Source organism: Streptomyces sp. MMS24-W38 (genome assembly GCF_059889265.1).
In genome coordinates this window covers 1-57671 of record NZ_JCBCPP010000001.1, presented here as the reverse complement: position 1 = coordinate 57671, position 57671 = coordinate 1, and the positions used below count along the sequence as shown (strand labels likewise).

Sequence of the window (57671 nt, the reverse complement as noted above, 5' to 3'; positions counted from 1 at the left end):
ACCTCCAGGATCGACTGAAGGGAAACACCTGGTCCGCATTGTGATCAAGTGGACAACGCCTGCATGTCGGCCGAGGGCAAAGCCTCGAGGTGGTAGCCCCGATTCTCATATGAACCGTCCCGACCTCGCCCGCAGTCTCCCTTCGAATTGAAGGGAGACTGCGGGTTTGAGCTTTGTCACCGAAAACGGTGTGTCACTTTTCTGTGAAGTTCAGAAGTTTTGCATTGGTTTGGACGTGCGGGCTCGACACCATTTCGGAGTGACGGCCCGAGCCCCTCACCACGTGGACTGCACCTGTGGTGAGGGTCCGCCACCGGTCCTCCTCGCGCGGTCCGAGCTCCGTGGGGTCGGCCGTGACCAGGACAAGATCCGCGCCGACCGTCCCCGTGTGGACCAAGGCGTCCCAGTACTGCGTGTAGCGCACCCGCCGGGCTGCGGCCATCTCTTGGATCTCCGGGGCTGAGAGCGCCTCGGCGAGCAGTGGGTCCAACTGGCGCAGCCCTTCCTGCATGTGCCTGCGGATGCGGTCGGACAGCGGCTCCCCGGCCTCCTCCATCCCGTCGTCGTCGGCGTCCCCGCCGGGCTCTCTCGTCAGCGGTGCGCTGTCGAAGAGGACGATCCGCTCGACCTCGCGGCCCCGGCGTTCCAGTTCGCGGGCCGCCTCGAAGGCGAGGTTGCCGCCTGCCGAGTAGCCGCCGAGCCGCAGCGGCCCGGCCGGGGCCTCGCGCTCGATCAGGTCCGCGTAGAGGCCGATGCGGTGCTCCTCCTCGACGAAGTCGAAGGCGTACACCGACTGCCCGGGCAGCAGCTCGGCGAGCGGCAGGTAGACCAGGCCCCAGCCTGCGATCGGCGGGAAGAGGAACAGCTTCTCCTGGTGCTCGGACCGGCCGAGGCGGGCCATCACGTGCCGCCCCGGCGTCGTACCGCCCGCGTCGCCCGCCCGGTCCACCAGGGCGGCGATCTCGCGCACGGTCGGCCCTTGGAAGACGCCCGCCAGCGGCAGCCGCACCCCGGTGCGCTGCTGGAGCAGGGCGAGGAGGGTGACGACCTTCAGGGAATGGCCGCCCAGGGCGAAGAAGTCGGCCGCGGCGTCCACCGGACCTGCTCCCAGGACCTCCGCGAACAGCTCCGCCACCAGCTCCTCGGTGGCGCCGGAAAGCGGGAGCTCGGCGGCCCGCACGTCGGCGGAGACCGGAGCGGGGAGCGCCTTGCGGTCGATCTTGCCGTTCGGGGTGACCGGCAGCCGGTCCAGCGGAACGACCACCGCAGGCGTCATGTACACGGGGAGTCGGCCGGCCAGCCGGTCGCGGACGGCGGCGGCCCAGGCCACCCGGTCCTGGTGCGGGGCGGCCGGCACCGCGTACGCGACGAGGCGGGGGCCGCTGCCGAAGTCGTCGCGGACGGTCACGGCGGCCATGCTCACCTCGGTGTCGGCGGTCATCGCCTCCTCCACCTCGCCGAGTTCGATGCGGTGCCCGCGGATCTTGACCTGGTGGTCCTTGCGGCCGAGGAACTCCAGGGTGCCGTCGGGCAGCCAGCGACCGATGTCGCCGGTGCGGTAGAGCCGCCCGCCGACGAACGGATCCTTGTGGAAGGCGGCGGCGGTCCGCTCGGGGTCGCCGACGTAGCCGCGGCCCACGCACGGACCGGCCACGCAGATCTCACCCTGGACGCCGCGCGGCGCGAGGGCACCGCCGCCTGGGGTGCCCAGGGGGACGGTCGGGTCGACGACGTACACGCGTGCGTTGCGGATGGGCCGTCCGATGGGGACGGAGCCGGCGCCGGGTGGTGCGGTGAGCAGCTGGTGGGTGATGTCGTCGGAGGCCTCGGTAGGGCCGTACGCGTTGACCATGGCGATGTCGGGGAACATCGTCAGCCAGCGGCGTGCCAGGGAGTGGGGCAGTGCTTCCCCGGTCGGGACGAGAGCGCGCAGCGCGGGCAGTGCGGCGGGCTCCCGGTCCAGCAGGTCCAGCATCACCTCCAGCATCGAGGGGACCACCTCGAGGACGGTGGCACGGCGTTCGGCGACGGTGGCCAGCAGGGCCCGTGGGTCGGCGGCGGTCTCGTCGTCGCAGACGAGGGTGCGGCCGCCGAGGACGAGCGCGCCGAACATCTGCCAGACGGAGATGTCGAAGCACTGCGATGCGTTCTGCACGAGGACGGTGGTCTCGTCGAGGCCGAGGTCCTCCGCCTTGGCGAACATGTGGTTGAGCATGCCGCGCTGTTCGACCATGGCGCCCTTCGGGCGACCGGTGGAGCCGGAGGTGAACAGCACGTAGGCGAGGTCGTCCTGGGTGACGGCGGTGCCAGCCCGCTCGGGCTCCGGCGCGCTGCCCGGGGCGGGGGCGGCGGCCGGGGGCAAGGGCAGCACGGTTCCCTCGAAGCCGTCACGCAGTTCGTCGGTGAGCAGGTGCGGTTCGGCCAAGAGGACGCGGCAGCCGGCGTCGGCGAGGATGCCCAGGCTGCGGGCAGCCGGGTGGCGGGGGTCGAGCGGGATGTAGGCTCCGCCCGCCTTCCAGGTACCGAGGACGGCCTCGACGAGGAGGGGTCCGCGGCTGGCGAGGATGCCGACGAGCTGCTCACGGGCCAGGGCGGCGCGGCTGAGCAGGCCGTCGGCGACGGTGCGGGCGGCGGCGTCGAGTTCGCCGTAGGTGCGACGGGCGGTGCCGCTCTCCAGCGCGATCCGGTCGGGGGTAGCGGCGGCCACGGCCTCGATCCGCGACAGGACGGTCTGTCCGGCGGGGTTCTCCGCGTGTCGGGCGCCGAGGCCCGCGGTCAGCTCGGCGCGCTCGGCGGCGTCGAGTACGTCGATGCGGGCCAGGGGCAGCCGCGGGTCGAGGCCGATCTGCTGCAGTACGGCGCCGAAGCGGTCGCACAGGGCCTGGGCGGTCTCCCTGCGGAACAGGCGGGTCGCGAAGTCGAGGCGGCACTCCAGGAGGCCGTCCCGGGGGTGGGCGAACAGTTCCAGGTCGAACAGGCTGCGCCCGGTGTCGATGTCGAGCTGGCGCAGATCGGCGGAGTCGTGCGGGCTGTCGAGGGTGTCGGTGCCGGTGTCGCTGCTGGTCATGTTCTGGAAGGCGAACATGACGTCGAAGAGGGGGTTGCGGCTGGGGTCGCGTTCCAGCTGGAGTCGGTCGACGAGTTCCTCGAACGGGTAGTCCTGGTGGCGCAGTGCCTCGGCGGCGGCCGTACGGACCTGGTCGAGGAGCGCGGCGAACGTGTCGCCGGGCTCGAGCGCGGCGCGCATCGGCAGGGTGCCCAGGAAGGGGCCGGCCATCGACTCGGTGCCGGGGACGGTGCGGCCGGCGAAGGGGCTGCCCACCACGAGGTCGGTCTGGCCGGTGTGCCGCCACAGGGTGACGTAGAGCGCGGCGAGCAGCGTCGCGTACAGGGTGGTGCCGGCGTCGCGGGCGACCTGCTCCAGTCGGGCCGTCGCCTCGGGGGGCACGGTGAACCGGATCGAGTCGCCCTCAGTGGACTGGACCGGCGGGCGGGGGAAGTCGGTGGGCAGGTCCAGGTGCGGGGGCAGCCGGTCGAACCGGGACAGCCAGTACGCCTCGTGCTCCGCGAGGGCGGCCCGGTGTTCCGCGGTGCGCTCGTGGGCGGCCCAGTCGCGGTACTGGCGGGCCGGCGGGAGGTCCCGTCCCGCATACAGGGCGAGGAACTCGGAGACGAGCAGGGCGAGGCTGACGCCGTCCGCCGCGATGTGGTGGATGTCGAAGAGGAGCAGGTGGACGGGGCGTTCCGGCGGGGAGAGCCGGCGGACGACGGCCATCCGCATCAGCGGGGCGCGAACGAGGTCGAAGGGGCGGACGAAGGCGGCGAGGACCTGGTCCGCGGGGCGGTCGTCGGTGGTGAGGGAGATGTCGGCGGGCAGCTCGTCGAGGGGGTGGACGGCCTGGACGGGTTCGCCGTTCTCCACGCGCAGGGAGGTGCGGAGGATCTCGTGGCGCTCCAGCAGGCTCCGGTAGGCGGCGCGGACCCGGTCGGTGTCGAGGTCGCCGGTGACCTCCATGGCGTGCGGCAGGTTGTAGTGGGTGTTCAGGGGGTCGAGTTCGTGGAGGACGAAGAAGCGGCGCTGGGCGGCGGACGCCGGCTGGACGGGTCCGGCGGGGGTGCGGGCGAGGACGTGCGGGCCGGAGGCCGCCTGCCGGCCGACCGCCTCGGCGAGCGCGGCGGGGGTCGGGTGGTCGAAGAGCTGGTGGAGTTCGACGGCCGGCCCGGTGCCCTGGCGCAGGCCGGCCAGGAGGGTGACCGCGCGCAGGGAGTGCCCGCCCAGCGCGAAGAAACTGTCGCGGATGCCGACCTTCGGGATGCCGAGGACGTCGGCGAAGGCGGCGCAGATCGCGGCTTCGAGGGGGGTGCGGGGGGCTTCGTACGGGGTGTGGCCCGCGGTGGCGGCGCCCGAGGAGCGGGCGACGGCGGCGAGCAGGTCGCGGGCGACGGGCAGACGCAGCGGGACGAGGTGGGGATGGGGTGCCGGTCCGGCGACGGCCGGCGCGGGCAGGGCCTCGGGCCAGCGCGGTTCGGACCGCGGGGCGCCCGGGGCGGGGTCGCCGGCGGCGGGGAGCGGCGCCAGGTAGGGCGGCCGTGCCGGGGCCTCGCCGTCGGGGCCGGCGAGGCGGAGGTGGAGGGGGCGGGGGCCGCCGGCGTCGAGGCGGGCGGCCAGGTCGCTGCCGCGGAGCGGCTGGACCAGGAGCAGGGGGGCGGAGCCGGGGCGGCGCAGGGTGCGGGTGGCGGCGTCCTGCTGGTCGGGGTCCTGGGATTCGGGCAGGGCGACGGTTCCGGGGCGGTAGCCGAGCCGGGCGAAGAACGCGGCGGCCCGGTCCAGATCGGCGACGAGCAGGGTGATGCGGGCCGTGTCCTGTTCGGGTCCGGTGGCGGTGTCGTCGGCGGTGCCGGTCTCCAGCAGCTCGATCAGGCCGACGCCGGCGACGGACAGGAACTGCACACGGCGGCCGCCGAACAGCACGGCCGGGGCGGGCTCGCCGACGGGGTCGAAGGCGATCCCCGCCGCCTGCCAGGTGCGCAGCGTGTCGTCCAGGGAGGGCACGCGGTAGCACAGGTGGTAGGGGCGCTCGCCGAAGCGCTCCAGGACGCCGTGGCTCGGCGAGGTGGCGTCGACGGGGGCGACGAGTTCGACGGCGGGCCGGGCCGGGTGGGTCAGCATGCGCAGCAGGGAGTGCTGGTGCGGGTCGTGGACGACGTCGCCGGGGGTGTAGCCGAGTGCGGCGAGGGCCTGGACGGGTGCCTGCGGTTCCGCGACGGCGACACCGATGTGGTCCAGCGGCGGGTGGGCGGCCGGCGTGGTGCCGGGCGCGGCCGGGGCGGGTGCCGTCGGCAGGGCGCGGTGCAGGGTGACGAAGCGGGGGGTGTGCGGGAGCCGCTCGGCGGGGAGCTCCCACAGGGTCGCCGTGTCGTCGGCGGGGGTGAAGCCGTACCGGTCGAGGAAGGTGCGGGCGGGTTCGTTGCGCTCGGTGGCGTGGAAGCGGGCCCGCAGGAGGGTGGCGCCGGTGTCCTCGCAGACGGTCCGCAGTCCGGCGAGGACGGCCTCCTCGACGGTGCGGCCCAGTACGCGGCAGCTGAGCAGGACGTTGTCCAGCTCCAGGACGTCGCCGTGGAGGGTGGACAGGACGACGCCGGTCAGGCCGTGGTCGCCGAAGCGGTCGCGGACGCGCAGGACGTGGGCCGCGGTGGCGGGGCCCTCCTGGCGTGCGGTGAGCTGGTCGGTGCTCAGGCGCAGTCCGCTGAGGTTGAACTGGTTGGTGCGGCGGGTCAGCTGGGCGGCGCGTTCGCGTTCGCCGTCGGCGAGGGGGGTGAAGTACGCCTCCAGTTCCATGCCCTCCAGGAACGCCTCCACGGAGGGGGCGGCACTCTCGGTTTCGCGGCGGGCGCGCTCGGCCTGGTAGCGGTCGGCGCGCTGCCGGTCGTCGTCGGTGACGACGGCGGTGTCGAAGGCCCAGACGTGGTCCAGGAAGAGGGCGTGCTCGTCGCGGTCCTCGGGCAGGTGCAGGGTGAGGACCTGCGGGAGGGCCGCGGCGACCTCGGCGCATTCGGCGCCGCTGTCGTCGAGGAAGACGAAGCTGTCCAGGCCCAGGCTGAGCTCGTCGGCGATGTCGCGCAGGTTCTGCGACTTGGCCGTCCAGTTGGCGCGTACGGCGGCGAAGTGGTCCCAGCCGAGCAGCATGCCGGGGTTGGTGTCGAACACCGCGCGGGCGTCGGCCTCGGCGTTCTTGCTGACCAGGGCGAGAAGCATGCCCTCGGAGCGCTTGCGCAGCAGCAGTCGCTGGACGGCGGCCGCGGCTTCGTCGACCTCCACGCCGAGGGGGCCGTCCTCGCCGGCGACGCCGCGCCACAGGGTGTTGTCGGCGTCCACGGCGATGACCTTGAAGGGGGGCAGCAGGCCGGCGAGGAGGCGGCGGGCCACCTCCGTGGCGGCGACCACGAAGAACTCCGCGGTGTAGGGGATGCGGCCGAGCTCGTACGCGGCCGGGTCGTCCCAGCGGGTGAGCCCGAAGCGGTCCGCGGCGGCCGGCAGGTCGATGGTGGTGATGCCGGGGAGGGCGGCGAGGTCGGTGCGCCACCGGTCGGTGAGCGCGGTGACGGCGGCGGCGAGCGGGCCTTCGGCGGCGGGGGCGGCCGGGGGGACCGCGACGAGGCGGGGGGCGGCGGCCCGGCAGCCGCGAACGGCGTCGAGGAGTTCGCCGTAGGTCCGTTCGAGGTGGGCGACGGCGCCTGCGGAGTCCTGGCCGGCGGGTGTGTCGGCGAGCCAGTCCTCGAAGCGGACGAGCAGCAGGGCGGGGTGGGCGGCGGTGTTCCAGGCGCTGGCGGGGTCCAGGAGCTCCTGGAAGACCTGGCCGTATCCGGCGAAGCCGACTCTAGCGTCGAAGCCGAAGCGGCGGCACCACCAGCGCAGCGGGTCGAGGAGCGGCTCGGCCGTGTAGGAGGCGACGACGGAGAGGCCGAGGCGACGGCCGTGGATGCGCTCGCGGCGGGTGCGCAGGTCGTCGGCCTCGTGCGGGGTGAGGGGGGCGAGGTCGGGCAGCGGGGTGGCGGGCCGGGCGGCCGCTGCCGCGCAGAGGTCGGTGAACTGACGGCCGAACCGGGCGACGGTGTCCTCGTCGAACAGGGCCCGGTTGGCTTCGGCCTTGATGTGCAGGCCGCCTTCGGGTGTGGGGAACACGTCGAGCTTGAGGTCGAGTTTGGCGGTGCCGTGGCGGACTTCGACAGGGGCGAAGGACAGGTCGCCGTGGCGGCCGGGGCCGTCGGTGCCGCGGTCGCCGTGGAAGATCAGCATGGTGTCGAAGAGCGGGTTGCGGCCGGTCTGGGCGGCGGCGCCGGCGAGTTCGACGATCTGGTCGAACGGGAGTTCCTGGTGGTCGTAGTCGGCGAGGACGGTCGTCCGGGTGCGGGTGAGGAGGGTGCGGAAGTCGTCGTGGGCGGCGGACTTGACGCGGACCGGGAGGAAGTTGGCGAACATGCCGACGGTGCGGTCGAGGTCGGGGTGGTGGCGTCCGGCGACGAGGGAGCCGATGACGACCTCGTCCTGGTCGGCCCACCGGCCCAGGAGGGTGCCGAGGGCCGCGAGCAGGGCCATGTTGAGGGTGGCCCCCTCAGCGCGGGCCCGGTCGGCGAGGGCGGCGGTGTCGGTCGGGGAGAGACCGAAGGCGGTGGTGAGGCCTTCGGTGCCGTACTGGTCGGAGCGGGGCCGGTCCAGGGGGAGGGTGAGCTGCGGCAGGTCCTCGACGCGGCGGGTCCAGTGCTCACGCAGGGCGGTGTCGCGGTCGGCTCCGCGGGTCAGCTGCCAGTGCGTGAAGTCTTTGTACTGGGTGGCGACCGCGGGCAGTTCGGCGCCGTCCAGCAAGGTCAGGAACTCCTCTACGAGGATCTGCAGTGAGGTGCCGTCGGCGGCGATGTGGTGGATGTCGAGGAAGAGGACGCCGGTGTCGGGACCGGTGCGCAGCCAGCGGGCGCGGACGAGCGGGCCCTCGGAGAGGTCGAACGGCTGGACGAGGGCGGTCAGGACGTCGTCGAGCACCGTGCCGGTGGCCGGGTTGTCCAGGGGGTGCTCCGCGAAGTCGGCCGGCATGGCGGCGTGGATCTGCTGGCGGACCTCACCGGACGCGAGGTCGAGCCGGAACGTGGTCCGCAGCGATTCGTGCCGGTCGACGAGGCGCTGGAGGGCGTTGTGCAGGGCGGCGGGGTCGGCGGGCCCGTCCACGCGCAACGCCATCGGCATGTTGTAGCTGGTGCCGGCGCCGGTGGTGTTCTGGATGAGGAAGATGCGGCGCTGGGCGGGGGATGCGGGGTGGTCGTCGCCGGCGGGGGCCGGGGCGATGGGCGCGCCGACGGCACGGGCGGCGAGGGGGAGGCGAGCGGTCATGGCCGCGAGGGTGGGGTGGGTGAAGATGTCGGCGAGGGGGAGAGCGCGGCCGAGGTCGCGCTCGATGCGGGAGGCGAGGACGGTAGCGGTCAGGGAGGTGCCGCCGCGGGCGAAGAAGTCGTCGCCGCGGCCGACCTGGTCGCATCCCAGGACGTCCTGCCACAGGCGAGCGAGAGCCTCCTCGTCGGGTCCGGCCGGCGGGACGGAGTCGGTGGCGGCGGCGGCCGGTTCGGGCAGGGCGCGACGGTCCACCTTGCCGTTCGGGGTCAGCGGCAGTGCGTCGTGGCGGGCGAACCCCGCGGGGACCATGTAGGCGGGCAGGCGGGCGGCGAGGTGGGCGGCGAGCTCGACGCCGACGGTGTCGTCGCGGAGCACGACGTGGGCGCCGAGGCGCTGGTCGCCGTGGCCGTCGGGGTAGGCGAGGACGGCGCACTGGGCGACGGCCGGGTGGGCGGCGAGGCAGGTCTCGACCTCGCCGAGCTCGACCCGGTTGCCGCGGATCTTGACCTGGCCGTCGATGCGTCCGACGAACTCCAGGGTGCCGTCGGGGCGCCAGCGGACGTGGTCGCCGGTGCGGTACATGCGGCTGCCCGGTTCGGCGGCGTACGGGTCGGGGACGAACTGCAGGGCGGTCGCGGCGGGCGCACCGAGGTAGCCGAGGCTGACGCCGGGGCCGCCGATGCACAGTTCGCCGACGGCTCCGTCGGGCAGGAGGCGCAGCCGGTCGTCGAGGACGTAGGGGCGGTAGCCGGGCCAGGGGCTGCCGATGGGGATGTCGCCGGCGGGGGCCCGGCCGGCGGTGCCGGCGACGGCGTGGGTGCTGGTCGTGACGGTGGCTTCGGTGGGGCCGTAGGTATTGACCAGTTCGACGGTGGCGGTGCGGGGGTCGTCCTGCCAGCGGCGCACGGACTCGGGGTTGACGCGCTGCCCGGAGAGCGTGACCAGCCGTACGGAGGGGGCCGGGCCGGTGCCGCCGTCGTGCAGGTGCTCGTACCAGCGCTCCCAGTACGCGGTGGGCAGGCCGAGCACGGTGATGCCGCGGTCGGCGGTGAAGCCGTCGAATCGGGGGAAGGTGGTGATGGCGTCGGCGGGGCGGCACACGACGCGGGCTCCGGCGGCCAGGGCGGGGAAGATCTCCTCGATGGAGGCGTCGAAGCTGGGCGAGGAGAAGTGCAGCACCCGGTCGTCGGGGGTGAGGGCGAAGACCTCGACGCAGCCGAGGTTGTGGTTGACGACGCCGCGGTGGGTGACGCCGATGCCCTTGGGGGTCCCGGTGGAGCCCGAGGTGTAGATCATGTAGGCCAGGTCGGCGGGGGTGACGCCGCTGTCCGGGGTGTGCGCGGGCAGGGCGGCGAGTTCCTCGGCGAGGTCCTCCAGGACCAGGGTGGCGGCGCCCGTGGCGGCGGCGCGGGCGGCCTGGCCGCGGCCGGCCAGGACGAGGCAGGCGCCCGAGCCGCGGACCATGGCGAGGACGCGGCCGTCCGGGTAGGCGGGGTCGACGGGCACGAAGGCGGCGCCGGCGGTGGTGACGGCGAGCATGGCGACGACGAGGTCGGCGCCGCGCTCCAGGAGCAGCGCGATGCGGTCGCCGGCGGCCGCGCCGCGGGCGCGGAGCAGGCGGGCGAGCCGGTTGACGCGGGCCAGGGTCTGGGCGTAGGTGAGCTCGGTGCCGTCGTGGTCGACGAGGGCGACGGCGTCGGGGGTGGCGGCCGCGGAAGCCTGGAACAGGCCGTGCAGGGTGGTGGCCGGGCGGGGGCGGTCGGGGCCGGTGCGGGCGGTGAGCAGCAGGCTCCGCTCGGCGGGCGGGACGAGGGCGATGCGGTCGAGGGGGGCGGCCGGGTCGGCCGTCATGGCTTCGACGGTGCGGACGATGTCGGCGGCGACCAGGGCGGCGCCGTCGGCGTCCCAGCGGGCGTGGCGGTGTTCGAGGTAGCCGGCGAAGCCGCCGTCGTGCTCGTAGAGGTACAGGCTCAGGTCGAGCTTGGCCTCGCGCTTGGGCAGGGCGACGGGGGTGACGGTCAGCTCGTCGAGCTCGACGGGCTCGTACGGGTAGTTCTGCAGGGCGAACAGGGCCTGGAAGAGCGGCTGTCCGGGGGCGGCGTGCGGGCGGACGGCCTCGGTGATCTCGGCGAGGGAGACCTCCTGGTGGGCGAGGGCGCTCAGGGTCGCGGTGCGGCAGCGGTGCCAGAGCTCGGCGGCGTCCGCGGCGCCGGCGGTGTCCACGGTGAGGGGGAGGGTGTTGGCGAAGTAGCCGATGACGTCCTCGGTCTCGGGCCGGAGCCGGCCGGCGACCGGGGTGCCGATCACCGGGCGGGCGGTGCCGGTGCGGCGGGCGACGACGAGGGAGAACGCGGCGAGCAGGGCCATGTACGGGGTGACGCGGTGTGCGCGGCAGGCGGCCTGGAGCCGCTGGGCGAGCGCCGGCGGCAGGGTGACGGGGACGCTGCCGCCCGCGGTGTCCGCGTCGGTGTCGTGGGTGCGCGCTGCGGCGGGCTCGTCGGCCGCGGCGAGGTGGCTCTTCCAGTAATCGAGCTGGGAGGTGAACTCGCCGGCGGTGTGCCGGGCGAAGTGCTCCCGGACGATCGCGCTCCAGGTGGTGCGCAGGGGCCGGGGCTCGGGGGCGGGGCGGCCGACGAGGCGGAGGTAGGCGGTGGTGATCTCGCGGACCAGCAGGGACATGGACCAGCCGTCGCCGATGATGTGGTGCATCGAGATGACGAGGACGTGGCTGTCCCCGGCTTCGGCGAGCAGGTCGAGGCGGAGCAGCGGGCCGACCGCCAGGTCGAAGGGCCGGGCGAGGACCCGTTCGACGAGGGGGTCGAGGCCGGTGGCGGCGGCCTGGTGGACGGTCAGCTCGGGGGCGAGGTCCCGGTGGGTGTGGGTGACGGGGACGCCGTCCTCGGTGTGGAAGGTGGTGCGGAGCGCTTCGTGGCGGCGGGCCACGTCGGCGGCGGCGGCGCGGAGGGTGTCCGCGTCGAGGGGTCCGGTGAGCCGGACTGCGTCGCAGATGGTGTAGGCGGTGCTGTCGGGGTGGACCTGCTGGTGCATCCACAGGCGCAGCTGGGACGGGGTGGGGCGGTCCGGACCGGCTGCGGGGGCGGTGGCGGCCGGGGCCGGGGCGGCGGTCGCCCTGGTCGAGGCGGCGGTGGCCGTGGTGGGGGCGGCGGTGGCGCGGGCGGCGAGGCGACGGGCGAGGAGCCTGCGGCGGGCCTCGGCGGCGGCCGTCTTGGGGAGGGTGTGGGTCTCGGTCATGAGGCGTGCTCCTCGCTGAGCAGGGCGGAGATCTCGTCATCGGTCAGGGCGTCGAGCTCGGCTTCGAGCCGTTCCTCGACGAGTGCGGCCAGGGCCGCGACGGTGGTGGCGTCGAACAGGGCGGCGAGGTCCAGGTCGAGTTCGAACGCCTGGCGGAGCCGGGCCAGGACCTGTGCGGCGGCGAGGGAGTGCCCGCCGACGGCGAAGAAGTCGTCCTCGACGCCGAACTCCCGGCCGGGCAGCACCTCGCGCCAGATGGCGTGGACGGCCGCCTCCACGTCGGTGCGGGGGGCCACGGGCGCCGCGGGCGCGGCGTGCCCGTGTCGCAGGGCCGCTTCGTCGATCTTGCCGTTGGCGGTCAGCGGCAGCCGGTCGTGGAAGGTGAACCCGGCGGGGACCAGGTGGTCGGGCAGGGCCCGGCGGCACCAGTCGGCGAGTTCCCCCTCCGTGGGCGGCACGCCCTGCGCGGGCACGACGTGGGCGTGGACGGAATCGGGGCCGGCGGCCGCCACATGGGCGTGGGCGACGCCGCCGTGGGCGGCGAGGTGCGCCTCGATCTCCCGCGGTTCGACGCGGTGGCCGCGGATCTTCAGCTGCCGGTCGGCCCGGCCCGCGTACTCGACGGCCCCGTCGGGCCGGTGGCGTCCCAGGTCGCCGGTGAGGTAGACCCGGTCGCCGCCGGGGCCGGGCGTGAAGCGGGCGGCGGTGAGTTCCGGGTCGTGCGGGTAGCCGAGCGACAGGTAGGGGGTGCGGACGGCGATCTCGCCGAGTTCGCCGACGCCGGCCCGGCGCCCGTCGGCGGTGAGCACGAGCAGTTGGACGCCGGGGATGCCGCGGCCGAGGGGGACGGTCCGGTGGGTGTCCGCCTCGGGGCCGACGTCCTGGACGCCCATGGCCTGCGGGGTCTCGGTGGCCCCGTAGAACGCGGTGCAGCGCACGCCGGGCGCCCGCCGGGCGAGGTCCCGGCAGTCGGTGGTGGTGAGGGCCTCGCCGCCGAAGAAGGCGCGGCGCAGGGCGGGCAGCGGCAGGTCGGGGGCGGCCGCGGCGAGGAGCCGTCCCAGGGAGGGGGTGAGGTGGATGACGGAGACCTCCCGCTCCCCCAGCCACCGGGCGAGCCGGTCCGGGTCCCGGACGGTGGCGGGATCGGTCAGCAGGAGCGTGCCGCCGCACCACAGGGGGGTGAACAGGTCGCGTAGGAACGGGTCGTGGGAGGGCCCGGACAGGGCGGCGACCCGGTCCTGCGGGCCGAGGCCGTGGTGGCGGGTGTGCCAGTCCAGGAAGTGGGTGAGAGCCCGCTGGGTGCCGGCGACGGCGCGGGGCTGCCCGGTCGAGCCGGAGGTGAACGCGAGGTAGGCGACGGCGTCGGGCTGCTCGGCCGGGGCGTCGGCGGGGTGGTCGGCGGGGCGCGCCGCCGGCTCGTCGACGGGGCCGGCGGGGAGGGTGAGGACGGTGCAGTGGTCCGGCAGCAGGGTCGTCGCACCGGTGGTGTCGCCGGGGACGAGCGCGATCCGGCATCCGGCCGTCTCGGCCCGTCGGCGCAGCACCTCGGCGGGGTGGTCGGGGTCGAGGAGCAGGAACGCGGCACCGGTGCGCAGCACCGCGAGCACTGCGGCGGGCAGGGCGGCGTGCCGGTGGGCGAGGACGGCGACGACGTCTTCGGCGCCCACGCCGTGGCGGGTGAGCAGGTCGGCGCCGGCCGTCGCACCGGAGGCGAGCCGGCGGTACGTCCAGCGGTTCGTGCCGTCGTCGGCGGCGACCGCGTCCGGGGTGTGCGCGGCATGGTGGGCGAGCCGCTCCAGCAGGCCTTCGGACCACTGGGCGGGCAGCGGCTCGGCGGGGTCGGGGAGGGTGTCGTCCAGTCGGGTGGGGCGGGGGGCAAGACGGGCGAGCGGGGTGTCGGGGGCCTCGGCGGCCGCGTCGAGGAGGGCGGTGAGCCGCTCGAGCAGGTCGCGGATGCGGGCGTCGTCGAAGAGGAGGCTGTTGTGGACGGCGGTGAGCTCCAGGCCTTCGTCGCCGCGGTCGCGGACGTAGAGGCTGAGGTCGAACTTGGCGCCGAAGCGCAGGAGCTGCGCGCCGTACGGCTGCACCTCCAGGCCGTCGGCGGGGTGCCCGGACAGGGGGTCCTGCGGGTCGAGCATGTTGAACAGCACCTGGAAGACCGGGGTGGTGGACCGGTCGCGGTCCGGGCAGACCTCGGCGACGATCCGTTCGAACGGCACGTCCTGGTGGGCGAACGCGTCGATGGTGGCGGTGCGGACGCGGCCGAGGAGGGCGGTGAAGTCGGCGTCGGGGTCGACATCGGTGCGGATGGGCAGGGTGTTGACGAAGCAGCCGACGGTGCGCTGGACGGCGGTGTGGGAGCGCCCGTCGACGGGGGTGCCGACGATGACGTCGCGTTCGCCGGTGAGCCGCTGGAGGGTGGCCTGGAATCCGGCGAGGAGCGTCATGAAGAGGGTGGTTCCGCTGCGCCGGGACAGTTCGCGTAGCCGGCGGGCCTGCCGTGCGGGGATGGCGGCGGTGGTGAGGGAGCCCTGGAAGGTCTGCTGTGCGGTGCGCGGCCGGTCGGCGGGGAGGGTGAGCACGGGCAGTTCCCCGGCGAGGGTGCTCCGCCAGTGCGCGAGCAGGTCGCGGCCTTCTGGGCCGTCGAGGACGGCGCGCCGGTGGCGTGCCCAGTCCGCGTACCGGGCCCGGTCGGGCGTCTCGTCGGGCTCGGCGCCGGTGTAGGCCCGGAGGGTCTCCTCCAGGAGGATGCCGACGGAGCCGCCGTCGGCGGCGATGTGGTGGACGGTGACGAACAGGACCCATTCGGCGTCGTCAAGGCGGGCGAGGGCGGTGCGCAGCACGGGGCCCGCAGCCAGGTCGAAGACGTGGGCGGACTCGGCGGCGGCGAGGACGGCGAGGTGTTCCTCGCGGCGGGCGGAGGGCAGGTTGCGCAGGTCGTGCAGGGGCAACTCGACCGGTGCGGGGTCGAGGACCCGGGCGTAGGGAGTGCCGTCCTTCGCGCCGTACACGGTGCGCAGGGTGTCGTGGCGGGCGGCGGTGGACGTGAGTGCGGCGGCGAAGCGGTCGGGGTCGAGGGGGCCGCGGATGCGGTAGGCGCCGGACATGTTGAGGACGTGCGTGCCGGGGGTGTGCTGCTCGAAGAACCACATGCGCTGCTGGGCGAAGGAGAGTTCTTCGGGCCCGCCGGGTGCGGTGGCGGGGATGCCGGTGGTGGCGGGGGTGGCGGCGAGGGCCCGGACGGCGGCGGCGAAGTCCTCGGCCATGGGGGCGTCGAACAGGGTGCGCAGCGGGATGTCCTTGCCGAGTTCGGTGCGTAGGGCGGCGACGGCACGGACCGCGAGGAGGGAGTGGCCGCCGAGGTCGAAGAAGTCGTCGGTGACGCCGATGCCCCGGGGCAGTCCGAGGACGTCGGCCCAGACGCGGGTGACGGCCTCCTCGACGTCGTCGCGGGGCTGGACGCGGGCGCGGGTGGTGCTGTCGGCGGAGTGCCAGTCGGGGGCGGGCAGGGCCTTGCGGTCGACCTTGCCGTTGGAGTTGAGCGGCAGGGCGTCGAGGGTGGTGAAGTGGCTGGGGGTCATGTGTTCGCCGAGGAGGGCGGTGACGTGGCTGCGCAGGTCGCGGGCGGACGGCAGGGCTTCGCCGACGACGTAGGCGACGAGACGGAGTTCGCCGGAGGGGTCGGGGCGGGCCGCGGCGGCGCAGTCGGCGACGGCGGGGTGACGGGCCAGGGCCGCCTCCACCTCGCCGAGCTCCATACGGTGGCCGCGGATCTTGACCTGGTGGTCGATGCGGCCGAGGAACTCCAGTGCGCCGTCGCCGCGCAGCCGCACCAGGTCGCCCGTGCGGTAGAGCCGGCCGCCGGGGCGCGGGCCGTAGGGGTCGGGCACGAACCGGCGGGCGGTCATGGCGGGGTCGCCGAGGTAGCCGCGGCCGACGCCGATGCCGCCGACGTACAACTCGCCCGGCACGCCGGCGGGGACGAGGCGGCCGTGCGCGTCGCAGACGTACAGGCGCATGTTGGGGACGGGCAGGCCGATCGGGGCGCGGGTCTGGTGGGGTGCGGGTGCGGCGGTGAGGGTGGCGTGGGTGACGTCGTCGGAGCACTCGGTGGGCCCGTAGGCGTTGACGACGGGGATGCCGGGGTCGCGGGCGAGCCAGGCGCGGACCAGTACGGGGTCGAGGGCTTCGCCGGTCAGCATCAGCAGCCGCAGGGCGGGGGCCTCGGGGAGGGCCGGGTCGGCGAGGGCGGCCCGGAGCATCGAGGGGACGGTCTCCAGCAGGGTGGCGCCGTGGTCGCGGGCGAGCGCCCAGAGCAGTATCGGGTCGTGGGCCTGCTCGTCGGTCGCGATGACGACCCGGCCGCCGAGCAGCAGCGGGGCGAGGAACTGCCAGACGGAGATGTCGAAGCAGACGGAGGCGTTCTGCACGAGGGTGTCGCCGCCGGTCATGCCCAGGTCGTGGATCTTGGCGTAGAGGTGGTTGACCATGCCGGCCTGCTCGACCATGGCACCCTTGGGGACGCCGGTGGAGCCGGAGGTGAAGATCACGTAGGCGAGGTCGCCGGGTGCGTCCTCGACCGGGGAGGGTGCGGGGTCGGGCAGGGCCGCAGCGAGGGCGTCCTCCAGGACGAGGGTTCGGCCCGCGGGGGCGCCGTCGGCGGTGATCCGGTCGAGCAGGGCGCCGGTGGCGCGGGTGTGGACGGTGAGCGCGGCGCCGCTGCCGGTGAGGATGCGGGCCAGGCGGGCGGTCGGGTACATCGGGTCGAGCGGGACGTAGGCGGCGCCGGCCGTGAAGACGCCGAGGACGGCGGTGAGGAAGCGGGTGGAGCGTTCGGCGAGCAGGGCGACCCGCTCGCCGGGGCGCAGTCCGGCGGCGCGCAGTGCCGCGGCGCAGCGGGCGGCGCGTTCATGCAGTTCGGCGTAGGTGACGCTGCCGTCCGCGTCGACGGCGGCGACGGCACCGGGGGTGCGCCGGACCTGCTCCTCGAACAGCTCGCGGAAGGTCCGGTCGACGGGGAAGGGGACGTCGGCGGCGCCGGGCCCGGAGAGCATCCGGGCCTCTTCCTCGGCGGCCATGACGGGCAGTTCGCCGACGGGGGCGGCGGGGCGGTCGAGGGCACCGCGCAGCAGCGCCCGGTAGCGCTGGGCGAACAGCTCGGCCGTGGCCGCGTCGAAGAGGCCGCTGTCGTACTCCAGGCGCAGGCGCAGGGCGCCGTCGCGGGGTTCGAGGAGGACGGTCACGTCGAAGCGGGATGTGCCGGAGTGGACGGGGAGGTCGGCGACGGTGAGGCCGGGCAGGGCGAGTTCGGCGCCGGGGGTGTTCTGCAGGCCGAACATGACCTGGAAGAGGGGGGTGCGGGTCTGGTCGCGGCCGGTGCCGGTCTCCTCCACGAGCCGCTCGAAGGGCACGTCCTGGTGGTCGTACGCCTCCACGGCCCGCTCGCGGACGTGCCGCAGGAGGGCGTCGAAGGGCAGGTCGCCGGTGACCGAGGCACGCAGCGGCAGGACGTTGACGAAGCAGCCGACGAGGTCCTCGGTGGTCTGGCGGGTGCGCCCGGCGACCGGGGATCCGACGATCACGTCGGTCTGCCCGGTGTGGCGGTGGAGGAAAGCGTAGAAGGCGGTGAGCAGGGTGACGAACGGGGTGACGCCGTGCTCCTTGGAGAAGCGCTCCACATCCCGGGTGAGGGTACCGTCCCAGTCGTGGAGCAGCTCGGCGCCGCGGCGCGGGCCGGCCGACCGCGGCCGGTCGGAGGGCAAGTCGAGGACGGGCAGCGGTCCGGTGAGGCGGCCGCGCCAGTGGGCGAGCTGCCCGTCGAGGGCTCCGCTGTCGAGGGCGTCGCGCAGGCGGTGGGCGTGGTCGGCGTAGCGGGAGCGGAGTTCGGGGAGGCGGACGGGGGTGCCGTCGATGCGGGAGCGGTACAGCTCGGCGAGGTCGCGCAGCAGGACGCCCACGGACCAGCCGTCGGAGATGATGTGGTGGACGGTCACCAGCAGGACGTGCTCCTGCTCGGTGAGGGTGAGGAGCTGTGCGGACCACAGCGGCGGCCGGGAGAGGTCGAAGCGGGTGCGGGCGGCGCGTGCGGCCAGGCGCGCCCACTCCCCTTCTCGTTCGCCGGGGGTGAGGCCGGTCAGGTCGATGGTGGTGAGGGGGAGTTCCACCGACGGTGCGGTGTCGGGGCGGCCGGTGCCGTCGGCGTCCGCGGGGAACGCGGTGCGCAGGGCCTCGTGGCGGGCGGTGAGGTCGGCCAGCGCGCCGGTGAGGGCCGTGGTGTCGAGCGGTCCGGTCAGGCGGAGGGCGGCGGGCACGTTGTAGAGCGGGGTGCCGGGGTCGAGCTGGTCGAGGAACCAGAGCCGCTGCTGGGCGAAGGAAAGGACGTCCGGCCGGGCCCCTTCGGGGGCGGGGGCGGCCGGGGCTTCCGGGGCGGGGGCGGCCGGAGAGCCGGCGGCGGGCGCGGGCCCGGTGCGGAGGCGGTCGACGGCTTCGGCGAGCGCGGCGAGGGTGGGGGCCTCGAAGAGCGCCCGCAGCGGGACGTCCACCCCGAGGCGCTCGCGGATGCGGGAGACGACGCCGGTCGCGGTCAGCGAGTGCCCGTCGAGGTCGAAGAAGTTGTCGGCGCGGCCGGGCAGGCCGATGCCGAGGACCTCGGACCAGATGCCGGCCAGGATCCGCTCGGTACCATCGCGGGGCTCTTCGTGGGCGGGGCGGACGAAGTCGAGGGCGCCGGGGGCGGGCAGAGCCGCCCGGTCCACCTTGCCGTTGCGGGTCAGCGGCAGCGCGGGCAGCACCACGACGGCCGCGGGGACCATGTAGGCCGGCAGCAGCGCGGTGAGCCGGGCCCGTACGGTGGCCGGGTCGACGGGCCCGGCGTCTCCGCGAGGCACCGCGTCTCCGCGAGGCACCGCGTACGCCACGAGGCGGGGGTCGGCGGCGCGGTCGGTGCGGGTCGTGACGAAGGCCTCGGCGATGCCGGGCTCGGCCAGCAGGGCGGCCTCGATCTCGCCGGGCTCGATGCGGAAGCCGCGGATCTTGACCTGGTGGTCGAGGCGGCCGAGGTACTCCAGGCCGCCGCCGGGCAGCCGGCGGACCAGGTCGCCGGAGCGGTACATGCGCTCCCCGGGGCCGCCGTACGGGTCGGGCAGGAAGCGCTCGGCGGTCTGGCCGGGCGCGCCGAGGTAGCCCCAGCCGACCTGGCCGCCGGCGATGAACAGCTCGCCGGGCACGCCGTCCGGGACCGGGCGGAGCGCCCCGTCCAGGACGTACAGGCGGGTGCCGGGGACGGGCGTGCCGATGGGGACGGTCACCGCGGACGCGTCGGCGGGGGTGACGGTGTGCACGCAGCAGCCGACGACGGTCTCAGTGGGCCCGTACTCGTTGACGATCCGCACGCCCGGCGCCTTCCGCGCGATCCGCTGGACCAGCGCCGGGGACAGCGCCTCCCCGCCGACCACGAAGGTGCCCGCGGCCCGGGCCAGCCGCTCCGGAGCGAGGGTGCGCTCCAGCAGCTCCAGGTGCGCCGGGGTGATCTTCAGGAGGCTGAAGCCGTCCTGCCGGGACAGCAGGGCGGTCAGCTGCTCGACGCCGTCCGCGCCGTCGACGAGGACGGCGGTGCGGCCGGCGGCGAGCGGGGTGAGGAGGCTGGTGAGGGTGAGGTCGAAGCCGAGCGGCGAGTGGACCGGGGCGCCGGAGCCGTCGGCGGCGGCGTACTCCTGCGCGGCCCAGCGGACGTAACGGGCGAGCCCGGCGTGCGAGACCATCACGCCCTTCGGGGTTCCGGTGGAGCCCGAGGTGTAGAGGACGTAGGCCAGACCGTGCGGGTCCATCGGCGGCAACGGGGCCGGGCCGCCGGCTTCCGCCCGCTCGTCGTGGAGGTCCACCGCGGCGAGGTCCTCCACAGCGAGGGCGCCCGGTTCGGCGGTTCCGGCGGCGATCCGGTCGCGGCCGGTGAGGACCGCGGACGCGCCGCAGGCCGCGAGGATCCGCTCGGCCCGCTGCTCGGGCAGGGTGAGCTCCACCGGCACGTAGGCGGCGCCGGCCCGCCAGATGCCGAGCACCGCGGCGACGGTCGCGGCGGACGGCCCGCAGCGGAGGGCGACCAGCTGTCCGGCGCCGATCCTGCGGGCCCGCAGGGCGCGGGCGATGCGGTCGGCGGCGGCGTCGAGTTCCGCGTAGGCGAGGGTCTGCTCCGCGTCCGCGACGGCGGCCAGGGCGGGGTGGGTGCGGGCCCGGTCGGCGACGAGCGCCGGCACGTCGCGGGCCGGGACGGCGCCGCCGGGCAGGGAGTCCTCGGGGGGGCCGGCGAGGACGGGGCTGCCGGCGGGGCGGGGCAGGCCGGTGACCGGGGCGTGCGGGTCGGCGGCGACCGCCTCGAGGACCTGGCGCCACTGGTCGAGGATCCGGGCACCGCTGGGCGCGGCGAGGACGTCCGCGTTGGTCTCCAAGACGGCGTGCAGGCCGCCGTCGCGCTCCTCCACGAGGAGGCTGACGTCGTACTTGGCGGTGCCGCTGTCGACGTCGAGGAGCTCGGTGTCGAGGCCGGGCAGGGCGACGGGCTCCGCGGAGGCGTTCTGCAGGGCGAACATGGCCTGGAACAGCGGGGTGCGGCGCCGGTCGCGGTCCGGGCGGAGCGCCTCGACCATCATGTCGAACGGCAGGTCCTGGTGGGCGAAGGCGTCGAGGGCGGCCGACCTGACCCGGCCGATCAGCTCGGTGAAGGCCGGGGCGCCGTCCAGGTCGACGGCCAGCGGCAGGACGTTGACGAAGTAGCCGATCAGGCCTTCGGTGTCGATGGCGCCGCGGTTGGCGACGGGGGTACCGAGAACGATGTCCGGCTGCCCGGAGTGGCGGTGCAGCACGGTGGCGTAGGCGGCGGCGAGCACCATGAACAGGGAGACGCCATGGCTCTGGGCTAGCTCGCGCAGGGCGCCGGTGAGCTCGGGGGCGAGGGCGGCGGTGGTGCGGTGGCCGGCCCCGGTGGGCTCGGCGGGCCGCGGGTGGTCCCAGGGCAGTTCGAGCGGTTCGGCGCGGGCCACGGGGGTGCTGCGCCAGTGGTCGAGCAGCCGGTCGCGCTCCGCGGCGTCGAGGCGGTCGCGGTGCCAGACCGCGTAGTCGGCGTACTGCAGCGGCAGATCCGGCAGGAGGGCCCCGGCCCCGGCGCTGCGGGCGCGGAAGAATTCGCCCAGCTCGCGGAGGATCACGCCCACCGACCAACCGTCGGCCACGATGTGGTGGAGGGTCAGCAGCAGGACGTGGTGCTCGTCGCCGAGCTTCAGCAGCCGGGCCCGCAGCAGCGGGTCGGCCGCCAGGTCGAAGCCGCGGGCCGCCTCCTGCCGGGCCAGGCGCAGTGCCTGCGGCTCGCGCTCGTCGGCCGGCAGCCCCGTCAGGTCCTCCCGGTCGAGTGCGACGGCGAGCCGCTCGTGGACGAACTGCACCGGCGCGTGGTCCACCTCCCCGAACGTGGTGCGCAGCGCCTCGTGCCGGTCCACCAGGTCCTGCAGGGCCGCGGCGAGCGCGTCCGCGGACAGCCGGCCGCGCAGCCGCAGCGCCGCCGGCACGTTGTACGCGGCCGCGCCGGGGCTGAGCCGGTCTGCCAGCCACAGTCCCTCCTGGGCGTACGAGCAGGGGAAGGCGTAGACGGTGTCGGCGGCTGTGCCACCGGGCGCGGTGTGCGTGGTGTGCGAGGAGGCAGTCATGTGTGTGCTTTCACTCGGAGGGTGGGCGGGGCGGTCGGCGCCGGGGCGGTGTGCCCCGGCCGGACGGCGGCGGGCGGCGAAGCGGCCGTTCGGGCCGGGACCGGGCCGGGCCCGTCAGACGAGGGGGCTGAAGAAATAGGTGTCGCGGCGGGTGAAGAGGCCCTCGGGCGAGAGGGTGAAGAAGTCGGCGAAGCGCAGGGAGACCGGGCTGCCGTCGCGGAGTTCGCCCTGGAAGCTGCCCTGGACGGCGACGTCGCCGCCGACCGCGGTCACCGACGTCACCGTGTGCCGGCCCCGGCTGATGACGCGCTCCTGCCGGTAGAAGCGGTCCAGTTCGGTGCGGCCCGCCAGCGGCGGGTAGCCGGGGCGGTGGTAGACGGCGTGCGGAGCGAACAGGGCGGTCAGCCCGTCGATGTCGCCGGCGTCGACGAGCCGGTAGTAGGCGTGGACCCTCTCGATGTCGGCGGAGAGGTGCCGGACTGCGGTCATGGGGTGGGGGTCCTTCCTGGCGGGCGGGAACCGGGGCGTGGGAGCGGTGTGGTGGGGACGGGACCGGCCGGGGTGCGCGACCGTGATCACGAAGCTGTCGGCCACCCGGAAGCGGCCGCGGACCGGGAAGGGGCCCCGGTCCAGTCGGAACCCGCCGCCGGGCAGGCCGAGGGACGCGACGTGGCGGCCGACGGCGGCGGCGTTCACACCGTGCCCCCGGCCGCCGCCGCAGGTGCGCCGGGGGCGGCGGTGAGGACGGACACGACGTCGGCGAGCCGGTCGTGCAGGTAGAAGTGGCCGCCGGGCAGGAGGTGGCTGCGGAACGGGCCGGTGGTCAGCTCCTCCCAGGCCGCCAGGTGCTCGGGGCGGACACCGGGGTCGCCGCTGCCGCCGAGCACGGTGACGGGCACGGACAGCGGGGGACGGGGGGTGAACCGGTAGGTCTCGCAGAGGGCGTAGTCGGCCCGGATCACCGGCAGCAGCAGGTCGAGGAGGTCGGGGTGGGCCAGGACCTCCGGCTGGGTGCCCTCCATCCGCACCAGGTGGGCGACGAGTTCCTCCCGGGGCAGGCGGTGGACGTCGTCCCGGCCGCGCGGCAGCGAGGGCGCCCGGCAGGCAGAGGCGAACAGGTGGTCGGGGGCCCGGCCGCGGGCGGTCAGCGCGTGGGCGAGCTCGTAGCCGAGCAGAGCGCCCATGCTGTGCCCGAACAGGACCATGCGCGGGTGGTGCGCGGCCCGCTCCAGCATCCGGTCGGCGAGCTCGTCCACCACCTCGCCGGCCCGGGTGGCCGGCGGTTCGCCGAACCGGTTCTCCCGGCCGGGCAGCTGTACGGGGACGACCTCGGCGGCGGCGCCGAGGAGCGCGGGCCATCGGCGGTAGGCGGAGGCTCCGGCTCCGGCGTGGGGCAGGCAGAACAGCACGGTCGCGGGAGCCGGGCCGCCGGCCGCGGCCGGCTCCGGGAACCAGGCCGTGGGGGTGCGCGGGTGGTACGGGGTCACCGGGCCACCGCGCTTCCGGGCACGTAGGCGCGGCGGGCCAGGCGGGCGGGACCCTGGGCGGCCGGAGCGGGCGCGGCGGTGTTCCGTTCGAGGTGCGCGGCGACCGCGCGGACGGTGGGGTCGCCGAACAGTTCGGCGATGGGCAGGTCGACGCCGTACCGCTCGCGGACCCGGACCAGCAGCTGCATGGCGAGGAGGGAGTGGCCGCCCAGCAGAAAGAAGTTCTGGGTGGCCCCGACCTGCGGGATGCCGAGGAGTTCGGCGAAGAGCTCGGCGACCTCCCGCTCCAGCAGGGTGCCGGCAGGCTCGGTCGGGGACGTCTGCGGGGCGTCCTGGCGCGGTGCCGGCAGGGCGGCGCGGTCGACCTTGCCGTTGCCGGTGAGTGGCAGGCGGTCCAGCCGGACGAACGCGGTGGGCACCAGGTACTCGGGCAGCAGCGCCCGCAGGTGGGCGGCTGCCTCGCCCGGGGCGGGCGCGTCGTCGCCGGCGTAGTAGCAGACCAGCCGCTTGGCGGCGGCCTCGCCGTGGACGACCGTGACGGACTCCGCCACCCGGGGGTGGCGCAGCAGCGCGGCGTCGGCCTCGCCCGGTTCGACGCGGAAGCCACGGATCTTGACCTGGAAGTCGGCGCGGCCGAGGAAGTCGACCGAGCCGTCGGGCAGTCGGCGGCCGAGGTCGCCGGTGTCGTACATGCGGGCGCCCGGGGTGTCCGCGAACGGGTCTGGCAGGAAGCGCTCCGCCGTCAGCTCCGGGCGGCCGAGGTAGCCGCGCCCGAGGCCGTCGCCGCCGATGTGGATGCGCCCGGGGACGCCGACGGGGCAGGGGGCGAGGCGGTCGTCGAGGACGTGGACGGTGGTGTTCTCGATGGGCGTGCCGATCGGGATGCGGGTGCCGGCCGCAGCGGGGTCGGGGCCGACGGTGTGGGCGGTCGCGAAGGTGGTGGACTCCGTCGGCCCGTACCCGTTGACCAGGCGGGGTCCGCCGTCGAGCGCGGTGACGCGGGCCGCCGCGTGGACGTCGAGGACGTCGCCGCCGACGAGGAGCTGGCGCAGCGGGGCGAAGATCCCGGGGTCGTGGGCGGCAAGCTGGTTGAAGAGGGAGGTGGTCATCACGGCGGTGTCGACGCGGTGGTCGCGCAGCGCTCCGGCGAGGCGGGCCGGGGTGAGGACGCTGTCGCGGTCGAGGCCGATCAGGGTGCCGCCGTTGAGGAGGGCGCCCCAGATCTCGAACGTGGCGGCGTCGAAGGCGGCGTTGGAGAGCTGGGCCACGCGGTCGCCCGAGGCGAAGGAGACGTAGCGGGTGCCGAGGACGAGGCGGGCGATGTTGCGATGGGTGATGCCGATGCCCTTGGGCACTCCGGTGGATCCGGAGGTGTACATCACGTAGGCCAGGTCGTCCGGGCCGGTGCCGGCGGCGGCTGGGTCCGTGGACGGTTCCGCGGTGGCCGCAGGGTCCAGCAGGGAGGCGACCTCCAGCACCGGGACGCCTGCCCCGGCACCGGTCCCGTCCGCGGCGAACGGGTCGTCGCCGCCGGCCGTCAGCACGGCGGAGACGGCCGCCTCGGCAAGTACTTGGCGGCGGCGCTCCGCGGGGTGGGCCGGGTCGAGCGGCACGTAGGCCGCGCCGGTCTTCACCACGGCGAGGGCGGCGAGGACGACGCCGGGGTGGCGGTCCATGTGCAGGGCGACCAGGTCCCCGGTGCCGATGTCCAGCGCGCGCAGCCGGCCGGCGAGCAGCTCCGCGACGCGGTCCAGCCCGCGGTAGGAGAGCCGGACCTCGCCGTGCAGGAGGGCGGGGGCGTCGGGTGTGCGGTCGGCCTGCCGGGCGAAGAGGGTGGCGAGCGTCTCGTCGCACGGGTAGGGGGAGCCGGTGTCGTTCCACCGCTTCAGCAGGCCGAGTTCCTCGTCCGAGAGCAGCCGGGCCTCGCCGACGGGGGTGGCGGGGTCCGCGGCGAACGCGGCGGCGAGGGCGCGGAAGTGGAGGGCGAACCGCTCCATGGTGGCGCGGTCGAAGAGCGCCGAGGCGTAGTCGATCATTCCTTCGACGCCGTCGCCGGTCTCGGTGAGGACCATGTTGAGGTCGACGAGGGTGGTGCGGTGGGTCAGCGGCAGGGATTCGGCGTCGAGGCCGCCGATGCGGATCCCGGCGCCGCCGCGGCCGGTCTGGAGCGCGCCGAGCCCGGTGTCCCGCCCGCGGTGGGGGCTGGTGAGGCTGAACAGCACCTGGTAGCCGGGGGCGCGGGAGGTGTCGCGGGTCAGCCTCAGCCGCTCGACGAGCGTGGGGAACGGCATGTCCTGGTGGTGCAGGGCGTCGGTGACGGCCGCGCCGGCGGCGCGGACCTGGCTGAGGAAGTCCTGGTCGGCGTCGACGCGGGAGCGGATCAGGACGGGATTGACGAAGTAGCCGACGCTGCCGTGGGTGGCCGGGTCGGTGCGCCCCGAGGTGGGCACGCCGACGAGGAAGTCGCTGCGGCCGGTATAGCGGTGCACCAGTGTCTGGAAGACGCCCAGCAGCACCGTGAAGAGCGTGGTGCCCTCGCGGGCGGCGAGATTGCGCAGCGCGTCGACGGTCGCGGCTTTCAGGGCGAAGGGGACGGAGTCGCCGTCGAAGGACTGGTGGGCCGGGCGGGGCCGGTCGGCGGGCAGCTCCAACACGGGGTCGCAGCCGTCGAGGACGTCGCGCCAGTGCTCCCACAGCTCCTCGCCGTGCCGTTCGCCGGCGGCGGCGTGGCGGCGCATCAGTGCGGCGTGCGGCCGGCGTGGGGCGGGCAGGGCGGCGGCGTCGCCGTCGGCTCCGCACAGGGTGCCGAGCTCCTCGGCGAGCACGGTCAGGGACCACATGTCGGCGACGATGTGATGCACCACCAGGCAGAGCACGTCCCCGTCGGGGTGGGTCAGCAGCAGGGCCCGCAGCAGCCGGCCGGCGGACAGGTCGAACGCGGTGTCGGCGATCTCGCGGGCGGCCAGGTCGCGCAGCCCGGCCTCGTCCAGGGCGGAGGCGTCGGCCACCGTGAAGTCGGCCGCGGTGTCCGCGGCCACCTGTTGGAAGGGCACGCCGTCGGCGGTGTGGAACGCGGTGCGCAGGGCGGGGTGGCGCTCGACCAGGGTGTCCAGGGCCCGGCGCAGCACCTGAGGGGGGAGGGAAGTGCGCAAGCGGAGGGCGACGGAGATGTGGGGGGCGGTGCCGGGATTCTGCTGTTCCAGGTACCACAGGGCGCGCTGACCGCTCGTCAGCGGCAGCGGGGCGTGGGGGTCCGGGTCGGTTTCGGCGCCTTCGAGGGTGCTGGTGCGCGGGCCTGGGGCGGCGGAACGGGCGTCGCCGAGGCTGCGGACGATGTCGTCCAGGCCCGCTCCGCCGAGCAGCGCCTCCAGCGCGAGGTCGATGCCGAGCTCCTCGGCCACGGCAGCCTTGAACTGCAGGGTGGCGAGGGAGTCCATGCCCTGGCCGACGAGGGCGGCGGCGGGGTCGACGGGCCTGCCGAGCCGGTCGGACGCGAGGCGCAGGACTGCGGTCCGCAGGTCTTCGCCCTGCTCTGGCGCGTCCGCGGAGGCCTGCTGTTCGCCTTCCCAGCGGTGGACGGTCCGCAGGCCGTCGGCGGCGAGCAGCTCGCGGCAGTGGGACCGCTGGACCTTGCCGCTGGAGGTGCGGGGCACACTGCCCGGGCGGACCAGGACGACCGCGCCGGGGGTGAGCCCGTGCTCGCGGCCGAGCGCCGCGAGGACGGCGGTGACGACGTCGGCGTATTCCTCGCCGTCCTTGGGGCGGGAGGTCTCCAGGACGAGGACGGCTTCCTCGCCGTGCGCGCCGGCGCGGGCGAACGCCGCTCCGCCGCGGCGGACCAGCGGGTGGGACTCGGCGGCGGTGTGCTCCAGGTCGGACGGGTAGTGGTTGCGGCCGCGGACGACGACGAGGTCCTTGCTGCGGCCGACGACGTGAAGCTCGCCGCCGTGCAGGAATCCCAGGTCGCCGGTGCGCATGGCGGGGGCGCCGGGGCCGGCCGGGGTGGGGAACGTCTCGGCGGTGACGTCGGGGCGGTTCCAGTAGCCGGCGGCGACGCTTGCTCCGCCGACGGTGATCTCGCCGACCTGGCCGTGCGCGCACTCGGCGCCGGTGGCCGGGTCGACGACGGCCACGGAGACGCCGTCGGAGGGCGGGCCGCAGCTGACGACCTCGGTGCCGCCGGGCTGCAGTGCCGGCACGCTGCCGGGCGCCAGGCTGTCGGCGTCGAACGCGACCGGGGCGGTGCCCCCCAGGGAGCGGCCGGACACCAGCAGGGTGGCCTCGGCGAGGCCGTAGCAGGGGAAGAACGCCTGCTTGCGGAAGCCGGTTGGCGCCGTCTTGGCGGCGAACCGGTCGAGCGTCTCGGCGCGGACGGGCTCGGCGCCGTTGAAGGCGACCTCCCAGCGGGACAGGTCGAGGCCCTCCAGGTCGGCGTCCGAGAGCCGGTCGACGCACAGGTCGTACGCGAAGTTGGGGCCGCCGCTGACCTGGGCGCCCTCCTGGGAGATGAGCTCCAGCCACATCCGGGGGCTGGTGACGAAGGAGAACGGCGACATCAGCGTCGCGGTGCAGCCGGCGTACAGCGGCTGGAGGATGCCGCCGATCAGGCCCATGTCGTGGTAAGGCGGCAGCCAGCTGACGGCATGGCTGTGGGGGCCGGTGCCGAAGGTCCGCTGGATCTCCCGGGAGTTCGCCAGCAGGTTGCCATGGGTGACCATCACGCCCTTCGGCGACCCGGTGGAGCCGGAGGTGTACTGGAGGAACGCGACGGTGTCGGAGTCGATCTCCGGGCGGCGCCAGGCGTCGGCGTCGGGCATCGGGTCGGTCGGCGAGATCAGCTGGGCGGCGCAGTCCCCGGTCAGGTAGGGGGCGATGGAGGCGCCGTCCTCGTCGGCGAGTACGGCCGCAGCACCGGCGTCGGCGAGCACCGCGGCATGCCGGGCTGAGTGGCGTACGCGCGGCGGCGGGTAGAGGGGGACGGCCGTGGCGCCGGCGTACAGGCAGCCGAGGAAGGCGGCGATGTAGTCGAGACCGGGGGCGAGGAGGACGAGCACGCGCTCACCGGTGAGGCCGCGGTCCTGGAGGTGGGCGGCGATGGAGCGGGCCTTTGCGTCGAGTCCAGCCCGGGAGAGCCGGTCGCGGTCGCCGCCGTGCCGGTGGACGAACGAGAAGGCGGCGCGGTCGGGGTCGGCGGCGGCCCGATCGCGAACGAGATCGGTGAACGTGCCTGCCGGGGCAGGGGGAAGAAGTGACACGGAGGTCTCCTTGGTTCGGCGGTGCGCGGGTCACGCGGTGCGCCAGCGCAGCCAGCGGGCGGCCGCGGCCAGGCCGGCCGCCGCCATCGCGGTGAGGACGAGAAGGTCGAGGAGGAGGGCGGGGCCCAGGTCGCCGGCCAGGCTCAGGCGCAGGCCGTCGGCGGCGTACGTCGGCGGGAGCAGGAATCCGGCCAGGCGCAGCGGCGCGGGCAGGGCCTCCGGCGGCATCAGTACGGGGGAGGCCAGCAGGAGGACGAAGACGAGCAGGTTGGTGACGACGACGGTCAGTTCGACGTCGTCGATGAGCGAGCCGATGGTCATGCCGAGCGCGGCCAGGGCGAGAGCGGACAACGGCAGGACCAGCAGTAGGACGGGGGACAGGACGACGTCGGCGCCGAAGAGGTACTTGGCGGCGAGGACGGGCGTCAGGAGCCCGGGGGCGACCAGGACGAGCCGGGCGCAGACCAGTGCGGCCACGAAGGACGCCTTGTTGATGGGCAGGGAGGCGTAGTAGAGCATCTGCCCCTGGCTCTTGAGGTGCCCGATGCGCTGCGCCAGGGTGGCGATGCCCTCGGTGGCCAGTGCGAAGACCGCGGCACCGCTGACGATGTAGAGCATGCTCCCCGGGCCGGCGGGGGCCGTGCCGATGCGCGACAGCCCGAAGACCATCGCGAGCGGCATGAGGAAGCCGAACATCAGCGTCCAGGGCCAGGTGGACCGGACCTCCAGCATCTGTTCGAGCCAGAGGTACGCGAACTCCACGCCGGCGCGGCGGAGCCGCTCCCGTGCCGTGCGCCGGACGGGCCGGACGGCGGGCTCCGGGGCATCCGCCGGAACGGCCGGCCCGTCGGAGACGGGGGCCGGAGCCGGGTCCAGGACGGCGACGGCGGCGGCGCGCTCAGCACGGGCAGCGGGCGTGGCAGCAGCGGTTGCGGTGGGGGCGGCGGTTTCGGCGGCGAGCGCGGAGGCTCCGGTTGCGCGCTTGCCGTCCAGGGCCAGGTAGACATCCTCCAGTGACGGCCTGGCCAGCCGAAAGTCGTCGATGCGGCTCATTCCGACGGAGTGCACCAGTTGCTGGAGGAGCGCCGGGACCCGTTCGGTCGCGGATCGTATGACATAGCTTCCCTCCCGGCCCCCGGCGGTCACGTCGCCCACGGCGGACAGCTCTCGTACTTCGGCGTCGGTGAGCGGCGCGGAGTCCCGTACGAGCAGTTCGAGCCGGGTCCGGTCGCCGATGCTCTGCTTCAGTTCGCCAGGCGTGCCCTCCGCGACGACGCGCCCGGTGTTCATGACGGCCACCCGGTGCACAGCGGCCTCTGCCTCCAGCACGTTGTGCGTGACGAGCAGTACCGTGGTGCCGTCCTCGGTGTTGCGGCGCGCTACGGCGTCCCAGATCACGCGACGGTTGCGCGGGTCGAGTTCGTTGGTCGGCTCGTCGAGGACGAGGACCTTCGGCCGGCCCATGAGCGCCATGCCGATGTTGACCAGCCGCATCGAGCCGCCGCTGAGCTTGTCGACGTGCCGGTCCGCCCGGTCGCCGAGGCCGAACTCCTCAATCAGCTCGCCGGTCTGGAGCCTGGCGTCGCGGTCGCTCTGGCCGCGCAGCCGACCGGTGAAGTACAGGGCGCGGCGCACCTCCATCCGGCGCATCGGCAGCCCCGCCTGGGGCAGGAAGCCGGTGATGCGCTTGACGGCGTCGGGGTCGCGGACCGGGTCGAGGCCTTCGACGCGAAGCGTGCCCGAGGTGGGCCGGGCCAGGCCGAGCAGCTGGGAGACGAGCGTGGTCTTCCCGGCTCCGTTGGGGCCCAGCAGGCCCAGGACCTGGCCGCGGGCAACAGTCAGGGTCACACCGTCGTTCGCGCGCACGCTCTTTCCGTCATGCCCGGTGTACTCCCTGGTCACGTCGTGGATGTGGATGGCGGCATCGCGGGTTCCACCGGACACGGCTCCTCCTCACAGGGTCGTGACGCTGCGGGCCACCGCGGCGTCGGTCGGTGCGTAGCCGAACGGGGCTGCCGCCACTGCGCCGGGACGGGGCCCGGTCAGCGCCAGCGCCTCCTTCGGCAGTCCGTTGGTCAGGTCGAGGGCGTCGACGCGCAGCTGCCGGCCGGGGGCGGTGTCGCAGCTGAAATCTGCCGCGGTGGTCCCCCACCACTGGACGACGAGGTAGGGACCGTCCTCCTCCGGCAGGTCGGCCGCCACCAGCCGCTCCCCGCCCACGCGGCACTCGAGCACCGCGGCGCGCTCCAGCCGGACCTGGAGCATCCAGGCGTCGCGCCGGGTGGTGATCCGTACGTCGACGGTGCGGCGGTCGGCGGCCGTCCGCTCGCCGGTCGCGGCGATCTCCGGGGCGGGGATGCCCAGAGCCGGGGCCCCAGCGGTCAGTGCGGGCTGCTCGAAGGGGAAGTAGTGATCGACGGGGGACCGGCGGGCCCCGGCGCCCAGGGCCTTGGAGGTCCAGACGTCCGGTTCGGGGTCAGGCGATACCCACAGGGACTTCCGCTCGGCGGTGTCGCTGACGTGGATGAGGGCGTCCGGGCGGGGGCGTGCGTCGTCGTAGTCGTACCGCACGGCGGTGGCGACCAGGAGCGCGCAGGCGGCGGCCGCCGCGAGGGGCACCGTGACCCTGCTGCGCGGGGATCCGCCGAGTGCGGCGAGCAGCGGGAGCGCGCCCAGGCACAGCAGCGTGAAGGCGACGGCGGCGAGCGGCAGGCCGAGCGCGGTGAGCAGCATGTCCGCCAGAGGGGCGTAGAGCACGGCGGCGACGGCGAGCGGTGCGGTCAGCCACGCGACGGCAGCGGAAGGGGCCTGCGCCGAACCTCCGTCGTGGGCCGCGGCCCACAGGGCGGGCAGCGCGGCCAGCAGCGGCCACTGGAAGAGGTAGCCGGCGCCCGGGGCGAGGACCGTGGCGGCGCACAGCAGGACGGCCCAGATGGTGGCCGAGCCGGCGAGCCACTCGGCGGGGCGCAGGCGGTCGCGCGCCGCGCGGGCGGCGGCCAGCACGGGCGCCAGGGCCGCACACGCCATGGCGGCGACGTACCCGCCGCGGGCGTACGGCTCGTGGAGCGGCAGGGCCCGGGTCTCCGGGCTCAGAGCGAGCGCCGCCCACCACTGCGCAGTGACGGCCAGCGCCACGGCGGCCGTGACCAGCAGGGCGCCTCCGGCGGCTGCGGCCGCGCGCCCGGGCCGCAGAGCGCCGCGACGGGCGCCGCGGACGGCCAAGCCGGCGAAGGCGAGCACGGTCAAGGCGGCCAGGACGGACGCCCACCGAACCGGGTAGTCCACCAGCAGGTGGCCGAAGAGGTCGAAGTAGACGGCGGTGTGGCCGCTTCGCAGCGTGCCGGGAGTGTCGGCGAGCAGCCGGGTCAGCGCGAGCATGGTTTCGCCGTGGTGCTGGAGGCTGCCGCGGTCGAGCTGCTCCACGCTGTCCGAGGCGTCGTGGTAGTCGTGGAAGCCCTCGATGAAGGCGAAGTTGAGCCCGGTGGCTCCCGCGTCCCGGAAGGCCGTGAAGTCACTGCCGTTGGGCATGTTCCGGTAGACCTCGTAGGAGAGCGAGTTGGCGAAGGTCACTGCTCCCGTTTCGGAGAGGGCGCGGACGAGGCGTGCGCTGCCGTCGCCGGCCTCGAACATCAGGGAGGGCCCAGAGCTCCCGCGCGCCTCCCAGTTGAGGACGGCGGCCACGTCGTCGACACCGTGGCGGCGCACGTAGGCGCGGGCGCCGAGAGCGCCGAGCTCCTCGCCGTCGGTGAAGAGGAAGACCACGTCCCGGTCCGGCCGGTCGCCGGTGCCGAGGGCACGCAGGCATTCGAGCATCGCGGCGACGGCGGCGCCGTCGTCGGCGGCGCCGGGGGCGCCGGGGGCGGAGTCGTAGTGGGCGACGACGAGCAGGGCGCCGTCCTCGGCCGGGGCGCGCCCCGGCAGGGTGGCCACGATGTTGTGGACCGTGGCCACCGGATACGGGCTGCCCCAGGCCCGGGTGGTGACCTGGTCGGTCTCGACGTCGACGCGGGCGCCGAGCTCCTTCAGCCGGGACACCAGGTGGTTGCGCACCTGTTCCTGCCGGGGACTGCCGAGCGGGTGCGGCTCGGCGGCGACGACCCGGAGGTCGGCCTCGGCACGGCCGGCGGAGAACCGGGCCGGGTCGGCGTTGCCCGGCAGCGGGTCCGGCGGCGCCACGGCGAGGACGGCCAGCACCGCCAACACTGCGGGGACCAGCAGCGGGAGCCATCGCAGCAGCCGGGCCCGCCGACGAGCCGGCGGTGGGGAGGGGCTGCTCGGCGTGGTGTCCGGTGCCGTTGTCGGGACGCCCACGGGGCGGTCTCCTTCTTTGTCGCCGCCGTCGGGCCACGGCCGGGCGGGGGTGGGACGGGTGGGAACGAGGCGGACGGATGGGTGGACGGGGTGGGGGCGTGGGGCTGGGCGCACCGGGAAGGGGTCCCGGCCCGCCCGGCCCGGCGTGCCTGTGGCTACGAGGCGGTCGAGGACACCGCCGCGGACGCGGCCTCGTGGCGCTCGCGGACGCTGCGCGGCCGCATGTCGGTCCACACCTCGCCGATGTGGGCGAGGCAGGACTCCTTGGAGCCGGTGTGGCCGGCCTCGGACCAGCCGGCGGGCAGAGGGCGGTCCACGGCCCAGAGGGAGTACTGCGCCTCGTCGTTGACGACGACGTGGTAGAGCTCTCCGGTCGTCTGCGTGTCAGCCATTGCGGGCGTCACCTCGCTGCGTTCTGGAAGAAGTCGGACACGGTGAGTCCGGCGCCGGCGGCGACGGCCCCGTCGTAGGCCCAGCGGCCGACGGCGAGGTCGAGCACGCCGAGGCCGAAGGGCGAGAAGACTGCAGGCCGTGCGGGGTCGCGCGCGACACGGCCGTTGAGCAGGTCGGCGAGCGTTCCGTGGATGAAGTCGCGGTTGCCGACCTGCTGCTCGGTCAGGTGGAGGGAGGTGCGCTCACGCACAGCGTGGTCGATGTCGTCGGTGAAGTTCTGGGAGGCCAGAACCAGTTCGGGCGCGAGGTCGCGCAGGGAGAGGTGGAGCACGACCGGGTTGTGGGCGAGGAGTCGCGGGTCGTGCAGGTGGGGCTCGCCGGCGACGGTGGTGAGGATGACCAGGTCGCAGTCGAGGAAGGCCTCGTCGACGGTGTCGACGGCGCGGACGTCGGTGCCCTCAGGGGTCTGCGCGGAGAGCTGGGCCGCGAAGCGCTCGGCGTTCTCCCGCTTGAGGTCGAAGACGCGGTAGCCGCCGGCCTTCCAGTCGAGGTCGGCGAGGAAGCGGGTGACATGACCGGCGATGAGGCCGCTGCCGATGATGCCGATGCGCTCGGCCGTGCGGGAGCCGATGAGCGTCTCGGCGCCGAGGACCGCGGAGGCTGCGGTGCGGGTGGCGGAAATGATCGACGACTCGATGCAGGCGTACGGGTAGCCGGTCTCGATGTCGTTGAGCAGAAGCACCGCGGAGGCTCGGGCCAGCTCGTGCCGGGTGTTCTCGGGAAAGCTGGCGATCCACTTGATGCCGGCCGTCTCCGTCCCGCCGCCCAGGTACGCGGGCAGCGAGATGATCCGGGCCGAGGGGCGGTCCGGGAAACGGAGGAAGGCGCTGTGCGGGTTGGCTGTCTCGCCCGCGTCGTGGGCGAGGTAGGCGGCGCGCACGACGTCCACGCATTCCTCCCGCCGGCCCTCGATGCGGCGCAGGACGTCGGGCGCTCCGAGGACGGTGAGGGTGGGCAGCGGAGCGGTACCGGGGCTCTCCGGATCGTCCGCGGGAGTGGTCAGAGGTTCGGTCATGGGGCTTTCCTACGAATGGTCGGCGGTCCGGGAGGACCGGCTGTGGCTGATGACGGGTTGCCGTGGACGGCACTGGAGGAATGGCCGCCCTGTTCTCCGAGGCGCTCCGATCACTGATCGAGAACTGCGGTCGTCGCTGGTCGGGGACCTGGCGGCGGCGGGGCGTCTTCCGGACCATGAAGTGCTGGTCGCGAGGGATGCGGAGCGATGGACTTGAGCGCGTCCGGCAGACGGATACGGGTCGGCATCGACGCCGGCAAGGGGCATCACCGGCCGGTGGCGGTCGATGCCGACGGCGAGATCCTGTTCTCGACGGGGGCTGCTGCACGCCCAGGCCCTGCTTCCGGCCCCGGCGCCGGGTCGACGTACTCTGTGCGATGTCGTGCGACGAGAGGCTGTTCACCTCCGCTCCACCGGTCACGCAGACGCCTTGACACGATCATTGAGTTTCCTTTCAGCCGCTGAGGGCTGCGAGGCCGTCGAGGGCCGCGGGAGCGGCGGGGACGGCCGCGGGCAGGGGGCCCGTGGTGCCCAGGTGCTCGGCCGTCCAAGCGGGGTCGTAGATCGTGTCGGCGTACGCCTGGCCGCGGTCGGCGCAGAGAAAGGCGACGGTGGGACGGCTCGGGAGGGCGCGGCCCTCAAAGTAGCGGCCGATCGCGGCGTACACGCTGCCGGTGGAGCCGCCGCAGTAGAGGCCGTGGCGGCGCAGCAGCCGGTGGCAGCCGTCGGCGGCCTCCGCCTCAGGGACGATGACGACGTCGTCGATCACGGCCTCCCGGACAAGCGGCGGCACCATGCTGGAGCCGAGCCCGGGGATGCGGCGGACCCGCGGCGGGCGGCCGAAAATGGCCGATCCTTCGGCGTCGACGGCGATCACGCGGACGTCCGGGAAGGCCTCCCTGGCGCGCCGGGAGAGCCCGGCGACGGTACCGCCGGTGCTCACACCGACGAAGAGGTGGTCGAGCTGCGGGAGAGCGTCGCAGAGTTCGCCGCCTGTGAGGGTGTGGTGCGCTTCGACGGCGTCAGTGTTGGAGTACTGGTCGGGCCAGTAGGCGCCAGGGATCGAGGCGACGAGCTCGCGAACCCGCTCGAGCCGGGTGGCGAGGTAGCCGCCGCTCGCGTCGCGCCGGGTGACCTTCTCCACCCGGGTGCACACCATGCGCAGGTACGCCTCGGTGGACGCGTTCACGTTCGGGTCGATCACGGGCACGAAGTCGATGCCGAGGGTCCGGCAGAACGATGCGAGCGAAATGGCGAAGTTCCCGGAGGACGACTCCACGACGGTGCTGTCGGCGGTGATGTCGCCGCGCTCGATCGCCTGCTTCAGGATCCAGAACGCCGAGCGGTCCTTGCTGCTTCCGTTCGGGTTGCTGAACTCGAGCTTGGCGAAGAGGTCGAGGCGCTCGTCGGCGAGCTGAACCAGCGGGGTCCGCGGCATCGCGGAGCGGAGCGTCGCGATGCGCGCGGCGAGCGCATCGGCACCGCCCTGGCCGGACGGCCGGGTGTGGTTCACGTCAGTCCGTTTCTGTCGGTGGGGAGCAGTCCCGGTCGTGCGGGACGCCGGATCAGTGGGCCCGGCCGGCCCGCCCGGGTGGGGCGGGCGAGTCGGAAGCGGAGGAGGGGCTTTGCCCTCACCTTCGGGGGCGTTCGGTGTTCGGGGCGCCGGACCGGGCGGGGCGCCAGGGCGCTGCCAACCGGTCCGGGCCGGTCGGCGGGTTGACCGCGCGGGCAAGGCAGGGCCGGACAGTGGTGGCGGGGGCGATCGGTCCCCGGTCGGCGCGGTATGCGCTGCGGTGGCCCGTGCCTGTCGGCGGGGCACCGCCGGGGGAGCGTACGAAGGGATGTCGCCGGAAGGCCGCCGCTGCTGCGTGCACGTGCGGGCGGCTGGGCGCCGGCCCGTGCTCCGAGGTTCGGCCACTGCTGAGCGGCCGGCTCGTCAGTCGGCCCGGCGGTGCCGGGTCTCGGTCCTGCGGATCGCCGCCGTCCGGACACGTGGGTACGCAGCGGGCTCGCGGCCCGGGCTCGGATCCGGCGGTCGCGCTCCCGGCCCCGGCCCTCCCCGCTGTGGTCCCGGGAAGTGCCGGTCAGTCCCAGGCCCAGTTCTCCTGGCCGGCGGTGGCCGGCGCCTGCTGCTCCTGCGCCTCCGCCGCGGAATTCACCATGCTCTGCGGAGCGGCGGCCGCCGTGGCCGAAAGGGAAACTCCCGAAACCACCAGACAGGCTGCGATGACGGCCACGCGGACGGAATTCTTGATACCTGCGCTCATTTCCTTCTCCCGTGAAATCTTCATTGGTCTTCGTGCCGCGGGCGCACTCGGGCCACCGTGGGGCTTTCCGGGCGCTTTCCGTTCGGCGATGAATCGATCCTGGCTCGTCCGCGGTGCCGTGTCAGCACTTTCCCTATGGCCGCTGGAGGCCATGTCACCCTCATGCCAGGTGGCCGACCGCTGTCACCATCCGGACGGCGGTTCCCGTTCGTCGTGCGCCGCGGCTACCCCGAGCATGAGGTCTCCGCCGCACTCCACAAGTCGCCATGACTTCACATCTTCGCAGTTCAGCCAGGCAGTCCAAGCTGATCTGGCGGCGCTCTCAGCCGCCAGGAGGCTGGGCGCGACCACGAAGGTCATCGCGACCACATGCTGCGGCAGCCGCCGCAGCGTGACGTGCTGGACGTCCCGTGCCGGCCGAGCGGAGAGCAGCGCGGCCAGCGGATCAAGATCTTCCCCCGTCGACGCCTCGAAAAACGCCGGAGGCGGCTGGAGCATCACTTTGATGGCATACACGGAACGCACCTTATAGGGTGCACCCGCTACGCCTCCCCGTGTCGGAAGTGGCCGCTTGGGGACATGGCATGGAGAGGCCAGACCGCCGCTCTTGGGGGTAGTCGAAAAGGCTCGATAATCGAGAAACTCGACGCTCCTGAAAGCCGTCCGAAGAAATCTCTTGAAGCGAGGTAAGGCACGTGCTGGACATGTCACCGACCATCGGCCGGAACGGCCCTCAAGGGCCGGACGACGAGCAGCCCTACGCGTACCGCATGGAGCCGCTGCGCGAGCCCGACTGGCGCCGGTTCCCGGGCTGGCGCGACGTCACCGAGGCCGAGTGGCGCGACCCCCAGTGGCAGCGCGTCCACTGCGTGCGCAACGTGCGCCAGCTCCGCGCTGTCATCGGCGACGCCCTGTCCGATGCGTTCTTCACGGACCTCGCCGACGACCAGGCGCAGCGGGCGACCATGTCGCTGCTGCTGCCGCCGCAGATGCTCAACACGATCGCGCCGGACGCTGCCCCCGAGGGCCCGGGGAGCCTGTCGGAGGCCTTCGTCCACGACCCCGTACGGCGCTACATGCTGCCGTTGGCCAGTGACCGCACCGATCCGGTGCTCGAGGGCTGGGCCAGCCACCCGTTCGCCTCCCGCGACTCTTTGCACGAGCAGGACATGTGGGTCACCGAGGGTCTGGTGCACCGTTACCCGACGAAGGTGCTGGCGGAGCTGCTGTCGACCTGCCCCCAGTACTGCGGGCACTGCACCCGGATGGACCTGGTCGGCAACTCGGTCCCCCAGGTCGCCAAGCTGAAGTTCGCCGCCAAGCCGGCGGACCGGCTCGACGCGATGCTGGAGTACCTGGCGTCGTCGCCGGGGATCAGGGACGTCGTCGTGTCGGGCGGGGACGTCGCCAACGTACCGTGGCCGCGCTTGGAGGCCTTCGTGTCCCGGCTACTGGAGTTGGAGAACATACGCGACATCCGACTGGCGTCTAAGGCACTGGTCGGCCTCCCTCAACACTGGCTCGACGCGGACGTGCTCGCCGGCCTGGAACGCCTGGCGGCGACCGCCCGGTCCCGCGGAGTCAGCCTCGCCCTCCACACCCATGCGAACGCGGCGCAGTCCGTCACCCCGCTCGTCGCGGAGGCGGCCCGCGCGGTCCTGGCGACGGGGATCCGGGACGTGCGCAACCAGGGTGTGCTGCTGCGAGGGGTCAACGACTCCTCCGAGGCGCTGCTGGACCTGTGCTTCGCCCTGGCCGACCACGCCGGCGTCACGCCCTACTACTTCTACATGTGCGACATGATCCCCAACGCCGAGCACTGGCGGGTCGCGCTGCACGAGGCGCAGTGGCTGCAGACGAGCCTGCTGGGCTGGCTGCCCGGGTTCGCCACGCCGCGAATAGTCTGCGACGTGCCGCTCGTCGGCAAGCGCTGGGTGCACCAGGCCACCGGGTACGACCGCGTCCTCGGCGTCAGCCACTGGGACAAGAACTACCGCACCCGGCTGGACACGACGGGCGAGGGGCCCGGCGACGGCGCGTACGTCTACTACGACCCGATCCACACCCTCCCGGAGGAGGGGCGCGCGTGGTGGCGCGAGCGCTGGGGCACAGCGGCGGCCAGCGGCACCGGGGCGCTCCCGCGCGTGTCCGACGAGCCACTCACGAGAGAACCGGTCACGGTCGGCTGACTCCGCCCTCGACCCTTGGATCGACAGGTGGACCCGTACGCAGCCGGTACTGTCGATCCCCTGGTCCAGAGCTTGGTCATGGCCCTCGATCGGTTCGCGAAATAGCTGCGTGACCATGCCTTTGGGGAGGACGGTGAAGCGACGGACCGTCAGGCAGTCGAGGAACTGAACGCAGATCTCGCGGAGTTCACAGGAGATGTCTTCGCGTTGCGCTTGCCGATGCTGACCGCCGACAAGCTCTGGCCTCGCCGTTTCGGTTGGGGTGATGAGACGTCGCTGTTCGTCTGCTGTCGGGTGGGCGGGGTGGTTTCACTGCTTGGGCATGGCGGTTCCCGGGTCCCGGGGTTGCGTCCTGGGAAGTGGTGTACGGGCTCCCACCTGATCCGGGCGTTTGGCCCGGCATCGGAGTGAGCGCCCGGATACGAGAACGGCCACCGGCTGATCTTTCAAGACGACCAAGTCTTTGAAGGAGATCAGCACTATGACCGCACCCGACAGTCTGCCCCTGCACGCCCTCGCCGAGGACAACCTCGCCTGGGGGTCCCCCCGCTTGCGGGGGAGAGTCCCGATCTGCTGCGCGCGATGATCAAGACGTTCGCCGACGCGCTCATGTCGGCGGAGGCCGACGCCCTCTGCAACGCGGAATACGGGCAGGTCAGCGACGAGAGGGTCAACCACCGCAACGGCTACCGCCCACGCGAGTGGGACACTCCCCCAGCCTCCGGCCGGGGGTACCCCCAGCGCCGGCACCGTCGAACTCGCCGTCCCCAAGCTGCGGCAGGGCCGCTACTTCCCGCACTGGCTCCTCGAACGCCGCCGCCGGGCCGAACAGGCCCTCATCTCGGTGGTCGCCACCGCCTACCTGCTCGGCGTCTCCACCCTCCCCCGCAAGCGGGGGCACCCCCAGCGTCGAGAAACTCGCCGAGTCCCTCGGCGTCACCCAGCTGTCGAAGTCCCAGGTCAGTGCGATGGCCAAGCACCTGGACGAGCAGGTCGTCGCCTTCCGCAACCGGCCCCTGGACGCCGGACCGTACTCCTTCGTCTGGGTCGACGCCCTGACCCAGAAGGTCCGCGAGGGCGGCCGGATCGTCAACGTGCACGCGCTGATCGCGGTCGGCGTCAACGCCGACGGACACCGCGAGATCCTCGGCCTGGACGTGGCCACCGCCGAGGACGGCGCCGACTGGCTGGCCTTCCTGCGCTCGCTGATCGCCCGCGGCCTGTCCGGCGTCCAACTGGTCGTCTCCGACGCGCACGCCGGCCTGGTCGACGCCATCGGCGCGAGCCTGCCCGGCGCCTCCTGGCAGCGCTGCCGCACCCTCCCCCACGCCCTGAACGGGCGCGGGCGGTACCCCCATCGCCCGCAATCTGCTGTCCCAGGTGCCGAAGTCGGCCCAGCCCTGGGTGGCGACCCTGCTGCGGACCGTGTTCGAACAGCCCGACACCGACGCGGTGAAGGCCCAGATGCGGCACGTCCTGGACGCCTTGGAAGCCAAGTTCCCCAAAGCATCAGCCCACTTGGACACCGCCCAGCACGAGCTGCTGGCCTTCACCGCCTTCCCGCGGGAGATCTGGCGGCAGATCTGGTCGAACAACCCCCAAGAGCGACTGAACAAGGAGATCTTCCCCCACGGCTGCGCCGCGGGAGGTGCCCCCAGCCGCACCGACGTGGTCGGCATCTTCCCCGGCCGCACCGCCGTCATCTGCCTGGTCGGCGCGGTCCTGGCCGAGCAGAACGACGAGTGGACCGAGGCCCGCCGCTACATGAGTCTCGACCTCCTCGCCAAGGCCCGCCTCCACCCGATCGAGTCAGAAACCGACGAGACCGTCCTGCCCGCCGAACTCACCGCATAGCCTCAAACCGAGATCACCGAGTGGCCGTCGATACACCACTCCAGCGGACGTGACCGTCAAGGCTCGTGACCGCACGGCTGGTGTCGGGCCGGCCGTCGTCGCGGCGCTCGCTGTAGCGGGACATGGGTGACTTGGCCTTGCGGGTGCTGACGCGCTGCCGCCTGGGTGGCAGGAGGCGGTTCAGGAGCCGGTGCCCGATCAGCCCGACGAGGCCGGTGCCGTCGCTGCTGGAGGCGACACCTGCTGCCTGGATGACCTGGTCACGGGCGGCCTGGAGGGCGATGGTGAAGCAGCAGCGGTCCGGGGCGGTGCCGGGCCGCGACTCGGCGGTGTCGACCATGACGGTCCGCAGCACATGATAGAGCGTCAGCAGGGCCCGTATCTCCTGCTCGACGCCGACAGGGTCGCTCGAACGGCACGACAGCCGTCAGCTCGCCCAGATGACCTGGCGCGAACCGGCCCGCGGCCACAGTGACCGTACGGGTAATAGCCGTCAGCGGAGTGGGCAGGACATGATGAGACGGCAACGGAGCTCCTCGGGAACAAGCTGTCTTGGTCGACTGCCTGTACCAACGAGCTCCGTTGTTCTGCGTCGAAATTCCTTCAACAGGCTTGCGTGACCTGCGAAAACGCTAAGCTTGACTCTGTAGGGGATCTTGGAGTTGCCGGGGTCAGGTGCCCAGGGTGCGCCAGGACTTCGGCCGGGGAATCTCATGCTGATCGAGGTAGGTCTGGAAGGCGGTCGGTCGGCGGGCAGGGGGCGCCTCCTCGGTCGCCGGGAGACCGCTGAGGCGCTCGATGTTGATGGCGATGGCGGTCAGGACGTGCTGGAGGTGGACCTTGCCCTGGCCTCGGTAGCGGCAGCGGCGCATGCCGTGTCCGTGGGCGAACTCGTTGACCGTTCCTTCCACTCCGGAGCGGACCGCGTAGCGGGTCTTCCACTCGTCGGTCTGCTGCTCAGCACGGACGCGGAGTTGCAGGTCGCGTAGTTCGCGTGGGGGAAAGCCCACGGTTCGGTGGCTTGCGCGGGAGGTAGTGCACTGCGCGCGGGCCGGGCACGGCTGACACTGGCTCTTGGTGAACCGGGCCACGATCAGTGGGGCCGCGGTGGGCGAGGAGGTCGGGTAGGGGCCGTGCCAGCCCTGGCTGACCTGGCCCTGGGGGCAGGTGACCTGCCGGCGGTCGTAGTCGATGTGGAAGTCGTCCCGGGCGAAGCCCTCGCCCCGGCGGTGCTGCCGGGTGGGGTTGCCCCGGAGGGGCCCGGAGACGGTGACCTGGTGGTCACGTGCGGCTTGTGCCAGGTGGGGCAGGGAGGTGTAGCCGCTGTCGACCAGGTGCTCGGCGGGCAGCAGGCCGCGGCGGTGCAGGCGGGTGTGGATGCCGGGCAGGACCTTGCTGTCGTGGGTGGTGGAGGCGGTGGTGGTCACGTCCGTGATCACGTTGGGGCCGTCGGGAGCACACGTCTCGGTCAGATGGGCGGAGAACCCCTTCCAGCTGATGATGTGCCCGTGGCGGGCATAGCGGGCCGAGGTGTCATACGGGGAGACGATCGCCCGGGACGAGGGTGGCAGCCCGGGGCCGTCTTCCGTCTCGGCGGTGCGCCGGCGCAGGTGTCCCGCAACGTCGTGGTGATAGTTCTGCACCATGATTTGGCGCAGGGCCTGGACACGAGGGCCAAACGCGCGGTCGCCCCCGTGCCGGTAGAGGTGTTCCAGGAGCCGGACGGCGTCGTTGCCGGTGGCCAGGATCCTGGTCTTGGGCTTGGTGGGGTTCTTGCCCAGGCGGACCGGCCGGCCGTAACGGCTACCCCATTCCTCGTCGACCAGCTCATCCAGCAGGTGCGGGGCGGCGCCGGCGACTTCCTCCAGCGCGGCGCGGACGGCCTCGGTGACCATCTCCAGGCGGGTCAGGTCGCGCACCGCGGCCAGGACATGGGTGGAGTCGGTGCGCTGGGTGGTGCGCTCGCGCACCAGTCCGGCCTCCTTCAGGCGGGCCAGCGCGAGGTCGAGGAGGCGGTCGGCGCGGTCGCCTTCGGTGAGACGGTCGCGGAAGTCGGCCAGCACGCTGTGGTGGAAGCCGGGATCGTCCAGTTCCATGGCGTGAAGTCGGCCCGGAGCGCGGTCCCGGCCTTTCGGCCGGGCCGTTTCTCCGGGCCGCTTCCCCCCGAGTTCGACAGTTGGTAGGCATGCAGGGCGGGTCGGCCGCGGATCTCTGCAGGTGAGAGGGCTGGCACCCGCCTGAGACTGCCCAGAGGTGTGGGCAAACGGATTTGTCATGGGTCTTGCTCTGATCTGGCCTGTTGCTCGATCATGCGGGCATGTACTTGCGGAAGATCCAGCGGCGGAACAAGGACGGGTCGGTGGTCCGCTACCTCCAACTCGCCCACAACCGGCGGGTCGGCGGCACCACCCAGGCCGAGGTGCTGGTCAACTTCGGCCGCGAGGACCGCCTGGACGTCGAGGGCCTGCGCCGCCTGGTCGCCTCGATCAACCGCTACCTCGGCGACGAGGACGAGGTCGCCGCGCCACTGGGAGTCGAGGATGCCGGGCCGCTGACGGTGGAGTCCTCCCAACCGCTCGGGGCGAGCTGGCTGCTCGACGGGCTGTGGAAGCTCCTGGGCATCGACACGGCCCTGGCCTCGCGCATCGACGGGCGGAAGTTCCGCACCGACATCGAGCGCACGATCTTCGCACTCGTCGCCAACCGGGCCATCGCCCCTGCGTCCAAGCTTGCCGCCGCCGAGTGGGCCACCTTCGACCAGGTGATCCCCGGCCTGGACGCCCTCGCCGAGCAGCACGCCTACCGGGCCATGGACCTGCTCGTCGATGCCGACACCCAAGGAACGGTGCAGGAAGCGGTGTTCTTCTCCGCCGCCCACCTGCTCAACCTCGAAGTCGACCTGGTCTTCTTCGACACCACCTCGACCTACTTCGAGCGCGACGAGGCGGATGCCCCGGACGGCGCGGGCTCCAGCCTGCGGCAGTACGGACACTCCAAGGACCACCGCCGGGACCTCCCGCAGATCGTCATCGGACTGGCCGTCACCCGCGAAGGCATCCCGGTCCGCTGCTGGACCTGGCCCGGCGGCACCAACGACCAGACCGTCATCACCGAGGTCAAGGACTCCCTGCGCGACTGGCGGCTCGGCCGGGTCGTCACCGTGACCGACACCGGCTTCTCCTCCGAGGCCAACCAGGCCTACCTGCGCCGGGCCGGCGGCCACTACATCACCGGCGCCAGGATGCGCGAAGGCTCGCACCGAGCCGACCAGGCCCTGGCCCGACAGGGCCGCTACCAGGAAGTGCGTGACAACCTGCGCGTCAAGGAGGTCCGCCTCGACGGTGACGGCGGCAGACGCTGGATCATCTGCCACAACCCCGCCGAAGCCGAGCGCGATGCCGCCCGACGGGAAGATCAACTCAACGCCATTCGTGAGGAGTTGGCGCGCATCAAGACGGCCCGGGAAGCGGACGCGAAGAAGGCGAAGGCCAAGGCCGCCCAGACCGGCAAACGCGCCGCGGCCCCCTCGGACACGCCCCACCGCAAGGCCGAGTGCGCGCTGCGCGACCACCCCGCGCTGGGCCGCTGGCTCAAGCAGCACCCCAGTACCGGGCGGCTGTCCATCGATGCCGCCAAGGTCGCCGCCGAGGCCCGCCTCGACGGCAAGTACCTGCTGGCCACGTCCGATCCCGACCTGTCCGCCGAGGACGTCGCGCTCGGTTACAAGAACCTGCTGGAAGCCGAACGCGCCTTCCGCACCATGAAGTCCACGCTCGATCTGCGGCCGGTCTACCATCGGCTGGACGAACGGATACGCGCCCACGTGCTGCTGTGCTGGCTCGCCCTGCTGCTGATCCGCGTCGCCGAGCGCCGCACCGAGCAGACGTGGCCCAAGATCGCCGCCGAGCTCGGCCGGGTCCACCAGGTCACCCTCTCCGGCCCGGCCGGCAGCCTCCAGCAGACCACCCGCCTGACTGACACCCAGACCAAACTCTTCAAGAACTGCGGAGTGCCCCTCCCGCCAAAGATGAGCGGCCTGAAGACCCCCGAATAGCCCCTGAGCTGGGAAAACACGCTCCGGAGCCGTGGGCAAACGGCCCCGGAGCCTCATCATGCCCATCGCCCCAGGTCAGCCCGCAGAATCGACACCACCGTATGCCCACCAACTGTCGAACTCGGGAGTAAGTCGCTGGTCGCAGCGTTGATCGATTGTCCGGCCGCAGATCAGTGACCCGGCCCTTCACTTCACCTGGTTCCTCGGCCGACGCGAGGGCTGAGCACCACAGGCCCCGCGACTCGGATCGGCGCACCGGTATGCGGTGAATGCTGCGTTTTCCCCTGGCTGGCCCCATGGCGTCACACCTTGAACATGTCTGAAATGCCAGCCATGGGGGTCTTCGTTACGTTCATCGCAGGTCGGTCGCCCGGCCGACGTCCGTGCGACAGAGAGAAGTGACATGCCCACGCGCACATTTGCTGTGGCCGCTGCCGGAGTAGGCGCGGCGGTCCTTGCAGCCACCGGTATCACCTACGCCTCGACCTCCGGATCCGCCCCGGCGTCCCCGTCTGTCCACCAGGCGGCCGCGTCTGCCCAACGGGCGGCCGAACCTGTCCAACGAGCCGCCCCTGCCGCGGCTCCCGCGAACGGCGGCAGCGCAAGCGGAGAGAAGAAGGACGAGGGCCGCGACCGCGAGGGCGGCGGACGCGGCTACGGCCACAAGGAAGAGGGAAAGATCTACTTCAACGAACGTGTGTACTCCGCCTCCGCTGAGGGCTGCGTCACTGCGGCCAGCGGACTGGGCTCCAGCAGCTTCAATGTTTTCAATGACAGCCGAAGGACTGTCCAGGTCTTCCGCGGCCTCACCTGTGACAACGGCGCTCCGGTCGCCACCGTGGGTCCCCACGGCGCCACCAATGGCGTTGTGACCCGTACCGTCCACGGGAGCCTGTTCGGTGACGATGGCGTCGTGGGCAGTTTCCGGGTGCTCGGCGACTACGACGAGTGGTGACAGCGCCGCCCGGAGCACAGGAAAGATCCCGGCCCGCCGTAATCGGGCCGACGTTCCCGGCTTCGTGGATGTACGTGGGGCCACGGCGGGCACCTGCGTGGACTTGATCCGCTTTGACCGGCTACTGATCGCGCTCGATGGAGCTTGACTCGCCCATTGAGTAATCCGATCTCCTGACGGCGACTCCCCGAGGATCCTGCTGGCCAAATGCCGTGTCCTGGAGTGTGGGGATGCTGTTGGCACCGTGGTGGCCGGTCTCGTCGTTCCCGGTCGCTGGGGGTGGGAGTCATGTCGTTGCGGCCGGAGGAGTGGCCCGAGGTCCCCGAGGCGACGGCGAGGGTGGCACGGGCAGTGGCAGGACGCGGGGCCCCGCCGTTGACGATGCGGGTGCGGGACGAGCTGGGCGAGCTGTTCGCGGATGCGGAGTTCGTCGAGGCGTTCGGCCGCCGGGGCCGGCGTGGATGGTCGCCGGGACGGCTGGCGATGGTGACCGTGCTGCAGATGGCGGAGAACCTGAGTGACCGTGCCGCCGTTCAGCGGGTCCGGTTCGATCTGTCGTGGAAGTACTGCCTGGGCCTGGAGCTGGAGGACGTCGGCTTCGATGCGTCGGTGCTCTCGGAGTTCCGCACCCGGGTGGCCGGCCACGGCCTGGAGGAGCGGGTGCTGGATCTGCTGGTTGCGGCGCTGAAGGAGAAGGGCCTGGTCAAGGCAGGAGGCAAGCAGCGTACCGATTCCACTCATGTGCTGGCGGCGGTGCGGGAGTTGAACCGGCTGGAGCTGGCTGGGGAGACGGTGCGGGCCGCGCTGGAGGCGCTGTCCGCCGCGGCCCCCACCTGGGTGGCGCAGGTGCTGGGGGTCGGTGAGTGGAACCGGCGTTACGGGCGGCGGATCGATGCGTACTGGCGCCCGCCCGGCTCCCAGACCCAGCGCGACCAGCTCGCGGTGGACTACGGCCGTGACGCGGTGGCTCTGCTGCGGGCGATCTACCGTCCGGCCTCGCCGGTCTGGCTGCGGGAGCTGCCCGCCCTCCAGACGTTGCGGCAGATCACCGTGCAGAACTACCTGATCACCACCGACAGCGACGGGGCGGAGGTGGTCAAGCGGCGGGAGGCGGACAAGGAGGGCCTCCCGCCCGGCAGAATCCGCCTGACCTCGCCCTATGACCTCGATGCCCGCTACGGCACCAAGGAAGATCTCCACTGGACCGGTTACAAGCTGCACATCAGCGAGGTCTGCCGGCCGCCCCGGCCCGACGACGGGGCTCCGTGGCCCGGCCGGCGGGCACGTCCTCCCATCCCGAACGTGATCACGCATGCCGCGACCACGGATGCGACCGTGCCCGATGTGAAACTCGTCGAGCCCGTCCACCAGGCCCTCGCCGGCAGGGACCTGCTGCCCGCCGAGCACTACCTGGACTCCGGCTATGCGAGCGCCGAACTCATCGTCGGTGCCCGGGCCGCCTTCGGCATCACACTGGTCACACCGCTGCTGACGGGTACCTCCCGCCAGTACCGGGAGAACGCCGGCTACCAGCGCGAAGCCTTCGCCATCGACTGGGACGCCCGCCAGGCCACCTGCCCCCAGGGCGCCACCAGCCGGTTCTGGAGCCCGGCCAAGCAGAAGGGCCGCGACGTAGTCGTGGTCCGCTTCGACCAGGCCGACTGCGGCCTCTGTCCGGTCAGAGCAGCATGCACCAACGCCACCCGCTGGGGCCGCCAACTCACCCTGCGCCCACGGGCACTGCACGAACTCATCCACGCCAACCACACCGCCCAGCAAGACCAGGTGTGGCAGGCGAAGTACGCCCTGCGAGGCGCTGTCACGTTGGCTGGGGCGTGGGATGATCTTGGAGTGATCGTTCCGGGAAGGGTTCGTTCGTGCCGTCGACGCCGCCGTCCTACAAGGGCCACCGCTACCCGGCCGAGGTCATCGCGCACTGCGTGTGGCTGTACTTCCGTTTCCCGCTCAGCTTCCGCGAGGCCGGGGAACTGATGCTGCAGCGCGGTGTGATCGTCTCCTGTGAGACGGTCCGCCGCTGGTGTGCGAAGTTCGGCCAGGCCTATGCGAACGGACCGCGCCGCCGTCGGCCGCGGCCCGGGGACACGTGGCATCTGGACGAGGTCTTCGTCAGGATCAACGGAGAGCTGACGTACCTGTGGCGCGCGGTGGACCAGCACGGCAACGTGCTGGACATCCTCGTGCAGAACAGACGCGACAAGGCCGCGGCCCGGCGTTTCTTCCGCAAGCTCCTCAAGAAGACCCGCTCGGTGCCGCGGGTGGTGGTCACGGACAAGCTCCGCAGTTACGGGGTCGCCCACCGCGCGGTGATGCCCTCCGTCGAGCACCGGCAGTCGAAGTACCTTAACAACCGGGCCGAGAGCAGCCACCAGCCGACGAGGCAGCGCGAGCGCGCCCTGAAGGGCTTCCGCTCCGTAGGCGGGGCCCAGCGGTTCCTGTCCGCGTTCAGCGGCATCCCACCCCACTTCCGGCCCCGCCGCCACCTGATGACCGCACACGACCACAGAGCCGAGACGACCGTCCGCTTCGCGATCTGGGAGCAGGTCACCGGCGCCACCGCCCTGCCCACCGAAGCGTGACCCAGGCCCCCGCCTGGCCCCTCCCCGCCCTGACATGCCCTCAACCGATCAACACCTCACCAACGTGACAACGCCTTTGGTCCCCCTTGGATTTTGGCTGACGGGAACGCCTCTGTATCACTAGTCCCGTACTTCGCGGGTCGTCGTTTCAGGTCTGTGGCCAGCGGGTTTGCGTGATGTCTGTTTCGAGGAGATCGAGGAGGTGGAGTTGGACACCGCGGGTGATCTGGACGGTGGGCGGATCGGTGGTGTTGCCGATCCGCAGGGTGAGTTCGCCGAGATGGTAGAAGATCATGCGGCCGGTGGGGCGGACCCGGCGCTGGTCCGGGTAGAGGCCGACCATGGTCTGCTCGGATCCCAGAGCGCGTCTGACCTGCCGTTCGATCAGGCTGAAGACGAGCAGGGCCAGGCAGATGACCTGGATGAGAGCGGCGACACGCCGGTTGTGCTGCACGAAGACCGGCGCGACCGCCAGGGGGCCTTTGAAGTCGTGGTACCGGCGTTCGACCGCGCCCTGGCCTTTGTAGTGGACAAGGATCTGGCCCGGGCCGGCCTGCTCGGCCGGGATGCTCGTCAGCAGCGCCCACCAGCCGTCCACCGCAGCCTCGGCCGCCAAAACGTCCTGGTCGAAGTGCCACCGAAGGGCGGGAGGCTCGCCTTCGCCTCCGGTGATCGTCCAGCGCAGGCAGGAGGTGACGTGCCGCTTGGCTGCGATGACCCCGATCCGGGCCATGATCTTCTGCTGGGTGCCGTAGTGCCGGCCGCCCGCCGCGCCGGCGAGCTTGTCCATCTCCTCGCCGGCCCGGGCCAGTCGCTTCTCGCGGGCCCGGCGCTGGCCCGCCGCGACGGCGGTGGAGTGCACCAGGATCCGGCGCACCCGGTGCACCGGATCCCGCTTGCGGCGCCCGGCCATGGTGTGGACGTCCTCCAGCACCCGGTAGCTCTCCCGCGCGGCGGCCGGTTTGTCCACGTCCCGCTCGGGCAGCCAGTCCACCGCCTGTGCCCGTGCAACGTCCAGGGCCGCGTAGACCTCGTCCTTGACCTGGGCAGCCGGGACCGGCGCGATGAAATCCACCCCGGCCGCGAGCAGGGCGGCGACATTCGTATAGGACACCAGCTTGGAATCGGCGACCAGCAAGAACTCCCGTGCACCAGCCATGCCTTGCAGGTCCTTCATCGCGCCGACGACCTGGCTGACCTCGGCCGCACCCCCGTCGAAGACACGGGCGTGGACAGGAATGCCGCCGTCGGCGGACACCGCGAGTCCGGCCTGGACCTGCTTCAGGTCCACCCGCCGGTCCTTGGGGCGCCCGTAGCTGATGACCGGGTACTGCTCGTCCTGGTCCTCGGCAGGGAAGGCACCATGGACAGACATGCTGGTCATGTCCCAGTGCAGCCTCGACACGTCGATCCCGAACTCGGCGATCGCCCGGGCGCCGACCGTCCCCGCGATTCTGTCCAGCTCCGGCGCGATCGCATCCAGGGCCCGGGCCAGACGGTCGTCGTTGAGCAGGGCCGGCTCGATGCCGAACACCTCCTCCACCGCCCAGGTACGGGCCCAGTCACCGACCCGCACCAGCGGCGCGGGCGAGGTCAGCCGGTTGACCACCAGCGCCTCGATCACCTGCCCATGGGTCAGATGCGCGCTCGCGCCTCCCGGACACACCTCGTCGACGATCCCGGCGACATCCAGCCGGCGCAGAAACTCGGCAGCGACAGGCAGAGCGCCCAGACGCTTCTCCACCACGGACGTCACCACCACATCAAGGCGCTGACGCTGAGACCGAGGCCGCGGAGACCGGGAAGTCATCGACACACCCCACCCAACGCCACACGACCGGCCCAGGACACCCCCGGACCGGTCACGTCATGCGAATCAACGACCCGCGAAGTACGGGACTAGTCGGGCTCGACGGGTGATATAGGCCGGCTCCGGTCGACACCGGGCGGCATGGCGACAGGGCAGAACGGGACGAGTCAGTTACAGCGGTCATCGGCGGTTATTGGCGGGCAACTCGGGTGCGAGTGGGGCAAGGGGCTGCACCCGGGCGGCAAGACCGGCGCAGGAGCATCGCGCGTCGCCCGTTGGGTGCCGTGCGGTCTCTCGGTTTGGTGTCGGTGGATGGCGTGTCGGTGGTGGGTTCCCGTGGTGTGGTCCGGACGCGCTGGTCAGCGATCTGGGAATCGGCCTTGCCGCAGGTGTGGCCACTGTCATGGGATGAGAGGTCAGGGGTGTCGGTACGGTCACCGGGCGGTATCCGCGCAGGTGGTGTACCGACACGAAGGCGAGAGATCGCACCTGCGGGCGCCCGCGGTGGGGACGGACTGCCCGGACGATCCTGCCGGGCGCGGGCTCGTGCCGGTCAGGGGGCGAAGAGAGTGCTGGACAGGGCGATGCAGACGGCGGTGCCGGCGAAGACGCTGAGCAGGGCGTTGCGGCGCCACAGGTGCAGTGCGATGGTGACGGCCACGCCAGCCAGGGGAGCGACGGCACGGGCCTCGGTCAGCGGCAGGGTGCGCAGGGTGTAGATGCTCAGGATCACCATCACGCCGACGGGCATGCGGGTGCTGAGGTACTGCACGGCCTTGCTCGACCGCAGGGGCGTCAGGGCGGTGAACGGCAGGGCCCGCAGCGCCCAGGTGATCGCGCAGCAAACGGCGGCGACGGCGAGCAGGTAGCGGGTGTCAGGCATGGGCGGTCCTCGTGCGCGCGGTGAAGTGGCGGGCCAGTAGGGCGCCGGTGAACAGGCAGAAAGCGCACAGCAGCATCTGCCCGGGGGCGAGCAGGCGGGCGATGAGCACGGCGAGCAGGGCCAGGAGCGGGGTGGGCAGGTCGTGGCGCCGGTCGCGGATGGCATCCAGGGCCAAGACGACCAGCAGGGCGGTCATGGCGAAGTCCAGACCGGTGATGCGCGGCGGGATCAGCGAGCCGAGCAGGGAACCGGTGAGGGCACCGGTGACGCAGTACAGATGGTTGAACGCCTGGAAGGACACGATCCGCGCGCTCGACCAGTCGCGGGCCTGCCCGCCGGTGGTCATGGCGTACGCCTCGTCGCTCAGCGCGAAGGTGCTGTAGAGCTTGGCCCAGCGGCCGTTGACGCGGTGCAGGGGGAAGGACAGCGGGTAGAACGCGTGCCGGCCGTTGACCAGCAGCGTGGTCAGTCCGACCGCGGCCAGCGGGGTGCTCGCCAGAAGCATCGGGACGAGCAGGAACTCCAGCGTGCCGGTGTACATGACGGCGGAGAACAGGGGTGCGGTCCACCAGGGTAGTCCGGAGTGGGTGGCCAGCATCCCGAAGGCGAGTCCCATTGGTACCAGGCCGAGCCCGACCGAGGCGGAGTCCTTGAGGGCGGCGAGTATCTCGGAGCGCAGCCGGTGTGGTGCGCGGGCAGGCCGAGGGAGGTCGGTGACAGCGACCGGAGGTATTCCCATGCCGGAATTTTAGGAAGAAATGCGCCTTATTTGGTTGCCGATTATGGCCGTACACTGCCGTTGTGCGCAATGAAGTAAGAATGGATGCGATCGACCGTCAAATTTTGTTGCATCTACAGCAGGGCGGTCGGCTGACGAACGTCGAGCTCGCGAAGCGGGTCGGCCTGACGCCGCCGTCGTGCCTGCGGCGGGTCAAGCGGCTGGAGGAGGCCGGCGTCATCGCCGGCTACCGGGCCGTCATCGACCCCGAGGCCATGGGCCGCGGCATGGAAGTCCTCGTCGACGTCGAGATCTATGCCCAGGACCGCACGACGATCGAGGAGTTCGAGGCCGCCGTCGCCGCGTACGACGAAGTCGTCGAGTTGCGCCGTATGTACGGCAGCCCGCACTACTTCGTCCGCGTCGCCGTCGCCGACAACGCCGCCTACGAGGCCTTCGTCATGGACAAGCTCACCGGCCACCCCGCCGTCCTCCGCCTCGAGTCCCACCTCACCATGAAAACGATCAAGGCCGAGGGCTGACTCTCAGACCCCGGCCGCTCGGTGCAGTTCGGTGCGGGATCGGCCCGGCAGCCGGATGGCTGCCGGGATACGAATGTGGTCAGCGGCGTTGTGCGGCAGTGGTCAGAGCCTGGTCGAGGATGTCCAGGCCGCGGTCGAGTTCGGTGTCGGTGATGGTGAGCGGGGGCGCCAGCCGCAGGATGCTGCTGCTGCCGGGGAACTGCACGATGTTCAGGTGCAGGCCCAGACGGAAGCAGGCGTCGGTGACGGCGCTGCCGAAGTCGCCGGCCGGCTCCTTGGTGTCGCGGTCGGTGACGAGTTCGATGCCCTGGAGCAGCCCGCGTCCGCGGACGTCACCGATGTGCTCGTGACGGTCCTTGAGTTCGCGCAGGCCGCGCTGGAGCCGGTCGCCGAGCCGCCGCGCGGTCTGGTCGTAGGCGCCCTGGGTGAGGACGTCGATGACCGCGAGGCCGACGGCCGCCGGCAGGGGGTCGGAGACGTGGGTGGTGGCGAAGTAGTAGCCGCGCTCGTGGCAGCGCGCCTCGATCTCTTCGCTGGTGATCACGGCGGACAGCGGCAGCCCCGCCCCGAGGGTCTTGGACAGGGTGAGGATGTCCGGCGTGACGCCGTCGCGCTGGAAGGCGTACCAGTCGCCCGTGCGGCACAGCCCGGTCTGGGCCTCGTCGAGGATGAGGAGCATGCCGCGCTCGGCACACTTCTGCTTGAGCGCGGCAAGGTAACCCGGCGGCAGGTCGATGACGCCGCCGGTGCTCAGGACGGGTTCGGCGATGAAGGCCGCCAGGCTGCCGGTGGACTGCCGATCGACCATCGTGAAGGCGTGGTCCAGTTCGGCCTGCCAGTCGTGGCGCCCGTCGCGGGTAAACAACGGCCGGTAGGCGTTCGGCGTGGGAACGACGATGTTGCCCGGCGCCACCGGCCCGTACCCGGCCCGGGACACCCCGTAGGTCGCCGCCGACGAGGCGTGGGTGACGCCGTGGTACGACTGGTCGAAGGCGACGACCTCGTACCCGCCGGTGTAGAGCTTGGCCATCTTGATGGCCGCCTCGTTCGACTCGCCGCCGGTGCTCAGCAGCAGCACCTTGCTCAGGGAGGGCGGCAGCGTCCGGGCGAGGGCGGCGGCCAGATCGACCACGGGCCGGCTCAGCATCCAGCTGAACAAGTGGTCCAGGGTGGCGATGGACTGGCTGACGGACTCCACGATGGCAGGGTGGGAGTGCCCCAGCAGCCCGCTCATCTGTCCCGACGTGAAGTCGAGGATGGCCCGTCCGTCGCTGTCGAACACATACGATCCGGCGGCCCGTTCGATGAGAGCCGGTGAGAAGTCGCTGCGGGCGTAGCGGACCAGATGACGACGGGCCGTCGCCCAGAACTCATCGGCGGAGCCGACACGACGGACGGCCGCGGACTGGTCGGTGGGAGCGCTCATGTCCTGCCTTCGCCTCGGAAACAGGGAGTGCAGCGAGGCTAGGAGAAACAGCCGAGCACCCGATTGCAAACATTGCCCACCAGACAGCTTCCTCGGCATACTTCACGCGTGGACCGCACCGACCGCGCAATAATCGAGCAACTGCGCCGCGACTGCCGCCTGACCAACACCGAACTCGCCGACCGGATCGGCCTGACGCCCTCACCATGCCTGCGCCGCGTCAGACGCCTGGAAGAGCAGGGAGTGATCCTCGGCTACCACGCCCGCATCGCCCCCAAGGCCCTCAACCGCGGCTTCGAGGTCCAAGTCGACTTCGAACTCACCGACCAGGCCCGCACCACGGTCGAGCGGTTCGAAGCCGAACTGGTGGCCCTCACCGAAATCGTCGAGGCACGCCGCATGTTCGGCGCTCCCGACTACCACGCACTGGTCTCGGTCGCCGACCTGGAAACCTACGAGCAGTTCATGACCCAGCGGCTGCTCGCCCTGCCGGGCCTGGCCAGGTTCCAGTCCCGTTTCGCGATGAAAACCCTCAAGTCCGACGTGCCCCCGCCCGGAAGGTGACGACAGCACCGCACCCCCGTCACTTCGCCTATCTCGTCCCCGAGCCAGGCAACACTCTCGCCCGAAGCTTCTCGCATCAGACGCAGGTCCTCAGTGTCCGATCCGGGCCTCTCGTTTGTCAGCCCAGCGCAACAGACCGCACTCCCACGGCGGTCGGGGTGCGAGCGGTGACGGCTGCGCCCCTGTTGTCGTGCGGTACTGGACCGCCTACGCCCACTCCATGCCGAGCTCGCGGAGTGCGTCCAGCTGCTCCTGCGCGAGCTTGTCGCGCCTCGATTTCGTGTTGGAGATCCATACGCCCAGCTTCACGGTCACCGGCTCCGCCTCGCCGTCGACGGTGATCTGTTCGCTGTGGCCTCTTGGCACCGGCCGGTGGGCGCCTTCCCGTTCCACCCACTGTGCGAGGGCTGCCAGGCCGCGTTGGAATGCCTGCTGTGCCTTGCTCGGGCTCTTCGTCGCACGGGGAGCTGCCGGGGCGGGAGACGGTGCCTCAATTGGCTTGATGCCCAGCGCGGTCAGCCGTTCCTGCTGCTCGTCGGACAGCTGCGCCCAGGTGCCGGGCTGTTTCTGCCGCTTCAGCCACTTCCCAAGATCGTCGCCGTCGAAGAGCACGCCGGGTGCGATGTCGGGCAGGTGGCCGTCGGCGTCGACCAGGTCCGCGAGCACGCGGTAGTGGCGTTGCCAGTCCAGCGGCCACGGGCAGTTCCAGTCCTCGTCGATCGCCTCCAACTGCTCCGCGCGGGTCCTGGCACGTTCCGGGTTCTTGCCGAGGCCGCCCCTCCTGCGCAGATTGGCCATGTGCTGCCCGACGGGCACCATCGCCTGGCTCTCGCCCCACACCGCGTCCTGACGCGGAGCAAGGTGCCCCGTGGCGCGCCGGTAGGAGCGCAGCGCGGCGAGCTTGTTCTCCCACACCTCTTCGCCCGGTTCCCAGACCATGCCGGCCTCCGGCGCGTCGAGCAGTTCCTTGCGCCGCTCCTCCAGCTCACCCGCCCGCAGCGCCTTCCGCTGCTGGTGCACCCACCTGCCCAGCGGAAAGTCCTTCGTCACCCCGACCTCGACCTCAACGTCATAGGGCACGGCGTGCAGGCCGGTGATCTCGTTCTCCTTCCGCCAGCGGATGAGGGCCTGGTAGCCCTCGAGCCACACCAGGGATTCCGGCCGGTAGACCCGCGTACGCAAGAACGCCGCAATCGTGCCGGGGTCCCGGGGAGAGGAGAAGTGGAGCAGCGCGGACTCGGCGGCGCCGTCGGTATCGCCCTGCTCCTGGTCCTCGCCGTCACCCTCACCGCTGGCGCCGACGATCCGCCCCTCCTCGTCGCGCCGGACGTGCACCGTGCGCTGCCCGCTGGTGAGGGCACGCGAGGCGAGCTGCTCCACGAGTCGTTCATCATGACTGCGGAGGCCTTGGAGCACAGCGACCAACCCGGCATACGAGGCGGAGGCGACCATGTCGGTCGGGTCCTCGCCCGGCTGAAGGAACACCGGCACGATGATCCGCGCGATCTTCGTGGAGCCGTCCCGGTTGAGCCTGAGTGCCCGGCCGATGTTCTGCACGATCTCCACCTGCGAGCCGCGAGTGTCGGCGAAGCACACGGCCTCCACACCGCGCTCGCCGGTGATGTCCACGCCTTCCCCGAGCACCCGGCAACTCGCCAGGAACGCGCGGTGCACCCGCCGGCCCGCGGCATCGATCCCATTGGCGAATTGCCGGATCACTTCGCGCCGCTCGGCGACGAGGTGGTCGCCGCACAGCCAGGCCGACCAGACGCGGTCCGGGGGTACGTGGCGGCCGGCCTCCAGCTCGTAGAACCGTGCGTCGATCGACGACTTCGGCAGCCGGTCCGCGGCGGCCAGGTCGTGGTCGGTGGCGTCGCCTGCGTACAGCTCGGCTGCGGTCTGGGGCAGCTTGTCCGCGAACGCGGCGGCCTCCTCCACCTTCTGATGGAACGTCATCACCGTACGCAGGTTGTACGCCGCCGCGTGCTCCAAAAGTGCGGTCTGCAGCAAGGCCAGGCGCCGGCCCCGCTGCGCCTCCTGCGATTCCCCGAGGACGGGGGAGGGGTCGCGGATCTCCAGCACGTCGATCTCGAATCCGGCGAGGATGCCCCGCTCGATCGCCTCGCTCAGCCCGAGCTCGGCCAGCCACGGCCCGTACGTCTCGGAGTCCTGGCCCATCGACGCCAGCTCCAGCTCTTTCCCGCCGGCGCCCTTCTGGGGCCGGGGCGAGGCAAGGATGCGCGGGGTCGCGGTCAGGTACAGCCGGAAGCCGGCCGGGATCCGGGCGTTGTCGTGGATCGCCGCCCACGGCCTGCCAAGATCACCGGCCGTGCCGTGGGCCTCGTCCACGATCGCGAGGTCGAAGCCATCCATGCGCTGGCCGTACAGGCGCTCTCCGCCCGCCAGGGCGGCCTCCAAAGGCCCGCGCACCTTCTCCTGGCCCATCGGGTCCTCGAAGTCTTCGCGGTCCACGAGGGAGGCGTACGTGGCGAACACGACGACGGGCCCGCTCCCGGCCCACAGGGCGAGCTGGATCGCGTTGGTGGTGGTGCGCACCCCGAGCCGCTCCAGGACCTCGTCCTTCTCCAGGGAGCACACCGCCACCATCGGCGCCCGGTGGCCCACCAGCCGCCATGCCTGGGCGGTCTGTGCGAGTAGGTCCAGGGTCGGGACGGTCACCAGGATTCGCCCGCCCGGGAAGCCTTCCAGCGCGCACGCGGCGGCGGTGATCGTCTTGCCCGATCCGGTCGCGGACACGATCGTGCCCCGCGCCCCCTCCGACGGTACGGATGATCTTGCAGGGAATCCCACCCACCGACGGAAACTCGCTTTCTGGGCCACCTGGTGTTCCCGAAGCTGAATACCCAGCATTCCCCCACTCCTCCTCTGCCTTCTTTTCCGCTCGCTTCGGAAATCACAGGGACGGCGTGAAGGGCGGGACGGACACCGTACCGTCCTCGCCCACCACGATCCGCTCGGCAAGCTGCGCCAGGACCTCAGCGGGACGCAGTCCCGTCCGGCCGGCCACCACCCGGACCAGCCGACTGGACACGGTGGACAACCAGACCTCCGCCCGCAGCTCATCCGCTTCCTCCCCCCGCGCCCCGAAGCCGGTCTGTGCCGCAAGAGCATCAGTAAGCCGTTCCTCACGCTCGCGTGCCCACACCGAGCCCTGAGCGTCCTGTTCCGGCTCGTACACGCTCCAGCCGACTGCGGTCATCAAGTCCCTGACGCGCCGCCACTCGGCGTGCTGGGCCCACCAGATGGCAGCCAACCGCTCCCGGTCCATCTCGAACGCGTAGAAGGAACCGTTTCCCCTCAACTGCTCTGCGGTCTCCCGCTCACGGACAGCGGCCTCTGCGACCTTTTCCGCAACGGCGGCGACGTCCAGGCCATTCGCCTGACGCCGGACCTGATCCCGCGCCACGTCCTGAGCACTCCACATGCGTTTTCCCTTTTCCGAAAGGCGCGGGCACCTGGGCCCGCATCAGGTGGTTGTAGGGTGTCCCGTGTTTCCGCCAACAATACATAGTGCATCAATCCGATGCACCCACTACACCAGCACCCGAAACGAACGAGCAACCCCCACTCTCGCAGCCAGCCCGGCCCGCGAAGCGGGCCCCAACGGTCCTGGAGGCGCAGCCGGAAGGACCGCCAGGCGGGGGAGCGCAGCGGACCCGCCCCCAGGCTGGAGCGCAGCGGAAGCCTGAGCGGGACGAAGTCCGTCCGCTCCGGGAGCGCAGCGGACGGAGCGTCAACCCCGATGCGCAGCATCGGGGTTGTGCGGGTGGCGCAGCCACCCGCCAGCGCTCCCGCGGAGCGGGGAGCGCAACCCCCGTGCGCAGCACGGGGGTTCGCTTGCACATCGCGCAGCGATGTGGCACCCGCTCCGCGAGGTGCTGTTCGGAATTATCGTGTTTCCCTATTAACCTTAGCAATACGTAACTGAACGAAAGGCACA

Annotated in this window: 27 protein-coding genes and 1 pseudogene; 8 read left to right on the top strand and 20 right to left on the bottom strand. The window is 72.6% G+C overall.

Going from position 1 to position 57671, the window contains the following annotated elements; translation table 11 throughout:
• Positions 1 to 193 precede the first annotated feature (193 nt).
• The 12 genes from AC6F7H_RS00140 to AC6F7H_RS00085 all read right to left on the bottom strand — a co-directional run bounded on the left by AC6F7H_RS00140 (position 194) and on the right by AC6F7H_RS00085 (position 36634).
• On the bottom strand, positions 194 to 11635 hold the full coding sequence (locus tag AC6F7H_RS00140) for an amino acid adenylation domain-containing protein (RefSeq protein ID WP_500754435.1): 11442 nt from the start codon (positions 11633 to 11635) through the stop codon (positions 194 to 196).
• On the bottom strand, positions 11632 to 21330 hold the full coding sequence (locus AC6F7H_RS00135) for a non-ribosomal peptide synthetase (RefSeq protein WP_500754434.1): 9699 nt from the start codon (positions 21328 to 21330) through the stop codon (positions 11632 to 11634). The genes AC6F7H_RS00140 and AC6F7H_RS00135 overlap by 4 nt, the downstream gene beginning before the upstream one ends.
• A 114-nt stretch (positions 21331 to 21444) precedes the next feature.
• Positions 21445 to 22026: a nuclear transport factor 2 family protein gene (locus AC6F7H_RS00130; RefSeq protein WP_500754433.1), complete on the bottom strand. Its 582-nt coding sequence runs from the start codon at positions 22024 to 22026 to the stop codon at positions 21445 to 21447.
• Positions 22023 to 22817: a thioesterase II family protein gene (locus AC6F7H_RS00125; RefSeq protein ID WP_500754431.1), complete on the bottom strand. Its 795-nt coding sequence runs from the start codon at positions 22815 to 22817 to the stop codon at positions 22023 to 22025. The genes AC6F7H_RS00130 and AC6F7H_RS00125 overlap by 4 nt, the downstream gene beginning before the upstream one ends.
• Entirely contained in the window at positions 22814 to 28072 is a 5259-nt protein-coding gene (locus tag AC6F7H_RS00120) for an amino acid adenylation domain-containing protein (protein ID WP_500754429.1), read from the bottom strand. Before AC6F7H_RS00120 ends, AC6F7H_RS00125 begins: the two co-directional genes overlap by 4 nt.
• Before the next feature lie 30 nt (positions 28073 to 28102).
• On the bottom strand, positions 28103 to 30016 hold the full coding sequence (locus AC6F7H_RS00115; protein ID WP_500754428.1) for an ATP-binding cassette domain-containing protein: 1914 nt from the start codon (positions 30014 to 30016) through the stop codon (positions 28103 to 28105).
• 9 nt (positions 30017 to 30025) lie between these two features.
• Positions 30026 to 32383, bottom strand: a complete 2358-nt coding sequence (locus AC6F7H_RS00110) for a M20/M25/M40 family metallo-hydrolase (RefSeq protein ID WP_500754427.1) — start codon at positions 32381 to 32383, stop codon at positions 30026 to 30028.
• A gap of 155 nt (positions 32384 to 32538) precedes the next feature.
• Positions 32539 to 32775, bottom strand: coding sequence for an MbtH family protein (locus AC6F7H_RS00105; RefSeq protein ID WP_500754426.1), 237 nt, complete (start codon positions 32773 to 32775; stop codon positions 32539 to 32541).
• Between the two features lie 8 nt (positions 32776 to 32783).
• Complete coding sequence (gene sbnB / locus AC6F7H_RS00100; RefSeq protein ID WP_500754424.1) at positions 32784 to 33851, bottom strand: 2,3-diaminopropionate biosynthesis protein SbnB; 1068 nt, start codon at positions 33849 to 33851, stop codon at positions 32784 to 32786.
• A gap of 454 nt (positions 33852 to 34305) precedes the next feature.
• Complete coding sequence (sbnA, locus tag AC6F7H_RS00095) at positions 34306 to 35364, bottom strand: 2,3-diaminopropionate biosynthesis protein SbnA (protein WP_500754422.1); 1059 nt, start codon at positions 35362 to 35364, stop codon at positions 34306 to 34308.
• Positions 35365 to 35935: 571 nt separating this feature from the next.
• Positions 35936 to 36118, bottom strand: a complete 183-nt coding sequence (locus tag AC6F7H_RS00090) for a hypothetical protein (RefSeq protein ID WP_500754421.1) — start codon at positions 36116 to 36118, stop codon at positions 35936 to 35938.
• A gap of 183 nt (positions 36119 to 36301) precedes the next feature.
• Positions 36302 to 36634, bottom strand: coding sequence for a hypothetical protein (locus tag AC6F7H_RS00085; RefSeq protein ID WP_500754419.1), 333 nt, complete (start codon positions 36632 to 36634; stop codon positions 36302 to 36304).
• Between the two features lie 188 nt (positions 36635 to 36822).
• On the opposite strand from AC6F7H_RS00085, the gene AC6F7H_RS00080 reads away from it, so the two are divergent.
• Positions 36823 to 38307, top strand: a complete 1485-nt coding sequence (locus AC6F7H_RS00080; protein WP_500761593.1) for a KamA family radical SAM protein — start codon at positions 36823 to 36825, stop codon at positions 38305 to 38307.
• Positions 38308 to 38788: 481 nt separating this feature from the next.
• Positions 38789 to 40161, top strand: a pseudogene (locus AC6F7H_RS00075) (IS256 family transposase).
• A 13-nt stretch (positions 40162 to 40174) separates the two neighbouring features.
• On the opposite strand, the gene AC6F7H_RS00070 reads toward AC6F7H_RS00075, so the two are convergent.
• Positions 40175 to 40516, bottom strand: coding sequence for a hypothetical protein (locus AC6F7H_RS00070; RefSeq protein ID WP_500754417.1), 342 nt, complete (start codon positions 40514 to 40516; stop codon positions 40175 to 40177).
• Between the two features lie 316 nt (positions 40517 to 40832).
• A complete protein-coding gene (locus AC6F7H_RS00065; RefSeq protein WP_500754416.1) occupies positions 40833 to 42257 on the bottom strand; it encodes a transposase in 1425 nt (474 codons plus the stop codon).
• Between the two features lie 221 nt (positions 42258 to 42478).
• On the opposite strand from AC6F7H_RS00065, the gene AC6F7H_RS00060 reads away from it, so the two are divergent.
• The 4 genes from AC6F7H_RS00060 to AC6F7H_RS00045 all read left to right on the top strand — a co-directional run bounded on the left by AC6F7H_RS00060 (position 42479) and on the right by AC6F7H_RS00045 (position 47767).
• Positions 42479 to 44215 carry an IS1634 family transposase gene (locus tag AC6F7H_RS00060; RefSeq protein WP_500754414.1) on the top strand — a complete coding sequence of 579 codons (1737 nt, stop codon included), beginning with the start codon at positions 42479 to 42481 and terminating at the stop codon, positions 44213 to 44215.
• Positions 44216 to 44618: 403 nt separating this feature from the next.
• The gene (locus AC6F7H_RS00055) at positions 44619 to 45170 is read left to right on the top strand and encodes a hypothetical protein (protein WP_500754413.1); all 552 of its coding nucleotides are present in this window, start codon (positions 44619 to 44621) and stop codon (positions 45168 to 45170) included.
• 288 nt (positions 45171 to 45458) lie between these two features.
• Positions 45459 to 47162: a transposase gene (locus AC6F7H_RS00050; protein WP_500754412.1), complete on the top strand. Its 1704-nt coding sequence runs from the start codon at positions 45459 to 45461 to the stop codon at positions 47160 to 47162.
• Complete coding sequence (locus tag AC6F7H_RS00045) at positions 47048 to 47767, top strand: IS6 family transposase (RefSeq protein WP_500754410.1); 720 nt, start codon at positions 47048 to 47050, stop codon at positions 47765 to 47767. The genes AC6F7H_RS00050 and AC6F7H_RS00045 overlap by 115 nt, the downstream gene beginning before the upstream one ends.
• Before the next feature lie 148 nt (positions 47768 to 47915).
• Here AC6F7H_RS00045 and AC6F7H_RS00040 read toward each other — a convergent pair whose 3' ends face one another.
• From AC6F7H_RS00040 to AC6F7H_RS00030, 3 genes are all read right to left on the bottom strand, one after another.
• Positions 47916 to 49514, bottom strand: coding sequence for an IS1634 family transposase (locus AC6F7H_RS00040; protein ID WP_500754409.1), 1599 nt, complete (start codon positions 49512 to 49514; stop codon positions 47916 to 47918).
• A gap of 616 nt (positions 49515 to 50130) precedes the next feature.
• A complete protein-coding gene (locus AC6F7H_RS00035; protein WP_500754408.1) occupies positions 50131 to 50460 on the bottom strand; it encodes a branched-chain amino acid transporter permease in 330 nt (109 codons plus the stop codon).
• Positions 50453 to 51199, bottom strand: coding sequence for an AzlC family ABC transporter permease (locus AC6F7H_RS00030; protein ID WP_500754406.1), 747 nt, complete (start codon positions 51197 to 51199; stop codon positions 50453 to 50455). The genes AC6F7H_RS00035 and AC6F7H_RS00030 overlap by 8 nt, the downstream gene beginning before the upstream one ends.
• Before the next feature lie 80 nt (positions 51200 to 51279).
• Between AC6F7H_RS00030 and AC6F7H_RS00025 the strand changes: the two genes are divergently transcribed.
• Positions 51280 to 51720: an Lrp/AsnC family transcriptional regulator gene (locus AC6F7H_RS00025; RefSeq protein WP_500754405.1), complete on the top strand. Its 441-nt coding sequence runs from the start codon at positions 51280 to 51282 to the stop codon at positions 51718 to 51720.
• Between the two features lie 79 nt (positions 51721 to 51799).
• Here AC6F7H_RS00025 and AC6F7H_RS00020 read toward each other — a convergent pair whose 3' ends face one another.
• Positions 51800 to 53146, bottom strand: a complete 1347-nt coding sequence (locus AC6F7H_RS00020; protein WP_500754404.1) for an aspartate aminotransferase family protein — start codon at positions 53144 to 53146, stop codon at positions 51800 to 51802.
• Between the two features lie 108 nt (positions 53147 to 53254).
• Here AC6F7H_RS00020 and AC6F7H_RS00015 point away from each other — a divergent pair, with 108 nt between their 5' ends.
• On the top strand, positions 53255 to 53710 hold the full coding sequence (locus tag AC6F7H_RS00015; RefSeq protein WP_500754403.1) for an Lrp/AsnC family transcriptional regulator: 456 nt from the start codon (positions 53255 to 53257) through the stop codon (positions 53708 to 53710).
• Between the two features lie 207 nt (positions 53711 to 53917).
• Here AC6F7H_RS00015 and AC6F7H_RS00010 read toward each other — a convergent pair whose 3' ends face one another.
• Together AC6F7H_RS00010 and AC6F7H_RS00005 are read right to left on the bottom strand one after the other, a co-directional pair.
• A complete protein-coding gene (locus tag AC6F7H_RS00010; protein ID WP_500754401.1) occupies positions 53918 to 56581 on the bottom strand; it encodes a helicase associated domain-containing protein in 2664 nt (887 codons plus the stop codon).
• Between the two features lie 43 nt (positions 56582 to 56624).
• Positions 56625 to 57155 (bottom strand): hypothetical protein, encoded by a 531-nt coding sequence (locus tag AC6F7H_RS00005; protein ID WP_500754399.1) that lies wholly within the window; start codon positions 57153 to 57155, stop codon positions 56625 to 56627.
• Positions 57156 to 57671 lie beyond the last annotated feature (516 nt).

Bases quoted from the DNA above. Each gene is read 5' to 3' on its own strand.
- AC6F7H_RS00140 (WP_500754435.1), bottom strand. From the start codon at position 11,635: ATGACCGAGACCCACACCCTCCCCAAGACGGCCGCCGCCGAGGCCCGC.
- AC6F7H_RS00135 (WP_500754434.1), bottom strand. From the start codon at position 21,330: ATGACTGCCTCCTCGCACACCACGCACACCGCGCCCGGTGGCACAGCC.
- AC6F7H_RS00105 (WP_500754426.1), bottom strand. From the start codon at position 32,775: ATGGCTGACACGCAGACGACCGGAGAGCTCTACCACGTCGTCGTCAAC.
- sbnB (WP_500754424.1), bottom strand. From the start codon at position 33,851: ATGACCGAACCTCTGACCACTCCCGCGGACGATCCGGAGAGCCCCGGT.
- AC6F7H_RS00090 (WP_500754421.1), bottom strand. From the start codon at position 36,118: ATGAGCGCAGGTATCAAGAATTCCGTCCGCGTGGCCGTCATCGCAGCC.
- AC6F7H_RS00080 (WP_500761593.1), top strand. From the start codon at position 36,823: ATGTCACCGACCATCGGCCGGAACGGCCCTCAAGGGCCGGACGACGAG.
- AC6F7H_RS00065 (WP_500754416.1), bottom strand. From the start codon at position 42,257: ATGGAACTGGACGATCCCGGCTTCCACCACAGCGTGCTGGCCGACTTC.
- AC6F7H_RS00060 (WP_500754414.1), top strand. From the start codon at position 42,479: ATGTACTTGCGGAAGATCCAGCGGCGGAACAAGGACGGGTCGGTGGTC.
- AC6F7H_RS00055 (WP_500754413.1), top strand. From the start codon at position 44,619: ATGCCCACGCGCACATTTGCTGTGGCCGCTGCCGGAGTAGGCGCGGCG.
- AC6F7H_RS00050 (WP_500754412.1), top strand. From the start codon at position 45,459: ATGTCGTTGCGGCCGGAGGAGTGGCCCGAGGTCCCCGAGGCGACGGCG.
- AC6F7H_RS00035 (WP_500754408.1), bottom strand. From the start codon at position 50,460: ATGCCTGACACCCGCTACCTGCTCGCCGTCGCCGCCGTTTGCTGCGCG.
- AC6F7H_RS00030 (WP_500754406.1), bottom strand. From the start codon at position 51,199: ATGGGAATACCTCCGGTCGCTGTCACCGACCTCCCTCGGCCTGCCCGC.
- AC6F7H_RS00025 (WP_500754405.1), top strand. From the start codon at position 51,280: ATGGATGCGATCGACCGTCAAATTTTGTTGCATCTACAGCAGGGCGGT.
- AC6F7H_RS00020 (WP_500754404.1), bottom strand. From the start codon at position 53,146: ATGAGCGCTCCCACCGACCAGTCCGCGGCCGTCCGTCGTGTCGGCTCC.
- AC6F7H_RS00010 (WP_500754401.1), bottom strand. From the start codon at position 56,581: ATGCTGGGTATTCAGCTTCGGGAACACCAGGTGGCCCAGAAAGCGAGT.
- AC6F7H_RS00005 (WP_500754399.1), bottom strand. From the start codon at position 57,155: ATGTGGAGTGCTCAGGACGTGGCGCGGGATCAGGTCCGGCGTCAGGCG.